General features: G+C 71.5%; 51 protein-coding genes (2 of these 51 cut by a window edge). 16 read left to right on the top strand and 35 right to left on the bottom strand.

Annotated features, from left to right (window positions below; genetic code table 11):
• Together OG247_RS44890 and sigE are read right to left on the bottom strand one after the other, a co-directional pair.
• Positions 1–83: the 5' portion of an anti-sigma factor family protein gene (locus tag OG247_RS44890; RefSeq protein WP_442813425.1), read on the bottom strand. It extends 619 nt beyond the left edge of the window; 83 of the gene's 702 nt are visible here — the first part of the coding sequence; its start codon is at positions 81–83; its stop codon lies off the left edge, out of view.
• Positions 80–859: an RNA polymerase sigma factor SigE gene (gene sigE, locus OG247_RS27910; protein WP_243335949.1), complete on the bottom strand. Its 780-nt coding sequence runs from the start codon at positions 857–859 to the stop codon at positions 80–82. Before sigE ends, OG247_RS44890 begins: the two co-directional genes overlap by 4 nt.
• Positions 860–1,002: 143 nt before the next feature.
• Between sigE and OG247_RS27905 the strand changes: the two genes are divergently transcribed.
• Complete coding sequence (locus OG247_RS27905) at positions 1,003–1,665, top strand: O-methyltransferase (protein ID WP_250741749.1); 663 nt, start codon at positions 1,003–1,005, stop codon at positions 1,663–1,665.
• A 30-nt stretch (positions 1,666–1,695) separates the two neighbouring features.
• On the opposite strand, the gene OG247_RS27900 is transcribed toward OG247_RS27905, so the two are convergent.
• A complete protein-coding gene (locus tag OG247_RS27900) occupies positions 1,696–2,313 on the bottom strand; it encodes a hypothetical protein (RefSeq protein ID WP_327254804.1) in 618 nt (205 codons plus the stop codon).
• 149 nt (positions 2,314–2,462) lie between these two features.
• Positions 2,463–2,630: a DUF3117 domain-containing protein gene (locus OG247_RS27895; protein ID WP_003966491.1), complete on the bottom strand. Its 168-nt coding sequence runs from the start codon at positions 2,628–2,630 to the stop codon at positions 2,463–2,465.
• Between the two features lie 331 nt (positions 2,631–2,961).
• On the opposite strand from OG247_RS27895, the gene OG247_RS27890 reads away from it, so the two are divergent.
• Positions 2,962–3,765, top strand: coding sequence for an enoyl-CoA hydratase/isomerase family protein (locus OG247_RS27890; RefSeq protein ID WP_327254803.1), 804 nt, complete (start codon positions 2,962–2,964; stop codon positions 3,763–3,765).
• 120 nt (positions 3,766–3,885) lie between these two features.
• Here OG247_RS27890 and OG247_RS27885 read toward each other — a convergent pair whose 3' ends face one another.
• Both OG247_RS27885 and OG247_RS27880 read right to left on the bottom strand, forming a co-directional pair.
• Complete coding sequence (locus tag OG247_RS27885; protein ID WP_327254802.1) at positions 3,886–4,461, bottom strand: DNA-3-methyladenine glycosylase I; 576 nt, start codon at positions 4,459–4,461, stop codon at positions 3,886–3,888.
• Positions 4,458–4,829: a DivIVA domain-containing protein gene (locus tag OG247_RS27880; RefSeq protein WP_327254801.1), complete on the bottom strand. Its 372-nt coding sequence runs from the start codon at positions 4,827–4,829 to the stop codon at positions 4,458–4,460. Before OG247_RS27880 ends, OG247_RS27885 begins: the two co-directional genes overlap by 4 nt.
• 76 nt (positions 4,830–4,905) lie before the next feature.
• Between OG247_RS27880 and folP the strand changes: the two genes are divergently transcribed.
• A complete protein-coding gene (gene folP / locus OG247_RS27875) occupies positions 4,906–5,766 on the top strand; it encodes a dihydropteroate synthase (protein ID WP_327254800.1) in 861 nt (286 codons plus the stop codon).
• Positions 5,767–5,784: 18 nt separating this feature from the next.
• Here folP and OG247_RS27870 read toward each other — a convergent pair whose 3' ends face one another.
• Together OG247_RS27870 and dapE are read right to left on the bottom strand one after the other, a co-directional pair.
• Entirely contained in the window at positions 5,785–6,543 is a 759-nt protein-coding gene (locus OG247_RS27870; protein WP_327254799.1) for a TIGR00730 family Rossman fold protein, read from the bottom strand.
• 64 nt (positions 6,544–6,607) lie between these two features.
• On the bottom strand, positions 6,608–7,687 hold the full coding sequence (gene dapE / locus OG247_RS27865) for a succinyl-diaminopimelate desuccinylase (RefSeq protein ID WP_327254798.1): 1,080 nt from the start codon (positions 7,685–7,687) through the stop codon (positions 6,608–6,610).
• An 87-nt stretch (positions 7,688–7,774) separates the two neighbouring features.
• On the opposite strand from dapE, the gene OG247_RS27860 reads away from it, so the two are divergent.
• A complete protein-coding gene (locus OG247_RS27860; protein ID WP_327254797.1) occupies positions 7,775–8,785 on the top strand; it encodes a hypothetical protein in 1,011 nt (336 codons plus the stop codon).
• Between the two features lie 228 nt (positions 8,786–9,013).
• Positions 9,014–9,364 (top strand): ATP-binding protein, encoded by a 351-nt coding sequence (locus tag OG247_RS27855; protein WP_327254796.1) that lies wholly within the window; start codon positions 9,014–9,016, stop codon positions 9,362–9,364.
• Between the two features lie 94 nt (positions 9,365–9,458).
• Here the strand turns inward: OG247_RS27855 and dapC are convergent, their stop codons facing one another.
• Together dapC and fdxA are read right to left on the bottom strand one after the other, a co-directional pair.
• The gene (dapC, locus tag OG247_RS27850; protein WP_327254795.1) at positions 9,459–10,559 is read right to left on the bottom strand and encodes a succinyldiaminopimelate transaminase; all 1,101 of its coding nucleotides are present in this window, start codon (positions 10,557–10,559) and stop codon (positions 9,459–9,461) included.
• A gap of 122 nt (positions 10,560–10,681) precedes the next feature.
• Positions 10,682–11,011 (bottom strand): ferredoxin, encoded by a 330-nt coding sequence (gene fdxA / locus OG247_RS27845; RefSeq protein ID WP_030868357.1) that lies wholly within the window; start codon positions 11,009–11,011, stop codon positions 10,682–10,684.
• A gap of 117 nt (positions 11,012–11,128) precedes the next feature.
• On the opposite strand from fdxA, the gene OG247_RS27840 reads away from it, so the two are divergent.
• Both OG247_RS27840 and OG247_RS27835 read left to right on the top strand, forming a co-directional pair.
• Positions 11,129–12,121: a GNAT family N-acetyltransferase gene (locus tag OG247_RS27840; RefSeq protein ID WP_327254794.1), complete on the top strand. Its 993-nt coding sequence runs from the start codon at positions 11,129–11,131 to the stop codon at positions 12,119–12,121.
• Positions 12,118–12,909: a transglutaminase-like domain-containing protein gene (locus OG247_RS27835; RefSeq protein WP_327254793.1), complete on the top strand. Its 792-nt coding sequence runs from the start codon at positions 12,118–12,120 to the stop codon at positions 12,907–12,909. The genes OG247_RS27840 and OG247_RS27835 overlap by 4 nt, the downstream gene beginning before the upstream one ends.
• 170 nt (positions 12,910–13,079) lie before the next feature.
• Here OG247_RS27835 and OG247_RS27830 read toward each other — a convergent pair whose 3' ends face one another.
• From OG247_RS27830 to OG247_RS27750, 17 genes are all read right to left on the bottom strand, one after another.
• Positions 13,080–15,113, bottom strand: coding sequence for a hypothetical protein (locus OG247_RS27830; RefSeq protein WP_442813424.1), 2,034 nt, complete (start codon positions 15,111–15,113; stop codon positions 13,080–13,082).
• Between the two features lie 237 nt (positions 15,114–15,350).
• Positions 15,351–15,734 carry a DUF6113 family protein gene (locus OG247_RS27825; RefSeq protein ID WP_327254791.1) on the bottom strand — a complete coding sequence of 128 codons (384 nt, stop codon included), beginning with the start codon at positions 15,732–15,734 and terminating at the stop codon, positions 15,351–15,353.
• Complete coding sequence (gene mshB / locus OG247_RS27820; protein WP_327254790.1) at positions 15,731–16,639, bottom strand: N-acetyl-1-D-myo-inositol-2-amino-2-deoxy-alpha-D-glucopyranoside deacetylase; 909 nt, start codon at positions 16,637–16,639, stop codon at positions 15,731–15,733. The genes OG247_RS27825 and mshB overlap by 4 nt, the downstream gene beginning before the upstream one ends.
• Positions 16,640–16,690: 51 nt before the next feature.
• On the bottom strand, positions 16,691–16,885 hold the full coding sequence (locus OG247_RS27815; RefSeq protein WP_250741735.1) for a hypothetical protein: 195 nt from the start codon (positions 16,883–16,885) through the stop codon (positions 16,691–16,693).
• Positions 16,886–17,243: 358 nt separating this feature from the next.
• Positions 17,244–18,329 (bottom strand): ABC transporter ATP-binding protein, encoded by a 1,086-nt coding sequence (locus tag OG247_RS27810; RefSeq protein ID WP_327254789.1) that lies wholly within the window; start codon positions 18,327–18,329, stop codon positions 17,244–17,246.
• A complete protein-coding gene (locus tag OG247_RS27805; RefSeq protein WP_327254788.1) occupies positions 18,322–19,296 on the bottom strand; it encodes an ABC transporter ATP-binding protein in 975 nt (324 codons plus the stop codon). The genes OG247_RS27810 and OG247_RS27805 overlap by 8 nt, the downstream gene beginning before the upstream one ends.
• A gap of 12 nt (positions 19,297–19,308) precedes the next feature.
• Entirely contained in the window at positions 19,309–20,352 is a 1,044-nt protein-coding gene (locus tag OG247_RS27800; protein ID WP_327254787.1) for an ABC transporter permease, read from the bottom strand.
• Positions 20,345–21,268: an ABC transporter permease gene (locus OG247_RS27795; protein ID WP_327254786.1), complete on the bottom strand. Its 924-nt coding sequence runs from the start codon at positions 21,266–21,268 to the stop codon at positions 20,345–20,347. Before OG247_RS27795 ends, OG247_RS27800 begins: the two co-directional genes overlap by 8 nt.
• A 30-nt stretch (positions 21,269–21,298) precedes the next feature.
• Positions 21,299–22,927: a peptide ABC transporter substrate-binding protein gene (locus OG247_RS27790; RefSeq protein WP_327254785.1), complete on the bottom strand. Its 1,629-nt coding sequence runs from the start codon at positions 22,925–22,927 to the stop codon at positions 21,299–21,301.
• Between the two features lie 108 nt (positions 22,928–23,035).
• Entirely contained in the window at positions 23,036–23,971 is a 936-nt protein-coding gene (locus tag OG247_RS27785; protein WP_327254784.1) for a GNAT family N-acetyltransferase, read from the bottom strand.
• Between the two features lie 129 nt (positions 23,972–24,100).
• Complete coding sequence (locus OG247_RS27780) at positions 24,101–25,150, bottom strand: ABC transporter ATP-binding protein (RefSeq protein ID WP_327254783.1); 1,050 nt, start codon at positions 25,148–25,150, stop codon at positions 24,101–24,103.
• A complete protein-coding gene (locus OG247_RS27775; RefSeq protein WP_442813663.1) occupies positions 25,143–26,189 on the bottom strand; it encodes an ABC transporter ATP-binding protein in 1,047 nt (348 codons plus the stop codon). The genes OG247_RS27780 and OG247_RS27775 overlap by 8 nt, the downstream gene beginning before the upstream one ends.
• Positions 26,190–26,209: 20 nt before the next feature.
• Complete coding sequence (locus OG247_RS27770) at positions 26,210–27,157, bottom strand: ABC transporter permease (RefSeq protein WP_327254781.1); 948 nt, start codon at positions 27,155–27,157, stop codon at positions 26,210–26,212.
• Complete coding sequence (locus tag OG247_RS27765; protein WP_327257651.1) at positions 27,150–28,082, bottom strand: ABC transporter permease; 933 nt, start codon at positions 28,080–28,082, stop codon at positions 27,150–27,152. Before OG247_RS27765 ends, OG247_RS27770 begins: the two co-directional genes overlap by 8 nt.
• Before the next feature lie 174 nt (positions 28,083–28,256).
• Positions 28,257–29,894: a peptide ABC transporter substrate-binding protein gene (locus OG247_RS27760; protein ID WP_327254780.1), complete on the bottom strand. Its 1,638-nt coding sequence runs from the start codon at positions 29,892–29,894 to the stop codon at positions 28,257–28,259.
• Between the two features lie 440 nt (positions 29,895–30,334).
• The gene (gene typA / locus OG247_RS27755; RefSeq protein ID WP_327254779.1) at positions 30,335–32,239 is read right to left on the bottom strand and encodes a translational GTPase TypA; all 1,905 of its coding nucleotides are present in this window, start codon (positions 32,237–32,239) and stop codon (positions 30,335–30,337) included.
• Positions 32,240–32,558: 319 nt separating this feature from the next.
• Positions 32,559–34,985 (bottom strand): ABC transporter family substrate-binding protein, encoded by a 2,427-nt coding sequence (locus OG247_RS27750; RefSeq protein WP_327254778.1) that lies wholly within the window; start codon positions 34,983–34,985, stop codon positions 32,559–32,561.
• A gap of 363 nt (positions 34,986–35,348) precedes the next feature.
• Here OG247_RS27750 and OG247_RS27745 point away from each other — a divergent pair, with 363 nt between their 5' ends.
• The 7 genes from OG247_RS27745 to OG247_RS27715 all read left to right on the top strand — a co-directional run bounded on the left by OG247_RS27745 (position 35,349) and on the right by OG247_RS27715 (position 45,608).
• Positions 35,349–35,579, top strand: a complete 231-nt coding sequence (locus tag OG247_RS27745) for a hypothetical protein (RefSeq protein WP_327254777.1) — start codon at positions 35,349–35,351, stop codon at positions 35,577–35,579.
• Between the two features lie 105 nt (positions 35,580–35,684).
• On the top strand, positions 35,685–36,509 hold the full coding sequence (locus OG247_RS27740) for a hypothetical protein (RefSeq protein ID WP_327254776.1): 825 nt from the start codon (positions 35,685–35,687) through the stop codon (positions 36,507–36,509).
• A complete protein-coding gene (locus OG247_RS27735) occupies positions 36,510–38,423 on the top strand; it encodes a fumarate reductase/succinate dehydrogenase flavoprotein subunit (RefSeq protein ID WP_327254775.1) in 1,914 nt (637 codons plus the stop codon).
• The gene (locus OG247_RS27730; protein WP_327254774.1) at positions 38,420–39,193 is read left to right on the top strand and encodes a succinate dehydrogenase/fumarate reductase iron-sulfur subunit; all 774 of its coding nucleotides are present in this window, start codon (positions 38,420–38,422) and stop codon (positions 39,191–39,193) included. The genes OG247_RS27735 and OG247_RS27730 overlap by 4 nt, the downstream gene beginning before the upstream one ends.
• An 84-nt stretch (positions 39,194–39,277) precedes the next feature.
• Positions 39,278–42,547: a serine/threonine-protein kinase gene (locus tag OG247_RS27725; protein ID WP_327254773.1), complete on the top strand. Its 3,270-nt coding sequence runs from the start codon at positions 39,278–39,280 to the stop codon at positions 42,545–42,547.
• Between the two features lie 51 nt (positions 42,548–42,598).
• Complete coding sequence (locus OG247_RS27720) at positions 42,599–44,740, top strand: TPM domain-containing protein (RefSeq protein ID WP_442813421.1); 2,142 nt, start codon at positions 42,599–42,601, stop codon at positions 44,738–44,740.
• Between the two features lie 148 nt (positions 44,741–44,888).
• Entirely contained in the window at positions 44,889–45,608 is a 720-nt protein-coding gene (locus OG247_RS27715; RefSeq protein ID WP_327254772.1) for a PspA/IM30 family protein, read from the top strand.
• A 138-nt stretch (positions 45,609–45,746) separates the two neighbouring features.
• Here the strand turns inward: OG247_RS27715 and OG247_RS27710 are convergent, their stop codons facing one another.
• The 8 genes from OG247_RS27710 to OG247_RS27675 all read right to left on the bottom strand — a co-directional run bounded on the left by OG247_RS27710 (position 45,747) and on the right by OG247_RS27675 (position 55,802).
• Positions 45,747–48,347: a SpoIIE family protein phosphatase gene (locus OG247_RS27710; protein ID WP_327257649.1), complete on the bottom strand. Its 2,601-nt coding sequence runs from the start codon at positions 48,345–48,347 to the stop codon at positions 45,747–45,749.
• A 185-nt stretch (positions 48,348–48,532) separates the two neighbouring features.
• Positions 48,533–48,961: an ATP-binding protein gene (locus OG247_RS27705; protein ID WP_327254771.1), complete on the bottom strand. Its 429-nt coding sequence runs from the start codon at positions 48,959–48,961 to the stop codon at positions 48,533–48,535.
• A 167-nt stretch (positions 48,962–49,128) separates the two neighbouring features.
• Positions 49,129–49,608 carry a (deoxy)nucleoside triphosphate pyrophosphohydrolase gene (locus tag OG247_RS27700; RefSeq protein WP_327254770.1) on the bottom strand — a complete coding sequence of 160 codons (480 nt, stop codon included), beginning with the start codon at positions 49,606–49,608 and terminating at the stop codon, positions 49,129–49,131.
• Positions 49,609–49,649: 41 nt separating this feature from the next.
• Positions 49,650–49,853, bottom strand: a complete 204-nt coding sequence (locus tag OG247_RS27695) for an SPOR domain-containing protein (RefSeq protein WP_254382854.1) — start codon at positions 49,851–49,853, stop codon at positions 49,650–49,652.
• A gap of 160 nt (positions 49,854–50,013) precedes the next feature.
• Positions 50,014–51,699, bottom strand: a complete 1,686-nt coding sequence (locus tag OG247_RS27690) for a purine-cytosine permease family protein (RefSeq protein WP_327254769.1) — start codon at positions 51,697–51,699, stop codon at positions 50,014–50,016.
• Between the two features lie 398 nt (positions 51,700–52,097).
• Positions 52,098–52,850, bottom strand: a complete 753-nt coding sequence (locus OG247_RS27685) for a GntR family transcriptional regulator (protein ID WP_327254768.1) — start codon at positions 52,848–52,850, stop codon at positions 52,098–52,100.
• Positions 52,851–52,967: 117 nt separating this feature from the next.
• On the bottom strand, positions 52,968–54,122 hold the full coding sequence (locus OG247_RS27680; RefSeq protein WP_327254767.1) for a DUF4190 domain-containing protein: 1,155 nt from the start codon (positions 54,120–54,122) through the stop codon (positions 52,968–52,970).
• Between the two features lie 105 nt (positions 54,123–54,227).
• Positions 54,228–55,802 (bottom strand): S8 family peptidase, encoded by a 1,575-nt coding sequence (locus OG247_RS27675; protein ID WP_327254766.1) that lies wholly within the window; start codon positions 55,800–55,802, stop codon positions 54,228–54,230.
• A gap of 221 nt (positions 55,803–56,023) precedes the next feature.
• Here OG247_RS27675 and OG247_RS27670 point away from each other — a divergent pair, with 221 nt between their 5' ends.
• Together OG247_RS27670 and OG247_RS27665 are read left to right on the top strand one after the other, a co-directional pair.
• Positions 56,024–57,145: a pyridoxal-phosphate dependent enzyme gene (locus OG247_RS27670; RefSeq protein ID WP_327254765.1), complete on the top strand. Its 1,122-nt coding sequence runs from the start codon at positions 56,024–56,026 to the stop codon at positions 57,143–57,145.
• Between the two features lie 112 nt (positions 57,146–57,257).
• Positions 57,258–57,671: the 5' end (the start) of an EamA family transporter gene (locus OG247_RS27665; RefSeq protein ID WP_327254764.1), read on the top strand. It continues 477 nt past the right edge of the window; only the first 414 of its 891 coding nucleotides appear in the window; its start codon is at positions 57,258–57,260; its stop codon lies beyond the right edge, outside the window.

Here is a 57,671-nt window from a genome sequence, read left to right as displayed (position 1 = left end):
CCCAAATGCTGTTCGACAGAGGAAGCCTGTTCGGCGGAGGAAGCCTGCTCGGCAGGCGACGGGGACGGACTGATCCCGCTCACTCGGCTCCGCCCTCTCCCCCGGCGCCGGGGGCGCCCACGGCCACACCGGCCAGCGCGCGCTGCTCGGCACGGGCCTCGGGAGACCGGTGCTTGAGCGCCTTGCGCAGGTGCGAACGGCCCCGGTGGATACGGCTGCGCACGGTGCCGAGCTTGACGCCGAGCGTGGCGGCGATCTCCTCGTACGACAGGCCTTCGATGTCGCAGAGCACCACGGCCGCGCGGAACTCGGGCGCGAGGGTGTCCAGCGCCTGCTGCACGTCCGCGTCGAAGTGGGTGTCGTGCAGCACCTGCTGCGGGGAGGGCTCCCGGCTCGGCAGCCGCTCGGCGGCGTCGTCGGCGAGGGCGTCGAAGCGGATGCGCTGCTTGCGGCGGACCATGTCCAGGAAGAGGTTCGTGGTGATCCGGTGCAGCCAGCCCTCGAAGGTGCCGGGCGTGTACGTGGACAGCGAGCGGAAGACGCGGACGAAGACTTCCTGCGTCAGGTCCTCGGCGTCGTGCTGGTTGCCCGTCAGCCTGTAGGCGAGACGGTAGACCCGCGCACTGTGCGTGCTGACGATCTCCTCCCACGAGGGAGGGGTCCACGCCTGGGAGCCCGCATCGGCGGCGAAGGTCGCGGTGGTTGCGGTGTCTACGGTGCGGAAACGGTCAGCAATGTTGGTCACGGATTTCGGCTCACCGGCCGACCAGAAGAGGCGTCGGAGGACACCCCCACGATCCACAGGCGCAGCCGCACCTCCCCTGTCGGCTCTGGTGGTGTCCAGCGGAATCCCTACCATAGCCACCCCTCCCGTCAGCTCTGGATAAGCTTTTTTGCAGTAACTTTGCACGGGTCCTGGGCCCCGGGCCGCTCTTGCGTCTCTACTGCTCTCAACGCCCGGTCCCATCTGCGGGTTCCCGACTCCAGCGGATACAGTCACCGTTGCGCCAACTATGGGGACAGGAGAGGGTCATTACCGGCAACCGGCAGACGAGCTGGGCGTTCGCCGACGCGTTTGTCGCCGAAGACGACGCTCTGCGATGGGCCCGAGACCGGTCCAGGGAAGCGGGACTCCGTTCCGTATCCCCCGGCACCGGGGCCGCGCTGCGCCTGCTCGCCGCCACCGCGGACGCGAAGGCGGTCGCCGAGATCGGCACCGGAACCGGCGTGTCCGGCATCCACCTCCTGCACGGAATGCGTGCCGACGGGGTCCTGACCACGGTGGATCCCGAAGCGGACCGGCAGGCCTTCGCCCGCCAGGCCTTCCGCGCCGCCGGCTTCGCGGGCAACCGCGCCCGCTTCATCCCCGGCCGCGCCCTGGACGTACTGCCCCGGCTGGCCGACGGCGGGTACGACCTCGTCTTCTGCGACGGCGACCCCTCCGAGTCCCTCGACTACCTCGCTGAATCGTTGCGCCTGCTCCGCCCCGGCGGCCTGGTCTGCTTCGAGGGGGTCTTCTCCGACGGCCGTACGGTCGACTCCGCGGCCCAGCCGGTCGAGGTGCTCCGGGTCCGTGAGCTGCTGCGCACCGTCCGCGAGACCCCGGCCCTGGAGGCCGCCCTGCTTCCGGTGGGCGACGGCCTGCTGTGCGCGGTCCGCCGCTGAGTCCACGCGGGTCACCGCACGGCGCGAAGGTCAGCGCAGCAGTGCGAAGGTCAGCGCGGCCGTACCGCCCAGCACGCTTCCGGCGAGGAGCTGCGGGATCGTGTGCGCCTTCAGGACCAGCCGGGACCATCCCATGCCGGCGGCGACCAGCACCGCGGGGAGCAGCGCCGGGCCGAAGACCAGCAGCAGGATCATCACGGTGCCGCCGGCCACCGACATGTGGATGGATATCTGCCAGCCGGCCGTCACCAGCAGCGACGAGACGAGGCCGACGAGCATCGCGACGACGAGCGCGAGGACGTCGGCCGGGGCGCCGAGCACGCGCAGGAGGGTGATCCCGGCGACGACCGAGACCAGGCTGAGCCCCATCGGGACGACCCGCTGGCGCCGCACCCGGATGTGCTGGTCGGTCAGCGCCCCGCGCCGGACCCCGAGCAGGACGATGCCGATCGGGACCACTCCGCAGAACAGGGCACCGAGCAGACCCCAGCCGAGACCGGACCACGACCCGGTGCTGTGCCAGCCGATCAGCAGGAGCTGGGCCACCACCAGGTGCGCCGGCGCCAGCACCTCCGTGAGGACCCGGGCCGCCTTCTGGCGGGGCGTGCAGTCGGCGAAGGCGGGCGGAGCGGGCGGGGAGAAGGTCACGGCGCGGCTCCGGCGATCACGGTCTGGGGTTTGGGTCGGCCCGGGACCGGGTCCCGGGGACACAACACTGCCCCGACCGCAGATCGCGGCCGGGGCAGTGCAGAGAATGCAGCGAAAGTACTGTCAGTTATCCCTGGTGGACCTGGGGATCAGCCGACGACCTTCTTCAGGGCGTCACCCAGGGCGTCCGCCTCGTCCGGAGTCAGCTCGACGACGAGCCGACCGCCGCCCTCGAGCGGTACGCGCATGACGATGCCCCGCCCCTCCTTGGTGACCTCGAGCGGGCCGTCGCCCGTCCGCGGCTTCATGGCCGCCATGCTCGTTCCCCTTCCTGAAACCAGTTCATCGTCAGCCGACGGCTCCATTCAGGCGCCTAGTACCCGGCATCGAACACATTGCTTCCAGGCCATTATCCCGCATGTCAGGACCCGATGACCAACATCGGCTGGGAACGCTTGTGCAACGCGCTTGACCAAAACCACTCATTTCGGGGACACGCCTGCGATACTTCGCCGCCGCGCCACGCGTATGCCCTTCCGTTTATTTGACGCACATCACATGTCCGACCCCGGTCCGGTCCGCCATGCTGACCTTTGCACCGGCCGGTACCGGCCGGTAGCCAGCCCGCGACGAAGGGGGACCCCCGCCATGGCCGACAGCGTGCTCTACGAAGTGACCGACGGACTCGCGACCATCACGATCAACCGTCCCGAGGCCATGAACGCCATGAACACCGAGGCCAAGGTCGCCCTGCGCGACGCGGCCCGGGCGGCGGCCGCGGATCCGGCGGTACGGGCGGTCCTGCTCACCGCGGCCGGCAACCGGGCGTTCTGCGTGGGCCAGGACCTCAAGGAACACGTCGGGTTCCTCGCGGCCGACCGCGAGCACGGCTCCTCGCTGACGATGAACACCGTCGCGGAGCACTACAACCCGATCGTCCGGGCGCTGACGGAGATGCCCAAGCCGGTGGTCGCGGGCGTGAACGGCGTCGCGGCGGGCGCGGGCTTCGGCTTCGCCCTGGCGGCGGACTTCCGCGTGGTCGCGGACACCGCCTCCTTCAACACCTCCTTCGCGGGAGTCGCCCTGACGGCCGACTCGGGCGTCTCGTGGACGCTGCCCCGCCTGATCGGCGGCTCGCGCGCCTCCGACCTGCTGCTCTTCCCGCGGTCCGTGAAGGCCCAGGAGGCACTGGAACTCGGCATCGCGAACCGCGTCGTCCCCTCGGAGGAGCTGGCGGCCGAGGCGCTGGCCGTGGCCCGGCGGCTGGCCGAGGGCCCGACGGTCGCCTACGCCGCGCTGAAGGAGTCCCTGGCGTACGGGGCCTCCCGGTCGCTCTCCGACGCCCTGGACCGCGAGGACGTCCTCCAGGCCCGGGCAGGGGCCTCCGAGGACCACGGCATCGCCGTCGAGGCCTTCCTCGCGAAGCGAGCTCCCCGCTACCTGGGCCGCTAGCGGCTCCGCCGGGCGGGTACGGGCACCGCTGCGCGGGTGCGGTTGCCGCTGCGCGGGGCGAGGTCCCCGACCCGCCCTTCCACCGTTCCCCGGGGCGGAGCCCGCACCCGCGCAGCCGGGTCAGGGCAGGTCGCGGGCCACGCAGCGGGCCAGGTGGTCGTTGACCAGGCCGCAGGCCTGCATCAGGGCGTAGGCCGTCGTGGGGCCCACGAAGCGGATGCCCGCCTTCTTCAGGGCCTTGGCCAGGGCCGTGGACTCCGGGGTCGCCGCCGGAATCTCGGTGGTGCTCTTCGGAGCCCGCCCGGGCGCCGGGGCGTGGGACCAGATCAGGGCGTCGAGTTCCCCCGCCTCCCACCCGGCCAGGGTCTTGGCGTTGGCGAGGGTCGCCTCGATCTTGGCCCGGTTCCGGATGATCCCCTCGTCGGCGAGGAGCCGTTCCACGTCCGCCGCCCCGAACTCCGCCACCTGGGCGATCTCGAAGCCCGCGAAGGCGTTGCGGAACCCCTCGCGGCGGCGCAGGATCGTCAGCCAGGACAGCCCCGACTGGAAGGCCTCCAGGCACAGCCGCTCGTACAGCGCGTCGTCTCCGTGGACCGGACGGCCCCACTCCGTGTCGTGGTACGCGACGTAGTCCTCGGTGGCCAGCCCCCAGGGGCACCGCAGACCCCCGTCGGGACCGGCGAGCACTCCGCTCACTTCTCGGCGCCCTTGGTCAGGTCCACGGAGCCGTCGGCGGAACCGGAAGCAGGCACGGAAGCGGGCGCGGAAGCGGGCGCGGCCGCAGCAGTCAGCTCGGCGATCCGCGCGTCGCGCTCCGCCAGCTCCGCCGCCAGCCGCTCCAGTACGTCGTCCACGTCGGCCATCCGGTAGCCCCGCGGGGCCACGGGCAGACGCAGTTCGTCGATGTCCGCCCGTACGACGGGACGGTTCTCCGGCAGGGCGTCGGACAGCCGGTCGGGCTCGGCCTCCGGCAGCACGGCCTCGGACCCTCCGCCGGCCACCGCGAGGGTGACTCCGGCGACGACCACGACCAGCGCGATGAGCAAGAACGCGAACACGATCAACTCCCCTGAGAGACTCCGGCCACCAGGTTAAGGTCGCTGGCGAGGCGCAAGGGTCGCCGAAGGAGGAAAGAGCAGGATGCTGCGACTGGGCAGGCGCGAGTTCGACGACCACGAGCCGGTGATCATGGCCATCGTGAACCGGACCCCTGACTCCTTCTACGACCAGGGAGCGACCTTCCGCGACGAGCCGGCCCTGGACCGGGTCGAGCAGGCGGTGGCCGAGGGTGCCGCGATCATCGACATCGGCGGGGTGAAGGCCGGTCCCGGCGAGCACGTGGACGCGGCGGAGGAGGCCCGGCGCACGGTGGGCTTCGTCGCCGAGGTCCGCCGCCGCCACCCCGACGTGGTGATCAGCGTCGACACCTGGCGGCACGAGGTCGGCGAGGCGGTCTGCGAGGCCGGGGCCGATCTGCTGAACGACGCGTGGGGCGGGGTGGACCCGAAGCTCGCGGAGGTCGCCGCGCGCCACGGCGCGGGCATCGTCTGCACCCACGCGGGCGGGGTCGAGCCGCGGACCCGGCCGCACCGGACGGAGTACGAGGACGTGATGGCCGACATCCTGCGCGTCACGGTCGGTCTGGCCGAGCGCGCGGCGGCCCTGGGCGTCCCCCGCGAGTCGATCATGATCGACCCGGGCCACGACTTCGGGAAGAACACCCGCCACTCCCTGGAGGCCACCCGCCGCCTCTCGGAGATGGCGGAGACGGGCTGGCCGGTCCTGGTCTCCCTCTCCAACAAGGACTTCGTCGGCGAGACCCTCGACAAGCCCGTGAAGGAACGCCTCCTGGGCACCCTGGCCACGACGGCCGTCTCGGCCTGGCTGGGCGCCCAGGTCTACCGCGTCCACGAAGTCGCGGAAACCAAGCAGATCCTCGACATGGTCCGCTCCATCCAGGGCCACCGTCCCCCGGCGGTCGCCCGCCGGGGGCTGGCGTAACAGCCCGCGCGGCGGGTCCTACCTGCCGACTTCCTTCGTCACGAGCGCGATCGCCTCGTCCACGTCGTCGGTGACGTGGAACAGGTAGAGGTCCTTCTCCGAGGCCTTGCCCTGGGCGATGACCGTGCCCTTCAGCCAGTCGATGAGCCCGCTCCAGTACGCCGTGCCGAACAGCACGATCGGGAAGCGGGTGATCTTCTGCGTCTGGACCAGGGTCAGGGCCTCGAAGAGCTCGTCGAGGGTGCCGAGGCCGCCCGGCAGGACCACGAAGCCCTGGCTGTACTTCACGAACATCGTCTTGCGGACGAAGAAGTAGCGGAAGTTCAGCCCGAGGTCGACGTGCTGGTTGAGCCCCTGCTCGAAGGGGAGCTCGATGCCCAGGCCCACCGAGATGCCGTTGGCCTCCCGCGCGCCCTTGTTGGCCGCCTCCATCGCGCCCGGGCCGCCGCCGGTGATCACCGCGAAGCCGGCCTCCACGAGCGCGCCGCCGATCCGCACGCCCGCCTCGTACTCCGGCGAACCCACCGGTGTCCGCGCGGAGCCGAACACGCTGATCGCGGGCGGCAGCTCCGCCAGGGTGCCGAAGCCCTCGATGAACTCCGACTGGATGCGCAGGACCCGCCACGGATCGGTGTGCACCCACTCGGAGGGCCCGGCCGAATCCAGCAGCCGCTGGTCCGTCGTACTGCCGGCCTGCACCTGGCCCCGCCTCCTCAGCACCGGCCCGAGCTGCTGCTCCTCGGGCCGACGACGAGCGGACCCTTCAGGGTTGCCCATGATGTGCTCCCTCCTGCTGATCGTTGGATCAGGTTAGGCGCACAAAGGTGACGAGAAGCGGAATTCAGGAGGTCAGCCAGGCGCGGAGTCGTTCCTCGCAGTGGAGGATCGCCTTCGTTTCCACCCGCTCGTCGGCCTTGTGGGCCAGCAGGGCGTCGCCCGGGCCGTAGTTGACCGCCGGGACGCCCAGGGCGCTGAAGCGGGAGACGTCCGTCCAGCCGAACTTCGGCATGGCGTGTCCTCCGACGGCCTCCATGAAGGCCGCGGCGGCCGGGTGGGAGAGGCCGGGGAGGGCGCCGGGCGACAGGTCGTCGATCACGAACTCGTCGATGTCACAGTCCGCGAAGACCTCGCGGACGTGGGCGATGGCCTCGTCCGTGGTCCGGTCGGGGGCGAAGCGGAAGTTGACCGTGACCGTGCACGCGTGCGGGATGACGTTGTTGGCGACGCCGCCGTCGATGCGGACCGCGTTGAGGCCCTCGTGGTACTCCAGGCCGTCGATCACGGGCTTGCGGGGCTCGTACGCCGCCAGCTTGGCCAGGATCGGGCTCGCCGCGTGGATGGCGTTGGAGCCCATCCAGCTGCGCGCGGAGTGGGCGCGCTCGCCGGCCGTGCGGAGCAGGACGCGCAGGGTGCCCTGGCAGCCGCCCTCGACCTCGGCGTTGGAGGGTTCGAGGAGGACGGCGAAGTCGCCGGTCAGCCAGTCGGGGTGGGCTTCGGCGACCTTGCCGAGGCCGTTGAGGTCGGCGGCGACCTCTTCCTGGTCGTAGAAGACGAAGGTGAGGTCGCGGTTGGGCTCGGGGACCGTGGCGGCGATGCGCAGTTGTACGGCGACGCCCGACTTCATGTCGGTGGTGCCGCATCCCCACAGGACGTCGTTCTCGTCGAGGCGGGAGGGCACGTTGTCGGCGATCGGCACGGTGTCGAGGTGCCCGGCGAGTACGACGCGTTCGGGGCGGCCCAGGTGCGTGCGCGCGACCACGTTGTTGCCGAAGCGGTCCACGGTCAGGTGCGGGAGGCCGCGCAAGGCGTGTTCCACGAGGTCGGCGAGTACCTTCTCGTCGCCGCTCACGGAGGGGATGTCGACGAGCCGGGCGGTCAGCTCGGCGGCGTCCAGGGTGAGGTCCAGCTCGGATTCGGACATGGAGCTGACCCTAACGCCCCGGGCTGCGGCGAAGCCTTGTCCGTCCGGCCGATGGACGCGTCATATGGCTCAAGTACGGTGGGCGGCGTGCCGCAGACCGATCTCCCCCGCCCTCGCCGCCGCCGTCGCCCGATCCGTTGGGCCGCGGGCTTCCTGGTGCTGGCGGCGGTGGCCGGGTACTTCGTCGTGCAGCGCGAGTCGAACGACAACGGCGGTGTGCCCTACTGCACGGCTTCGGCCGACGGGAAGAGCGTCGCGAAGGGCTCCGGCCAGTTCGACGAGATCTCCCCCGAGCAGGCCTCGAACGCGGCGACGATAGCCGCGGTCGGGGTTTCCAAGGGGATGCCCGACCGGGCCGTGACCATCGCGCTGGCGACCGCCATGCAGGAGTCGGCCCTGCGCAACCTCGATCACGGCGACCGCGATTCGCTGGGCCTGTTCCAGCAGCGGCCCTCGCAGGGCTGGGGCACCCCGGACCAGATCATGGACCCCGTGTACTCGGCCGGGATCTTCTACGACCGGCTGGCCGAGATCAAGGGGTACTCGCGGCTCCCGCTGACGGTGGCGGCGCAGAGGGTGCAGCTGAGCGGTTTCCCGCAGGCCTACGCGAAGCACGAGCCGGAGGCCACCGTGCTGACCTCGGCCTTCACCGGCGGTGGCCACCTGACCTGCATCGGGCCCGCGCCCGCCCGGTCCGGCGATCCTGCGAAGGTCCGGGCGGAACTGACCCGGCTGCTCGGCAAGAACCCCCTGTACACGCTGCCCGCGGACGCGGGCGATCCGGGCGATCCGGGCGATCCGGCGTCCGGTAAGGGTGCCGGGGAGGGCGCGGGGGCGCCCGCCGAGTCCGAGGTGACCCTGGTGGCGAAGCCCGGCGGCGGGGACCGGGCGGCGCGGACCGGTCAGGTGCTCGCGCAGTGGGCGGTGGCCGGCTCCCGCGAGCTGGGGATCACGCGGGTCTCGTACGACGGCGAGTCCTGGGTCGCGGGCCAGGACGGCGACCGGTGGCGGGAGCGGGGCGCGGCGGGCGCCGGGAACGGCGCCGGGGATGCCGGCGCCGCGGGTCCGGGCCGGGTACGGATCTTCCTGCACGGCTGAGTCGCCGGTGGACGGGCGTACGACCCGTCCCCCGTACGGGGGTGACCCGTACGGCGGACACGAGGCTCCCGCCGGGCGGAAAACCGCAGGTCGGCGCCCGTTCCGAGCGGTCGGCGCGGAAGCCGATTAAACGATCCGTTACTGATCCTTTACCCACCGGCTCCGCAACTCGCGCCCCCCTCCGAGCGGTTGTCACGGCGTACTCAGCCGCTACCGCTTAGGAGCAACATGTCCCTCCCCCTGACCCGTCGGATCGCCCGTGCCGCGCTGCTCCTCGCAGCCGGGGCAGCGCCCGTGGTCGGTGCGGCCGGCGCGGCCAGCGCCGCGGGCCTGGAGTCCGTGCCGCAGCTGGGCGCGCTCACCGCGCCGGACGCGACGGTCGCCGCCGCGGGCGACACCGCCACCGAGGCCGTGCCGGACGCCTCCACCCTGCCGGCGGCCGCGCCCACCGACGAGGTGGCCGGCGCCGCCGGCAGCCTGCTGGCCGGGCTGCCGCTCGCCGGCGGCGGACTGCCGGGCGGCGGACTGCCGGGCGGCCTGCCCGGCGGTCTCCCGGGCGGGCTGCCCGGCCTCGGCTAGCAGCCGCCGCCACGAAACGCCGAGGGGCCCGGGAGCACGAACTCCCGGGCCCCTCGGGCTGTCCGCGCATCCCTCGCGAGCGCGGGCGGACCGGCTACGGCGCCAGCCGCTTGGCCGCCGCCCCGACGCGTTCGTCCGTGGCCGTGAAGGCCACGCGGACGAAGTGCGCGCCCGCCTCGCCGTAGAAGTCGCCGGGGGCGACCAGGATGCCGAGCTCGGCCAGGTGGGCGACCGTGTCCCAGCAGGGCTCGTCCCGGGTCACCCACAGGTACAGGCTGGCCTCGCTGTGCTCGACGCGGAAGCCGTGCGCCTGAAGGGCCGTGCGCAGCACCTCGCGGCGGGCCGCGTAGCGCACCCGCTGCTCCTCGACGTGTGCGTCGTCGCCCAGGGCCGCCACCGTGGCCGCCTGTACGGGGGCCGGGGTCATCATGCCGCCGTGCTTGCGGATCTGGAGCAGCTCGCCCAGGACTTCGGCGTCACCGGCGATGAAGGCCGCCCGGTAGCCGGCCAGGTTGGACCGCTTGGAGAGCGAGTGGACGGCGACGATGCCCTCGTACGAGCCCCCGCAGACCTCGTCGTGCAGGACTGAGACGGGCTCGGCCTCCCAGCACAGTTCGAGGTAGCACTCGTCGCTGAAGATGAGGATTCCGTGCTCGCGCGCCCAGGCCACGATCCGTACGAGCTCCTCCTTGGGGAGGACCTTGCCGGTGGGGTTGGACGGGGAGTTGAGCCAGAGCAGCTTCACGCGGGCCGGGTCGAGATCGGTGGTGGGGTCGTCGTAGACCACCGGCTCGGCGCCGCACAGCCGCGCGCCGACCTCGTACGTCGGGTAGGCGAGCCGGGGGTACGCGACCTGGTCCCCGGCGCCGAGGCCCAGCTGGGTGGGCAGCCAGGCCACCAGTTCCTTGGAGCCGACGACGGGCAGGACGTTGCGGTGTCCGGCGGCGCTCGCGCCGAGGCGGCCGCGCACCCAGCCGGTGATCGCGTCGCGCAGGGCGGGGGTGCCCCACACCGTGGGGTAGCCCGGGGAGTCCGCGGCCTCGATCAGGGCGCGCTGGATGAGCTCCGGCACCGGGTCGACCGGGGTGCCGACGGAGAGGTCTACGATCCCGTCCGGGTGGGCCGACGCCGTCGCCTTGTACGGCTCCAGCTTGTCCCAGGGGAAGACGGGGAGACGGGCTGAGACTGCGGCCACGTTGCGTGCTCGCTTTCCGGGTGTTCCGTGCTTTCCAGGATTTTCTTCGTCAAAACACCTCGGTCCCGTGCGGCTGCGAGCCGTACGGGACCGAGGGACACGCGTGGGGCGGTACCGGACCGTCAGTGGCTCGGGTTGATGTCCGCCGGAAGCGCTGCGATGAAGGGGTGGTCGCGCTCGATCAGGCCGAGCTTGGAAGCACCACCGGGCGAACCGAGCTCGTCGAAGAACTCGACGTTCGCCTTGTAGTAGTCCTTCCACTCCTCCGGAGTGTCGTCCTCGTAGAAGATGGCCTCGACCGGGCAGACCGGCTCACACGCACCACAGTCGACGCACTCGTCCGGGTGGATGTACAAGGACCGCTGGCCCTCGTAGATGCAGTCGACGGGGCACTCTTCGATGCATGCCTTGTCCTTGACGTCGACACAAGGCTCCGCGATGACGTAGGTCACGCTCTCGTTCCTCCTCATAAGGGCTTTCCATATCGCGCGGGAGCGCGGCGTCGTCGATGCCCGCCTCTAGTATCTCCGTTCCCGGGCACGATCCGAACAGGAGGGGCGGACAGAGCTGTGGAAATCACTGCCGGTGGACGGCTGGAGATCCGGATTACACCCGCTGACGTGGGTAAACGCGTCTCTGTGCGACGGGTGGAGCACGGCTCGACCGGAGCCCCCTGTTTCACGGACACCGTAGGGGTTCTCACATCCTGGAACTCGGGTGTGGTGACGATCACACGGAAGTCCGGCGAGTCCGTCCGCATCGCGGAATCCTCGCTGGTGGCGGGCAAGGTCGTACCGTCCGCGCCGGCCCGGCGCAGGGGGCCCGCGGCCTCCTTCGAGGAGCTCGCGCGGGTCTGCGCGCGGGCCTGGGTGCCGCTGGAGAGCGAGCCGCTGGGCGAGTGGACGCTGCGCGCGGCGGGCGGATTCACCCGCCGGGCCAACTCCGTGCTGCCGCTCGGCGATCCCGGGACCCCGCTGGACGATGCACTCGCGCGAGTGACCTCCTGGTACGCGCAGAGGGGTCTTGCGCCTTACCTCCAGACCGCCACGGGGGCCGCGGGCACGCAGGAGCTGCTGTGCGCGGAGCTGGAGGACCGGGGCTGGATCCGCGAGGTGTCGGCGGAGGTCCGGGTCGGCGCTCTGGCGGCGGTCGGGGACCTGGCCGTGGACGAGTCCGTGGTCGCGGGCGTACGGCTGACCCGTACTCCGGACGAGGAGTGGCTCTCCCGCTACGGACGGGTGAAGGACCCCGAGACCGCCCGCCGGGTCCTGACGGCGGGGCCCTCGGTGTGGTTCGCGGCGCTGCCCGGCCGGGCGATCGGGCGGCTCGTGGTGGACGGCCGGTGGGCCGGGTTCGCGGCCGTCGAGGTCGACCCGGAGCACCGGCGCCGCGGGCTCGCCTCGGCCGTGATGGCGGCGCTGGCGCGGCGGGCGCTGGAGGAGGGCGCCTCGGCCGCCTGGCTCCAGGTGGAGAGCGACAAAACCGGGGCCCGGGCGCTGTACGAGGGGATGGGTTTCGGTACGCACCACTCCTACCACCACTACCGCCGGGCGGCGGCGTGACCTCGCTCTGGCGGGAGCGGTTCGCGGCCGAGGCGCGGGCGGAGCGGCCCGACCTGGCCGTGCTGTGCCTGCTGCTGGCCGCGGAGGGGGACCCGGAGCTCGACGAACGGGCCATGGACTGGGCGCAGATCGAGCTGGACCGGCTGGCGGGGATGCTGCCGTACGGGCTGCGGGGCGCTCGCGCGTGGGCGTCGGCGGTGTCCGAACTGCTGGGCGGGCGGATGGGTTTCCACGGCACGCCGGCCGACTACGACCGGCTCTCGTCCTCGCTGCTGCACGAGGTGCTGCGGCGGCGCCGGGGGCTGCCGATCCTGCTGTCCGTGGTGTGGCTGGAGGTGGCCCGGCGGGCCGGGGCTCCGGTGTACGGGCTGGCCCTGCCGGGGCACTTCGTGGTGGGCTTCGGGGATCCGGAGGAGGGTGTGGTCGTCGACCCCTTCGCGGGGGGCGCCTCGCTGGGCGCGGGTCCGGCGGAGCTGGCGGCCGGGCCGCGGACCGCCGCCCGCACGATGGACATCGTGCTGCGGATCCTGAACAACATCCGGGCGTGGGCCTCGTCGCGGCCCGAGCATTCGGGGGTGGCGCTGTGGGCGCTGGACCTGGCGCTGCTGCTGCCCTCGCATCCCGCGGCGTTGCGGTACGAGCGGGCGAAGCTGCTCGTGGAGCGGGGGGAGTTCGTGGCGGGGGCGGCGGAGATGGAGTCCTACGCGGTGGTCGTGGACGTGATCGATCCGCCTTCCGCGGTGCGGATTCGTGCCGAGGCGATGGCGGCGCGGGCCCTGCTGAACTAGCCCGTCGGCCCGGCTTACGCCGCGCGGGGCGAAGTCCCCGCTGCGGGCTGCGCCCGGACCCCCTCTGGGGCTCCGCCCCAGACCCCGGTCCTCAAACGCCGGACGGCTGGATTGGCCCGGAGCCCCTGCCCCTGGTTCGGGGAGGGGCTCCGGGTTGGGGCTGCGGGGGGTCAGCTCGGGTTGGTGGGGATGACCGCGGTGCGTTCGGCGGTGGTCTTGCCGCGCAGGGCCTTGCCGAGGACTCCGGCGACGTCCTGCGGGGTGACGGCGGTCTTCTCGCCGGTGCCGCGCATGATGAGGACTCCGTCGAAGGTGTTCCCGTAGGCCGTCTTGAGGGCTTCCAGGTCGTACTTCTCGACGAGGTGGCCGTCCACGACCTGCATGCTCAGGATCTTCGGCAGGGACTTGGCGCCGAGCGGGATGGACTTGGTACCCGCCTTGACGAGGACCGGTGCCGACATCGCGGGCTGGGCGAACTCCTTCATGGCCCGGTCCAGTTCGGCCTGGTCGACGACCGGGTCCTTGGTGGCGACCGGGAGTACGGCGGGGGCGGCCTGGACGCCGCCGACCATGTCGCTGAAGGCCTTGGTGACCAGGGCGACGGAGGCGTCCACATCGAGCGTGGAACCGGGCTTGCCGGGGACGGCGAGGGCCTTGCCGGTGTCGAAGGTGATGGTGCCCTCGGTGACGGAGCCGGCGGTGCCCGCGAGCTCCTGGAGGGCGACCCGCAGCTTCTCCTCGTCGGTGGGCAGGACGGCCTCGGCCTTGCGCTCGCTGCCGAACAGCGAGCCGATGACCGTGAAGGGGTTGTAGTCGCTGCCCGCCGCGTTGCGGACGGTGGTCTGGCTGTCCAGGCTCAGGCCGGCCTTCTCGGGCTTCAGCTCGACCGGCTTTCCGCCGACGGTGAGCCGGAGCGGGGTGGCGGCGCGGTTGCCGAAGGACGTCTGGAGCTTGGCGACGGCCTCGTCGCGGCTGCCGCTGATGTCGACGCCCATGACGGTGGTGCCCTTGGGGACGTCGGAGTGGTTGAGGAGCAGACCGGCTCCGTAGGCCACGCCGCACAGCGTGAAGAGGGCTCCGCCGACCAGGACCAGCTTGTTGCGGCCCTTCTTGGCGGGCCGCGCCGGAGCCTGCGCGGGGGCCTTGGCCCTGTTCGCGGGCACCGGGGTGGGCGCGGGCTGCGGATGTCCGGCGGAGTCCAGCTCCGGGCCGGGCCAGCTCGGCTCCGGTACGGAGCCCAGCGCGGGCCCGCCGGTCGGCCCGTCCGGGCTACGGCCGGGGCCGGTGCCGGGCCAGGCCGGGGCGGGCGGGACGGGGGTTCCCAGGGCCTGGGCGACGGGGCCGGAGCCGGAGCCGGGACCGTAGGCGGCTCCGGGGCCGGGCTGCGGCACGGGCGGCCCGGCGGGACCGGCACCGGGGCCCTGCGCGGGGCCCGCGGGGGCACCCGTACGGGGGCCGCCGGGTCCGGCGGGCGGTGCGGGGTAGCCGGGGCCGACACCGGGGCCGCCGGGGCCGGGGCCCATCGGCGCACCGGGGCGCGGCCCGGCGGGACCCTGGGCGAAGCCCTGCTGCGCGGGCCCGTCGAAGCGCGGGCCACCGGCCTGGGCCGGGGCGGGGCCCGGACCGCCGGGGCGGGGGCCCATCGGGGCACCGGGGCCGGGGCCCATCGGCGCGCCCGGGCCGGGGCCCATCGGCGCGCCCGGGCGCGGCCCGGCCGGGCCCTGGGCGAAGCCCTGCTGCGCGGGCCCGTCGAAGCGCGGGCCGCCGGCCTGGGCCGGGGCCTGCGCCGGGGCGGGCGCGGTGCCCGCCTTGCGCGGTGCGAACCAGTTGCTGGTCGGGTCCTCGGCCGGAGCCGGCTCCGGCGCGGCCGGCGGGGCGGCTGCGGGCTCGGGCGCCTGCCCGGCCTCGGCTTCGGGCATGGTCTGGCGTACGACCACGGGCGGAATCGGCCGCGAACCCGGGATGTTGATCCGGATCCGGGTCGTCAGCTGGGTCTCCGTCTTCGGCCCGTCGGAATCGGGTGTGGACGGCTTCGCGGGCGGTGCGGTCACTGAACTCTCCTCCGGGATGGTCGCCGCGCCCGGACCGGGGGGCACTGTCGTGGACGGATACTGGCCTGATCCGTACGGCGGCGCACCCGAGGGGTACGCCGCCGTGCCGCGCCCGTTGGGCCCGGAGGACGGACTGTCAGTTTCACGGCTCAAGGCAGGTTCTCCCGATCGGCTCCGCCGCCCGTCATAGCGTGCGCGGGCAGCTCGGCGGCCGGTCCACCATACTGGCCACCGCCCTCGCGTACCCGGCCGCCGGGAACGAAGGGGTCCCCTTGATCTCCCGCGCGCCCCCGGCGCGCACCCCCTGAGCACCTGTCGCCCGGCTGCCGGGGGTCCGCGCAGGCACCGTCCGAGCGGCTCGTCAAGGCGTCGTGCGCGGCCGACGCCGCGTCACTTGGCGTTGCCGGCGGCCGAAAGCGGCCGGTCCCCCGCGATGTTCATCGTGGCGCACATCACAGCGAGCACCACTCCACCCAAAAGGTAGGCGTACATGCCGATTCCGGACGAACCGAGCAGGAAGTCCCCCTCCGGCCGGGGCACGCCGAGGATCACGTAGGAGAGGAACCAGCCCGCGGTGGCCGCCCCGACTCCGATGCCGGTGCCCAGCGCGATGCGGGCGCCGAGGAACAGGCCGAAGAGCGCGAGGAGCGCGAGCACCAGTCCGCCCGGGAACCACAGGTCGACGACGAGCCAGCCGGCCACGCCGGTCAGCGCTCCGGCCGCCAACAGGCCCAGCAGGGCGGCGATCCGCCCCGCGTTCCACGTGCCGGTCATGCCCGGACCCCCGCGAAGAGGTCGCGCTCGCGCTCGCCCGCCGGGACGCCGGGCCGGCCGGCGGCCAACTCGTAGTACTCGTGGGTGAACAGCGGCTGCGCCAGGTCGTTGGAGAGTGCGAAGAAGGGCCCGTCCACCGCGATCTGGGTGGCGTGGGCGCGCATCGCGGCCGTCTTGGCCGCCACGAACGCCTGCTCCGCGGCCTCGTCCCCGCCGATCTCGGCGGTGATCCGCTCGTCGTCCACCACGCCCGGCACGTCGTCCGGCGCGGCCGGCGCCGGGAAGGGCACCTCGCTCCCGGCCTCGCGGAGCCGGGCGAAGCCCTCCTCGACGACCGTGCGCGGGACGCGGTTCCAGTAGAACTTCTCGATGGTGTGCGGTGCGCCGAGGTCACGGCGGTACGTGGGCTCCGCGGCCAGTTCGGCGGCGCGGGTGGCGACGCGGTGGGCCTGGATGTGGTCGGGGTGGCCGTAGCCGCCGTCCGGGTCGTAGGTGACGAGGACCTGGGGGCGCAGCTCGCGGATCACCTCCACGAGGTACCCCGCGGCCTCGTCCACGTCGGCGGACCAGAAGGCGCCGGGCCGGCGGTTCTGTTCGGCGCCCATCATCCCGGAGTCGCGGAAGCGGCCGGGGCCGCCGAGGAAGCGGTGGTCGGCGACGCCCAGTTCCTTCATGGCCTCGGCGAGCTCTCCGACGCGGTGGGCGCCGAGGGTGTCCTCGCGGTCGGCCGTCAGGTGGGCGAGGCCGGGCGGGATGACCTCACCCTCCTCGCCGAGGGTGCAGGTCACCAACGCGACATGGACGCCCTCGGCCGCGTACTTGGCCATGGTGACGCCGTTGTTGATCGACTCGTCGTCCGGGTGCGCGTGCACGAGCAGGAGCCGACGGGCGGGAAGACCGTTCATGGGGGTAACCCTACGAGAAACGGCGGCCCGGCCCACGGACCCGGAACGCCGCTAGAACTTGAGGCCGCTGATCATGCTCGCCACGTTGTTGGTCAGCTGGGAGAGCGTCGGAGCCACGGTCGAGCTCGCCAGGTAGAAGCCGAGCAGTACACAGACCACTGCGTGACCCGCCTTCAGGCCCGAACGCCGGACCAGCAGGAAGACGACGACTGCCAGCAGCACCACGGCCGAGATCGATAGTGCCACGGCGTTTCACCTCCACGTCGAGCGGACATCGGGTTCGCGTACTCGCAACTCGGTGCTCGGCAGAGTCATACCCACCGTGCGCTACGGATCATAACTATCCGTACCGCCACATCGATCGATTCCGGCAGCACGAGGGGCGCACGCCGCGCACGTCCGGGGTCACAGGAGTGCCGGCCGGGGAAGCTGTACGCCTCCCCGGCCGGCTGTCGGCACCCGCACGGCCGCACGAATCCAGGCTGCCCGGCCCAGATCTCGGGACAGAAACGGTCAAGTTGCCTGCATGTAAACCGAGTTGTGAAGGAACCGTGGTGCCGTTCACAGCTGTGGCGAAAAATGAGCGGTCCTGGAGGCCCTGAGCTCACTCCTTGGTCGGTGATTGCGGCTGTGCTCCCGGCGGTGATCCCGACGGCGGTGCGGGCGGCGGTCCCGGCGGAAGGGCGGCCCGCTCGGATGCGAAATGACAGGCCGAGGGGTGGGCCGCCGGGCCGCCGGGGAGGAAGGCCGGGATCTCCAGGAGCGGGACCTCGGACGCGCATCGCGCCTCGGCCTTCCAGCAGCGGGTGCGGAAGCGGCAGCCCGAGGGCGGGTTGGCCGGGGAGGGCACGTCGCCGGAGAGGATGATCCGGTCGCGGCCCGCGCGGGCCTCCGGGTCGGGGACCGGAACGGCGGAGAGCAGTGCCTGGGTGTAGGGGTGGGTGGGGTGGTCGTAGATCTGGGTGTCGGTGCCGATCTCGACGATCCGGCCCAGGTACATGACGCCGACCCGGTCGGAGATGTGCCGGACGATCGAGAGGTCGTGCGCGATGAACACGTAGGAGAGGTTGAACTCGTCCTGGAGGCGCTCCAGGAGGTTGACCACCTGGGCCTGCACGGAGACGTCGAGGGCGGAGACGGGCTCGTCGGCGACGATGATCTCCGGCTGGAGGGCGAGTCCGCGGGCGATGCCGATGCGCTGGCGCTGGCCGCCGGAGAACTGGTGCGGGTACCGGTTGATGTACTCCGGGTTGAGGCCGACGACGTCCAGGAGCTCCTGGACCTTGCGGCGGCGGTCGCCCTTGGGGGCGACCTCGGGGTGGATCTCGTAGGGCTCGCCGATGATGTCGCCGACGGTCATGCGCGGGTTCAGCGAGGTGTACGGGTCCTGGAACACCATCTGGATGTTGCGGCGCGCGGCCTTGAGACCCTTGGCGGAGAGCTTGGCCAGGTCCTCGCCCTTGTACGTGATCGAACCCGCCGTCGGGCGTTCCAGGTTGACCAGCATCTTGGCGACGGTGGACTTGCCGCAGCCGGATTCCCCGACGATGCCGAGGGTTTCGCCGGCCCGCAGGTCGAAGGAGACCCCGTCGACGGCCTTGACGGCGCCGACGTGCTTCTTGAAGAGGATGCCCTGGGTCAGCGGGTAGTGCTTGACCAGGTCCTCCACCACGAGGATGGACTCAGCCACCGAGGCACTCCTTCCAGAAGAAGCACGCACTGGCGCGGCCCGGTCCGACCTCGGCCAGCGGCGGTACGTCGGTGCGGCAGACGGCCTGGGCCATCGGGCAGCGCGGATTGAAGGCGCAGCCGGGCGGGATGGCGAGCAGGTTGGGCGGCAGGCCCTTGATGGCGTACAGCTCCTGGCCCTTCTGGTCCAGGCGCGGGATGGAGTCCAGCAGGCCGCGGGTGTACGGGTGGGCGGGACTCTTGTAGATCTCGTGGACGGGGGCCGCCTCGACGATCCGGCCGGCGTACATGACGGCGATCTTGTCGGCGACGTCGGCGACCACGCCGAGGTCGTGGGTGATCAGGATCAGGCCCATGTTGAGCTCGCGCTGGAGCTCGGCGAGGAGGTCCATGACCTGGGCCTGGACGGTGACGTCCAGGGCGGTGGTCGGTTCGTCCGCGATGATGAGCGAGGGTTCCAGGGCCATCGCCATGGCGATCATGATGCGCTGGCGCATGCCGCCGGAGAACTGGTGCGGGTAGTCCCCCACCCGCTCCCGGGCCGCCGGGATCTTCACCCGGTCCATCAGCTCCACGGCCTTGTTCCGGGCGTCCTTGCGGGACATCCCGCGGTGGACCTCGTACATCTCGCCGAGCTGCGCGCCGACGCTCAGGACCGGGTTGAGGGAGGACAGGGCGTCCTGGAAGATCATGGCCATCTCGGCGCCGCGGACCTTCCTGCGCTCCTCCTCCTTCATCTTCAGCAGGTCCTTGCCCTTGAAGAGGATCTCGCCGCCCGCGATGCGGCCCGGCGGCATGTCGAGGATGCCCATGACGGCCTGGGCGGTGACCGACTTGCCGGAGCCGGACTCGCCGAGCACGGCGAGGGTCTCGCCCTCGGCCACGGAGTAGTTGACCCCGTTGACGGCTTTGGCGACTCCGTCCCGCGTCTTGAATTCCACGTGCAGGTCGCGCACTTCGAGCAGCATGTGCGGGGCTCCTCAGCGCAGCTTGGGGTCGAGGGCGTCGCGCACCGCGTCGCCGAGCATGATGAACGCGAGCACGGTCACGCTGAGCGCGCCCGCCGGGTAGAGCAGCATGTGCGGGGCGTTGCGGATCTGTGAGGCGGCGTTGGAGATGTCGATGCCCCAGGAGACCGTGGGCGGGCGCAGGCCCACGCCGAGGAAGGACAGGGTGGCTTCCAGCGCGATGTAGGTGCCGAGCGCGATGGTGGCGACGACGATGACGGGCGCGATGGCGTTGGGCGCCACGTGCCGCAGCAGCATCCGGCCGTTGCCGGCGCCGAGCGCCCGCGCGGCCTGGACGTAGTCGTTCTGTTTGGCGGTGATGACCGAGCCGCGGGCGATGCGGGCCAGCTGGGGCCAGCCGAGCAGCACGATGAAGCCGACGACGGGCCAGACGGTGGTGCTGGTGACCACGGACAGGAAGACCAGGCCGCCGAGGACCACGGGGATGCCGAAGAAGATGTCGGCGACCCGGGAGAGCAGCGCGTCGCCCCAGCCGCCGAAGAACCCGGCGAGCCCGCCGAGCGCGGAGCCGAGGAGGGCGGCGCCGAGTGTGGCGCAGATGCCGACGGTGATGGAGGCACGGGCCCCGTAGACGGTCCGGGTGTACACGTCGCAGCCCTGGGTGTCGTAGCCGAAGGGGTGGCCCGGGGAGGAGCCCTGCTGCGATTTCGACAGGTCGCACTGGAGCGGGTCGCCGCTCGCGATGAGCTGGGGCCAGATGGAGATGACCACGAGGAAGAGGATCAGCAGGGTGGAGACGAGGAAGACGGGGTTGCGGCGCAGCTGGTGCCAGGCGTCGGACCACAGGGAGCGGGCCCGTCCGCCGGAGGCGGCTGATGGATGCAGCTCCTGGGGGCCTGCGGGGCCTGCCGGGCCTGCCCCGAGTTCCTTCTCCAGGGACTCCCCCTCTTCCAGGGCGAGATCCATGGCCCCGCCCTGGCCGGTGGGGGCGATGGACTCGTGGGGGCCGGGTCCCAGCGGGTCGTAGGCGGCGCGCTCGGGATCGGGCTCAGGCATAACGGATCCTCGGGTCCAGGACCGCGTAGAGCAGGTCGACGAGCAGGTTCGCCAGCAGGAAGACGATCACGAGGATGGTCACGAAGCCGACCACCGTCGGGGAGTTGTTGCGCAGGATGCCCTGGTAGAGCTGGTAGCCGACGCCGTGGATGTTGAAGATCCGCTCGGTGACGATGGCTCCGCCCATGAGGGCGCCGATGTCGGTGCCGATGAAGGTGACCACGGGGATCAGCGAGTTGCGCAGCAGGTGGCGGGTGATGACCCGGCGTCTGGGCAGGCCCTTGGCCACGGCGGTGCGGACGTAGTCGGCCTTGACGTTCTCGGCGATGGAGGTCCGGGTGAGGCGGGTGACGTAGGCGAGGGAGACCAGTGCGAGCACGATGCCGGGCAGGATCAGCTCGCTGAAGGGGGCGTCCGGGGAGACGGTGGGCCGCACCCAGCCCCATTTGACGCCGAAGACGTACTGGAGGAGGTAGCCCGTCACGAAGGTGGGCACCGAGATGACGACGAGGGTGAGCACCAGCACGCCGCTGTCGATGGACTTGCCGCGCTTGAGGCCGCTGATCACGCCGAGGGTGATGCCGACGACGATCTCGATGGCGATCGCGACGATGGTCAGGCGCAGGGTCACCGGGAAGGCCGAGGCCATGAGTTCGGTGACCTTCTGGCCGTTGAAGGCGGTGCCGAAGTCGCCCTGGAAGATCTGGCCCATGTAGTGGAGGTACTGCTTCCACAGGGGCTGGTCGAGGTAGAGGTCCTTGCGGATGCGTGCGGCGGTGGCAGGGTCGGGGGCCTTGTCTCCGAAGAGGGCGGCGACCGGGTCACCGAGTGCATACACCATGAAGAAGATCAGGAACGTGCTGCCGATGAACACGGGGATCATCTGGAGCAGTCGCCGGATCACATAACGTCCCATGGACTGCTCCAGGTTCGATCCGAAGGCGGGTCAGCTGACCTTGATCTGGTCGTACACCGGGACGCTGAACTGGTTGAGCTTCACGTCCGAGACGCGCTCTCCGTAGCCCGCGCTGCCGTTCTGGTACCAGAGCGGGATGGACGGCATCTGCTCGGCGAGGATCTTCTCGGCGTCCTTGAAGAGGCCGGTCGCCTTGGCGGCGTCGCTCTCGCGGTTCGCGGCGTCGACGAGCTTGTCGAACTCCGGGTTGCTGAACTTGCCGTAGTTGGAGGACGCGCCGGTGTAGTAGAGCGGCTCCAGGAAGTTCTGGATCAGGGGGTAGTCGGCCTGCCAGCCGGAGCGGAACGGGCCGGTCAGCTTGAAGCTGCTCTGCTGGTTGCGGAAGTCGGCGAAGGTGCCGATCGGGTTGACCGTGCAGACCGGGCCCTCGCCGAGCGCGTTGTTGATGCTGTTGCAGACGGCGTCCATCCACTCGCGGTGCGAGCCGGTGTCCACGTTGGAGGTCAGCGAGACCTTGCCGCCGGGCAGGCCGCCGCCCTCCTGGATGAGCTTCTTGGCCTCGGTGGGGTTGAAGGAGCAGGCCTCGCCGCAGGCGGTGGCGGAGAATCCGCCCTTGTCGCCGAGGGCCGGGGAGGTCCAGTCCTTGGCCGGGGTGCGGGTCTCGCGGAAGATCTGCTTGGTGATCTCGTCGCGGTTGATCGCCATCGAGATGCCGCGGCGGACCTTGTCCATGCCCTCCTTGCTCCACTGCGGGTCGTACAGCGGGAAGGTGAGGGTCTGGATGATGAGGGCCGGCTGGTTGATGTAGCGGTCGCCGAGGTCGTTCGCGACGTTCTTGAGCTGCTGCGCCGGGACGTCGTCGACCAGGTCGAGGTTGCCGGAGATCAGGTCGGTGTAGGCGGTGTTGTTGTCGGTGTAGACCTTCAGGTCCACTCCGCCGTTCACCGCCTTGTCCTCCCCCGTGTAGGCGTCCCACTTGCGCAGCTTCATGCCGGTGCCCTTGGTGTACGAGTCCACCGTGTAGGGGCCGTTGCCGACGGGCTTCTTCAGCCAGGCCTCGTGGTCGGTGAAGAAGGCCTTGGGCAGGGGGGAGAACGCCTGGTAGCCGAGGGTCTCGGGCCAGGTGGAGAACTTCTCCTTGAGGGCGACCGTGAAGGTCTTGGGGTCCTTGACGACCAGGCCGGACATGGTCTTGGTCTTGGGGTCGCCCTTCTCGGGGTGGACGTCCGCGTAGCCGACGATGTCGGAGAAGAAGGGCGAGTTGTTCTGCTTCTTGGTGACGTCCGCGCCGTAGTTCCAGGCGTCCACGAAGGACTGCGCGGTGACCGGCTCGTCGTTGCTGAACTTCCAGCCGTCCTTCAGCGTGATCGTGAAGTTCTGGCTGTCGGTGGTCTCGATCTTCTCGGCGAGGAAGTTCTTCGCCTCACCGGTCTCGGGGTCGTACCGCTTGAGCCCCCGGAAGATCATGTCGAGGACCTTGCCGCCTTGGACCTCGTTGGTGTTGGCGGGCTCCAGCGGGTTCTGCGGGTCGCCCCACGAGGAGCTGACGATGCCCTCCGCGCCGCCTCCGCCGCTGTCGCTTCCGCCGCCGCAGGCGGTCGCCGCGAGGGCGACGGCCGCCGCACATGCGGCCCACTTGGCGTGGGTGGCTCCGCGCATGGAGTGCCTCCTACTGGATCCCAAGACTCACTTAGGGCCCAATGTCACCCCATGTGGGGTCAGGCACACTCCTCGTTGGACCGATTGCACCCTCGCGCCGCCCGCCTGTCACCCCTGCGAGTGCAAAGCGAGCTGCCAGGTGTTCACCGCGTAGTGCATCGTCATGCCGTGCGCCTCGTACAGCGCGAGCGCGCCGGTCTCGTTGGCCGTGTCCACGCCGAGGCCCACGGCGGTGCGGCCGCGGGCAGCGTAGGCGGCGAAGCCGTGGCGCAGCAGGAAGCCTCCGACGCCCCGGCCGCGCACGGCCTCGGCGACGCCGATGTGGCTGAACCATCCCATGCTGGTGCGGTCGTCCCGGGTCAGCAGGACGCCTACGTCGCCTTCCCCGGGCAGCGCGGCGATCCACACGAGCGACCAGTCCAGGCCCCGGCCGTCGATGTGGTCGAGCCAGGGCTCGTACGGGCGGTCCACGTGCCCGAAGTGCGCGGCGAAGGTCTGCTCGATCAGGGCGTGGGCGCGGCGTCGCTCGCTCTCGTCACCGTCGCAGGGGCGAAGGGTGAGCCCTGCGGGAGGGGACGGGGGCGGGTCGGCCGGGTCCAGTGCACGGGTCATCACCTGGTAGCGGCGCACCGTGCGATAGCCGCGGCCGGACAGCAGGCCGACGTCGAGGGTCGGGCGGGCGTTGAGCTGGAGTCGCAGGACCGCGTCCGAGGCGCCGGCGGCCAGCTCGCGGGCCCGTACCTCCATCAGGTCCAGCAGCCGGACGGCGGCCGCGCCGCGTCCCGGCAGGACGTAGTGCTCGGAGTCGACGCGGCCGGGGCCGGAGTCGGCCCACACCAGGGCGTAGGCGAGGAGCCGGCCGCCTTCGAAGGCGAGCCAGGAGTCCTTCGCCAGGTCGACGTCGGGATGGTGCAGATCGGCTTCGACGGCGCCGAGGTCGGTTTCCGGGCGGCCGATCTCCAGCAGGTCGATGGCGTTGAGGAGAGCGCAGATGTCCTCGGCGTCTCCGGGCCCGGCGGGGCGTACGGTCAGCATGTCGGTCATCAGATCACTGTCGGACCCGCCGGGGCGGGCCCGCAACCGGCTTTCCGTGCGCGGCGCTTGCGCGAACGACGGAGCGCCCGCCGCCGGAGAGATCCGGTGACGGGCGCCCTGTGGTGTCGCTACGGGAGGTCAGACGGCCAGGACGGCCTTCTCCTCCGCGAAGTGGCAGGCCGACTCGTGCGCGGCCAGCGACTTGACGCCCTGGAAGCGCTCCGGGATGGCGAGCAGCGGCTCCTCGACGGAGCACTTCTCCTCGGCCTTCCAGCAGCGGGTGCGGAAGCGGCAGCCCGACGGCGGGTTGGCCGGCGAGGGGACGTCACCGGTGAGGATGATCCGCTCGCGGCCCTCGCGGGCGGCCGGGTCCGGCACCGGCACCGCGGAGAGCAGCGCCTGGGTGTACGGGTGGGTCGGGTGCTCGTAGATCTGCTCGTCGGTGCCGATCTCGGCCATCTTGCCGAGGTACATGACACCGACGCGGTCCGAGATGTGCCGGACGATCGACAGGTCGTGCGCGATGAAGATGTAGGAGAGGTTGAACTCCTCCTGCAGCTTCTCCATCAGGTTGATGACCTGGGCCTGCACCGATACGTCGAGCGCGGAGACCGGCTCGTCGCAGATGATGATCTCCGGGTTGAGCGCGAGGCCGCGGGCGATGCCGATGCGCTGGCGCTGGCCGCCGGAGAACTGGTGCGGGTACCGGTTGATGTACTCCGGGTTGAGACCGACGACGTCCAGGAGCTCCTGCACCTTGCGGCGCCGGTCGCCCTTGGGGGCCACCTCGGGGTGGATGTCGTAGGTCTCGCCGATGATGTCGCCGACCGTCATGCGCGGGTTCAGCGAGGTGTACGGGTCCTGGAACACCATCTGGATGTTGCGGCGCACGGCCTTCAGGGCGCGGCCGGACAGCTTGGTGATGTCCTGGCCCTTGTAGAAGACCTCGCCGGCGGTGGCGCGTTCCAGGTTCATCAGCAGCTTGGCGACGGTGGACTTGCCACAGCCGGACTCGCCGACGATGCCCAGGGTCTCGCCCTGGTACAGGTCGAAGGAGATCCCGTCGACGGCCTTGACGGCGCCGACCTGCTTCTTGAAGAGGATTCCCTGGGTCAGCGGGAAGTGCTTGACCAGGCCGCGGACCTGGAGGATCGGCTCCCGCACGGGGGCGTTGGTGAGCTCAGCCATGGAGCTGCTCCTTCCAGAAGTGGCAGGCGCTGTGACGGCCGGCCAGCTCGCTGCCGTCCTGCTCGCTGACGGGCTGCAGGGCGGGGATCTCGGACCGGCAGACGTCCTGCGCGGCGACGCAGCGCGGGCTGAACGAGCAGCCGGAGGGCAGGCGCAGCAGGTTCGGCGGCAGGCCCTTGATCGCGAAGAGCTCCTGGCCCTTCTGGTCCAGGCGCGGGATCGAGTCCAGCAGGCCGCGCGTGTAGGGGTGCGCCGGGCGCTTGTAGATCTCGTGGACCGGGGAGGTCTCGACGATCCGGCCGGCGTACATGACCGCGATCTTGTCCGCGACGTCGGCGACCACGCCGAGGTCGTGGGTGATCAGGATCAGGCCCATGTTGAGCTCGCGCTGGAGCTCCGCGAGGAGGTCCATGACCTGGGCCTGGACGGTGACGTCCAGGGCGGTGGTCGGCTCGTCCGCGATGATCAGGTCGGGCTCCAGCGCGATCGCCATGGCGATCATGATGCGCTGGCGCATACCGCCGGAGAAGTGGTGCGGGTAGTCGTCCACCCGCTGCTTCGCCGCCGGGATCTTGACCTTCTCCATCAGCTCGATGGCCTTGACCCGGGCGTCCTTCTTCGACATGCCCTCGTGGACGCGGAACATCTCGCCCAGCTGGTAGCCGACGGTGAGCACCGGGTTCAGGGAGGACAGGGCGTCCTGGAAGATCATGGCGATCTTCCGGCCGCGCAGCTTGCGCCGCTCCTCGAAGCTCATCTTGAGCATGTCCTGGCCGCGGAAGAGGATCTCTCCCTGCGGGATCTTGCCGGGGGGCATGTCGAGGATGCCCATGATGGCCTGGGCCGTCACGGACTTGCCGGAGCCGGACTCGCCGAGCACGGCGAGGGTCTCGCCGGCGCTCACGCTGTAGTTGACGCCGTTGACTGCCTTGGCCACACCGTCGCGGGTGTGGAACTCGACGTGCAGGTCGCGCACCTCGAGGAGCGGCGTCTGCGGGTCCCCGTCACGCGGGGAGGGAAGGCTGGAGGTGTTGTCCATGGTGATCACTTACGCCCTCCTCAGCGCAGCTTGGGGTCGAGGGCGTTGCGGACCGCTTCGCCGAGCATGATGAAGGCGAGGACGGTGATGCTGAGCATGATCGAGGGGTACAGCAGGATGTGCTGGGCCACTCGGATCTGCGAAGCACCGGCGGAGATGTCCACGCCCCACGAGATGGTCGGGGAGGCGAGGCCGAGACCCAGGTAGGACAGGGTGGCCTCCGCCGCGATGTATCCGCCGAGCGCGATCGTGGAGACCACGATCACCGGAGCCATGGCGTTCGGCAGGATGTGCCGGAACAGGATCCGGGTGGTGCCTGCGCCCAGCGCCTTGGCGGCGTGCACGTAGTCCGCCTGCTTCACGGTGATGACCGCTCCGCGCATGACGCGGTTGATCTGCGTCCAGCCGAGGAAGGCCAGGGCGAAGACGACCGTCCACACGGTGCGGTCGGTGAAGGCCTGGAGGACGACCATCGCGCCGAGCAGGAACGGGATGCCGAAGAAGATGTCGGTGATGCGCGACATGATCGCGTCGGTCACGCCGCCGAAGTAGCCGGCGATCATGCCGGTGATGCTGCCGAGCACGGTGACGATCGCGGTCACGGAGACCGCGACGATGACCGAGGCGCGGGTGCCGTAGACGAGGCGCGCGTAGACGCTGCGTCCCTGGCCGTCCCAGCCGAGCCACTCGGGAGAGCCGACCTTGCTCAGTTCCGGCTTGCCGAGGAAGTGGTGGACCAGGTCGCCCTTGGTGGGGTCGATGCTGGTGAACCAGCCCGGGAAGGCGGCGATCACGAGGAGTACGAAGATCAGCGCCGAGGAAATGACGAAGTACGGGTTGCGACGCAGGTCGGCCCAGGCGTCGCCCCAGAGGCTGCGGGCCTTCTCGGCCTTCACCGGCTCCACCGGGGCGCCGGGCGCCGCGGAGGTCTCGGCCGCCACGATGTCGGTCTTGGTCAGATCAGGCATACCGGATCCTCGGGTCCATGACCGCGTAGAGGAGGTCGACGAGCAGGCTGGCTATCAGGTAGACCACGACGAGGACGGTGACGACACCGACCACGGTCTGGCCTTCGCGGCGGACGACCGATTCGTAGATCAGACCGCCGACGCCGTGGACGTTGAAGATGCCTTCGGTGACGAGGGCACCGCCCATCAGGGCGCCGATGTCGGTGCCGAGGAACGTGACGACGGGGATCATCGAGTTGCGCATGAGGTGCACACCGATGACGCGGCGCTTGGGCAGGCCCTTGGCCACGGCGGTGCGGACGTAGTCCGCGCGCAGGTTCTCGGCCATCGAGGTGCGGGTCAGGCGGGCCACGTAGGCGAGCGAGAGCGAGCCCAGCACGATGGCCGGCGCGAGCAGTTCGCCCCAGGTCTCGTCGTTGCTGACGTTCGGCTCGATCCAGCCGAGCTGGAAGGCGAACACCGACTTGACGATGAAGCCGAGGACGAAGACCGGCATCGAGATGATCAGCAGGGTGAGGACGAGGATCAGGTTGTCCGCCCACTTGCCGGCCTTGAGGCCGGCGACGATCCCGAGGGCCAGGCCCAGGACGATCTCGATCGCGAAGGCCAGGAAGGCCAGGCGCAGGGTGACCGGGAACGCAGCCCCGACCACTTCGGTGATCTCACGTCCACTGCGGATCTGGGACCCGAAGTCGAAGTGGAACAGGATGCCGGTGATGTAGTTCCAGTACTGCTGCCAGAGCGGCAGGTCCAGACCGTGCTGGTGACGCAGGGCGGCCAGCGTTGCGGGGTCGGTGCCCTTGTCCCCGAAGAGTCCGGCCACGGGATCGCCGGGCAGGCTGTACACCATCAAAAAGATGAGCAGGGTCGTCCCGAAGAAGACCGGGATCATCTGGAGCAGTCGTCGTGCGACATAGCGCCCCATCATGCCTCCGTAGAAGATGCGGCAGGCGCAGCCGGACGGGCCCTTTCGCCACGCACGCGCGTGACGGTTCCGTCACTGCGTCGCGAAAGGGCCCCCCGGGCGCTGCATGTAGGCCCGAATGTGGGCCGGCTCCCCGCCGGCCCACATCCGTCGAAAGGAATTACGCGGTAGGACTTACTTCTTGACCTCGACCTGGTCGAGGATCGGGTCGCCGTCCTGGGCGTACTTCACGTTCTGGACCTTCTCGGAGTAGCCCGCGTTGACCTTGTAGTACCAGAGCGGGATGGAAGGCATGTAGTTGACGAGTTCCTTCTCGATGGCCTGGTAGGCCTTCACGGACTCGTCGAGGGTCGCGGCGCTGTCGGCCGCGGCGATCTTGGCGTCGAGCTCGGGGCTGGTGAAGCCACCCTGGTTGCCGCCGGCGCCCGTACGGAACAGGTCGCTGATGAAGTTGGCGTTCACCGGGTAGTCGAGGACCCAGCCGGAGCGGTAGATCGACTTGACCTGCTTGGACTTGCGGGCCTGGAGGTCGGCCTGGAAGTCCGGCTTGGCGTCACCGGTGCACTTGACGCCGGTGGCCGAGGTGATGCTGCCGCAGACGGCCTCGACCCATTCCTTGTGACCGCCATCCGAGTTGAACTGGATGAAGATCTCGTTGTTCGGGACGCCGCCGCCCTCGGTGATGAGGGCCTTGGCCTTCGCCGGGTCGAACTTGGTCACGTCACCGGAACCGGTCGGCGTGTAGCCGAGGACGCCCTTGGCGACCCAGCCGGTCGCCGGCTCACGGGTGCCCTGGAGCACGGTCTTGGTGATGGTGTCGCGGTCGATCGCCATCGACAGGCCCTGGATGACCTTCGGGGAGACCTGCTTCGGGGTCTTCCACTGGTCGGCGTAGTACGCGATGGCCAGCGTCTGGACGGCGGAGTACGCCTGGTCCACGGCGCGGTCACCGAGGTCGGCGCGGTAGACCGGGAGGTCCTTCGGGCTGATCTGACGCAGGACGTCGACGTTGCCCGACTTCAGGTCCTCGTAGGCGGTCTCGAGGGTGGTGTAGTTCTTGAGAATCACACCGCCGTTCTTCGCCTTGTCGACACCCTTGTAGTCGTCGAAGCGCGTGAGCTCGATCTGCTTCTTGTGCTCCCACGACTTGAACTTGTACGGGCCGTTGCCGACCGGCTTCTCACCGGCGGCCGCGGGGTCCGCGTAGAACGAGGCGGGCAGCGGGGAGTAGACCTCGTAGCCGAGCTTGTACGCGAAGTACGGCACCGCGCCGTTGAGCTCGATGGTGAAGGTGTTCTCGTCGACGATCTTCAGACCCTCGAGCGCGTCACCGGTGGGCTTGGCGCCCTCGGCCTCGGGGTGCAGGGCCTCGAAGCCCTTGATGTCGGCGAACCAGGACGCGTTGCCCTGCTTGTTGTTGATGTTCGCGGCCCAGTTCCACGCCTTGACGTAGGACTCGGCGGTCACCTTGGTGCCGTCGTGGAAGGTCCAGCCCGGCTTGAGCTTGACGGTCCACAGCTTGCTGTCCGTGGTCGTGACCGACTCGGCGTTGACGTTGACGATCTTGCCGTCGGCGTCGTAGTCGACGAGCTGGGAGAACAGACCAGACATCGCGATCGAGCCGTTGGACTCCATCGTGTCGGCCGGCTGGAGAAGCTTCTCCGGCTCGCCCACCTCGATCGAGTAGATGCCGTTCGGGTCAACCTCACCCTTGGCGCCGGCGTCGTTGCCGCCACCGCCGCCACAGGCAGTCGCTGCCAGGGCGACGACAATCGCGCCCGTTACCCACTTGGCGCTCTTGGCACCGCGCATGGGTTTCCTCCTCATGAGTCCACTGTCTGATGTGAAGGACACAGGTGTGCTTCGCCGACACCCCTGACGGCGATAGGACCGGTGTCCCGAGTGTGCTCGTGAGTCGACGCTCCCCACAGCGTGTGACCCATTGACCCGAGCTCAATGGAGCCATCCTCAGGGACTGCCTGACCGTAAACCACACTTAAGTGGTCTCGTTTTCACAACATCGCACTACGGCTAAAACCCGAAATCCGGACAAACGGATAGGAGACAGACATGAACGAAACGGACTGTTAGCTCTTCTTCCGGAGTGTCACGGTCGGTATGCGGACACCGGACCGAAATAATCCGCTTGACAAAAGCGAACAGCCCCCTCCGTCACGGTGTACGTGACGGAGGGGGCTGTTCACTAAAGCCCGTACCGGGCAGGACCCGGGTGTGACCTAGGTCCTACGCGACTACTTGCCGGACTTGGCGCGCGACGCGGTGCGCGAGCGGTCCTTCTGGTCCAGGACGACCTTGCGGATGCGGACGGCCTCCGGGGTCACCTCGACGCATTCGTCGTCGCGGCAGAACTCCAGGGACTGCTCCAGGGAGAGCCTGCGCGGGGGCACCACGTTCTCGGTGTTGTCCGCGGAAGCCGCACGCATGTTGGTGAGCTTCTTCTCCTTGGTGATGTTCACGTCCATGTCGTCGGCGCGGGAGTTCTCGCCGACGATCATGCCCTCGTACACCTCGGTGCCGGGCTCGGTGAACAGGACACCGCGCTCCTGCAGGTTGATCATCGCGAACGGCGTGACCGACCCGGAGCGGTCGGCGACCAGCGAACCGTTGTTACGGGTCACCAGCGGGCCGAACCACGGCTCGAGGCCCTCGTGGATCGAGTGGGCGATGCCCGTGCCGCGCGTACCGGTCAGGAACTCGGTACGGAAGCCGATGAGGCCGCGCGACGGGACGACGAACTCCATGCGGACCCAGCCGGAGCCGTGGTTCGACATGTTGTCCATGCGGCCCTTGCGGACGCCCATGAGCTGCGTGACCGCGCCCATGTGCTCCTCGGGGACGTCGACCGTCATGCGCTCGACCGGCTCGTGCACCTTGCCGTTGATCTCCTGCGTGACCACCTGCGGCTTGCCGATGGTCAGCTCGAAGCCCTCGCGGCGCATCTGCTCGACCAGGATGGCGAGCGCGAGCTCACCACGGCCCTGGACCTCCCAGGCGTCGGGACGCTCGGTCTCGAGGACGCGGAGCGAGACGTTGCCGACCAGCTCGCGGTCCAGACGGTCCTTGACCTGGCGGGCGGTGACCTTGCGGTCCTTGACCGCGGACTTGGCGTCCGCGCCCTTGCCGCTGCCGCCGCGGCCGACCATCGGGGAGGTGTTCGTGCCGATGGTCATGGAGATCGCCGGCTCGTCGACCGAGATCAGCGGAAGCGCGATCGGGTTCTCCGGGTCGGCCAGGGTCTCGCCGATCATGATGTCGGGGAAACCGGCGACCGCGCAGATGTCACCCGGGCCCGCCACCTCGGCCGGCTTGCGGGTGAGCGCCTCGGTCATCATCAGCTCGGTGATGCGGACGTTGGAGATGGTGCCGTCACGCTTGATCCACGCGACGGTCTGGCCCTTGCGGAGCTCGCCCTGCTCGACGCGCACGAGCGCGATGCGGCCGAGGAAGTTGTCCGCGTCCAGGTTGGTGACGTGGGCCTGAAGGGGGGCCTCCTCGTCGTACACCGGGGCCGGAACGTGCGCCAGGATGGTGGAGAAGAAGGGCTCCAGGCTGTCGCTGTCCGCGGGGACGGTGCCGTCCTCGGGCTTGGTCAGCGAGGCCACGCCGTCACGGCCACAGGCGTAGACGATCGGGAACTCGATCTGCTCCTCGTCGGCGTCCAGGTCGAGGAAGAGGTCGTACGTCTCGTTGACGACCTCGTCGATCCGGGAGTCCGGACGGTCCGTCTTGTTGATGCAGAGGATGACCGGCATCTTCGCCTGCAGGGCCTTGCGCAGGACGAAGCGGGTCTGCGGCAGGGGACCCTCGGAGGCGTCCACCAGCAGAACGACGGCGTCCACCATCGACAGACCGCGCTCGACCTCACCACCGAAGTCGGCGTGGCCGGGGGTGTCGATGATGTTGATCGTGATCGGGGCCGACCCGTCCTTCGGGTGGTACTTCACCGCCGTGTTCTTGGCGAGGATCGTGATGCCCTTCTCACGCTCCAGGTCGTTCGAGTCCATCATGCGGTCGTCGAGGTGCTGGTGGGCGGCGAAGGCACCGGCCTGCTTGAGCATGGCATCGACGATGGTCGTCTTGCCATGGTCGACGTGGGCGACGATGGCGACGTTACGGATGTCGTGGCGCGTGGGCACTTCGGCGCTTCTCCCGGGATCGTGGATGGCGACGCGTACGGTCCGGCACGCGCGCCTCGACCGGGCGGAAAACCTGCCACGGCCTTACCCCATCGTACGTCGGCTGGCGGGAACCGCCTGCCGGGGGGTCTGTCAAGAGGCCGGACGACTGAGCACGGCGGGGTCCTGGGTGGGGGGACCCGGCCATGGGTGGAGCCGGTAAACACGCGGGTCAACGGGTACGTACGACCTTGCCCGCCGGGTGATCCGGCGGGCAAGGGACTTGAGTCACATCTGAGCTTGGAACCTTCGAATCAACCCCGGATGCACCGCTTCGTCATCACTTCTTCTTGTCGCTCTTCTTCGCCGCGGCCGGCTTCTTCCAGCCGATGTCCTGGTAGCGCGGGGCTCCGAGGCCGAAGGCGCCCGCGTTGGTGAGGCCGGGCTTCACGGCCACCAGCTCGGGGCGCTGGTAGAGCGGGATGGAGCCGGCCGTCGCCCAGATCCGGGCGTCCGCCTTGCGCATCAGCTCGCGGGCGGCCGCCTCGTCCAGCTCACCGAGCGCCTGGTCGAAGAGCTGGTCGATGTGGTCGGTGCCGACCCGCGTGTAGTTCTGTTCGACCAGCAGCGAGCCGTCGGCGGCCGGCTCCGGCTTGGCGAAGATGGGCCGGGCGTCCGTGGCCGGGTAGGCGGTCGCGGGCCACGAGTAGAGCGCCAGGTCGTACTGGCCCGAGGCGATGTGGTCCTTGAAGAAGCTCTCGTCGGCCACCTTGGTCAGCTCGGTCTGCACGCCGACCTTCCGGAGCATCTGCGAGATCCGCTCGCCGACCGTGCGCAGCGCCTCCGAGCCGGGGCCGGCCGGCAGGACGAAGCGCAGGGTGAGCGCCTTGCCGTCCTTGGCGAGCACGTTGCCGGAGGTGCGCACGGCCTGCTTGGCGGGGGCCGGGGCGGTGCTCGCCTGGACGTCCGCCGGTTCGGCCGCGGCTTCGGCGTCCAGGGCCGGGCTGCGCTTGCCGTCGTCCACGGCGTCGGCCTGGGCCTCGGCCTGGGTGCGCAGGGACTGCTCCTGGAGGGCCGCGAACGGGGCCGGTGCGAGGACCGGGGAGGGCCGGTTCTGCCCGCTCTCCGCCTCCGCGAAGGCGTCGGCGTCGACGATCTCGCCGTCTTGGGCGGGGTGTTTGTACCGGCCTTCGGGCAGGTCCGTGCCGGCCGGGTCCTCGGGGCCTTCGGGACGGTCGTCGGGGTGGGCTGCGCGCAGGGCGGCGACTGCGGCGCGGGCGGCGTCGCCGGGCTTGCCGTCGTCCTGGCCGACGATGTAGAGGCCGTCGTTCCCGGTGCCCGGGCCCGCTGCCGGGACCGCCGGGGTCTTGGAGTCGTCCGTCCCCTCGGCGGCCTCCGAGCCCGCCTTCGCGCCCGCCGGCTCGGTGATCTTGCCGCCCCGGCGCCAGCCGGCGTCCGCGAGGAGGGCCTGCGAGGCCTGGGTGTCCTGGCCGCCGAGGGCATCGCTGTTGTCGGCGTACGCCTGCTGCCCGGCCAGCGCGAGGTGGCTGCCCACCGGCTTCGCGGGCAGGTCCAGGGGCTTGAGGACGATGTCGGCGAGCGCCTGGCGGTCCAGGGCGCGGGCCACGGCGCGGCGTACCCGCTCGTCGGCGAGCGGGCCGCTCGCGCCGTTCATCGCGAGCTGCGTGTAAGCGGGCTCCAGGGACTTGCGGACGGCGAATCCGCGCAGGGCGCTCTGCTCCTCGGCGTACCGCTTCACCGATTCCGCGTGCTTCTGGCGGATGGCCTGCGCCTCCTTGGCCTTGTCCTCGTCCGCTCCGAAGGCGAGCGCCCACGACAGGGTGGCCTGCGCGGCCGTCACCGAGGCGGCCGGGCCGTGGGCCCCGTCGGCCTTGGCGGCCGCGCGGCGGGCCAGGGCGATCCGGTCGGCCCCGGTGCGGTCGATCTCCGCCAGGTCGAGCTTGCCGGCGGCCAGCGCGGCCGGGCGTTCGGAGCGGGGCACCGCGGTGAGGACCAGGGTGTCGAGCTTGGCGGGGCTGCCCCACCAGCGCGGGTTGCGGGTCAGCGAGGCCGTACCGGTCTTCTTGTCGATGGCGCCCAGGCCGAAGGGGCCCGCGGTGACCTTCAGGGCGCCCCGGGCCCCCTCGTTGAAGCTCTCCGGGGTGCCGGTGACCTGCTTGGGGTAGAGGGGGCTGAAGAGGGAGCGCCAGTCGGCGTACGGCCTGACGAAGGTGACCTTGACCTCCAGGTCCGTCTTGCCGCGCTCGATCTTCTCGATCCGGTCGTAGCCGGCGTTGCGCGCCGTCCAGTACGCGGAGTCCTTGCCGTTCAGGGCCCGCCACTGGGCGACGAAGTCGGCGGCGCCGATCTCGCGGCCGTCGCTCCAGACCGCCTGCTGGTTGAGCTTGTACAGGACGACCTGCTTGGGCTCCCGCTCGACGACCTCGGCCTTCTCCAGGTAGTCGGGGTTGGCCACCGGCCGCCCCTTGCCGTCCAGTACGAACAGCTGGGGCAGTACCGCCCCGGCGATCCGGTTGGTGGTGGCGTCCGCATCGGCCTGGAAGGCGTTGAGGGTGCCCGGCATGGAGTCCACGGCCCACCGCAGCACCCCGCCGTCGGCGACCTTGTCGCGGGTGGCGGCCGCGATGTCCTGTCCGGCGGCGGCCGGGCCGCCCTCGTCTTCACCCGCGCCGCAGCCCGCGAGCAGCGGCAGTGCAAGAACTCCCGAGGTCAGGAGCGCCAAGGACCTGCGCCTTCTCTGGGACATGGGTGGTACCTCCGGGACGGGGCGTGGGGGGAGCTGTGAAAGGGGATGTTTTGATCACGTTCGGCGGTATATGGAGCTGATCACACTGGGTGCCGAAACCCACTGAAATCGACACCCCGCCACACCCGCCGCAGCCGACCCCCGCCACGCCGCGAACCCCACCCGTGCGGACCAATCCGGCTTGCTTTCCGGGCGGGCGTTCCCCCGTAAGAGGGATGAAAATGGGAGCAGGGAGGGGCGCACAGTTCACGCCTGCGCGCCCGCAATCGCTGCACGTCCCTTCACAACGGGGGACGGGAGGCGCGACACTCGCAGGCGCACATGAGCGCTGCCACCGCACCTCAGCGGAAGTGAGGGCAAATCATGTCCCTGCAAGACGATTTGACCGCCGTACGGCGCAACCTGAACGAGCTGGTCCGCTCGGTGGAGCAGCTCGAGCGGGACGTCGCGAACACGGCCCGTCCGGCACCGACCGCCTCCCGGCCCCCCGGCGAGGGCGCGATGGTCAGCGTCCCGGACACCCCGTACGACAGTGCGCTGTGGACGGACGTCGACGACGAAGGTCTCGGCGCCCGCGACCGCCGCGCTCCCTGACCGGCCCCTCCCGCACACCCCACCCGCCCCACCGGACCCGGTCACCCGCAGCGACGGGCGGCCGGGCCTCCGGGGCACCCCTCATCACTCCACCCGGAGTCCCTCTTGGCCACAGGCACCCAACCATCCCCACAGCGGCCCGGCGGCGTCCACGACGCCTCGCGGGCCGCGATCGAGGCCCGGCACCTGCGGACCGACCGGTGGTGGCTCTCCCCCGCCGGCACCGCGGCCGGGCTGCTCGCCTTCATCGTGTACTCGACCTGGCGGGCCTTCGCCAACGACGACTACTACGCGGCGCCGTACGTCTCGCCCTTCTACTCCCCGTGTCTCGCGGAGAACTGCGAGGAGATGCGCGGCGGCCCGAACCTCGACCTCCTCGGCAGCTGGTGGGGCCTGTCCCCCGCGCTGCTGATCCTGGTCTTCCCGCTCGGCTTCCGGCTGACCTGCTACTACTACCGCAAGGCCTACTACCGGGGCTTCTGGGCCTCGCCGCCCGCCTGCGCCGTCGCCGAGCCGCACAGCTCGTACAGCGGGGAGACCCGCTTCCCGCTGATCTTCCAGAACATGCACCGGTACTTCTTCTACGCGGCGCTGCCGGTCGCGGGCATCCTCACCTACGACACCGTGCTGACCTTCCGCGACGAGAACTACGCGTGGGGCCACATGGGCCTCGGAACCCTGCTGTTCCTCCTCAACATCGGGCTGATCTGGGCGTACACGCTGTCCTGCCACTCCTGCCGGCACATCATGGGCGGCCGCCTCAAGCACTTCTCCAAGCACCCGGTCCGCTACCGCCTGTGGGGCTGGATCAGCCGCCTCAACTCCCGTCACATGCAGCTGGCGTGGGCCTCGCTGATCAGCGTGGCCCTGTGCGACTTCTACGTGTACCTGCTGGCCAGCGGCGCCTTCACCGACCCGAGGATCTTCTAGATGACCCAAGTGGAACGGCAGCAGTGGGACGTGGTCGTGGTCGGCGCGGGCGGCGCCGGCCTGCGGGCCGCCATCGAGGCGCGCGAGCGGGGCTCCCGTACGGCCGTGATCTGCAAGTCCCTCTTCGGCAAGGCCCACACCGTGATGGCGGAGGGCGGCATCGCCGCCTCCATGGGCAACGTCAACGAGGGCGACAACTGGCAGGTGCACTTCCGCGACACCATGCGCGGCGGCAAGTTCCTGAACCAGTGGCGGATGGCGGAGCTGCACGCCAAGGAGGCCCCGGACCGGGTCTGGGAGCTGGAGACCTGGGGCGCGCTCTTCGACCGCACGCCCGACGGGAAGATCTCGCAGCGCAACTTCGGCGGGCACGAGTACCCGCGGCTCGCGCACGTCGGCGACCGGACCGGGCTGGAGCTGATCCGCACCCTCCAGCAGAAGATCGTCCAGCTCCAGCAGGAGGACTTCAAGGAGTACGGGGACTACGAGGCCCGGCTCAAGGTCTTCCAGGAGTGCACGGTCACGCGGATCTTGAAGGACGGGGAGCGGGTGTCCGGGACCTTCTGCTACGAGCGCGAGACCGGGCGGTTCTTCGTCCTGGAGGCCCCCGCGGTGGTGCTCGCCACGGGCGGGATCGGGAAGTCCTTCAAGACCACCTCCAACTCCTGGGAGTACACCGGCGACGGCCACGCGCTGGCCCTGCTCGCCGGGGCCCCGCTGCTGAACATGGAGTTCGTGCAGTTCCACCCGACCGGCATGGTCTGGCCGCCCTCGGTGAAGGGGATCCTCGTCACCGAGTCGGTGCGCGGCGACGGCGGGGTGCTGCGCAACAGCGAGGGCAAGCGGTTCATGTTCGATTACATCCCGGACGTCTTCAAGGAGAAGTACGCGCAGTCCGAGGAGGAGGGCGACCGCTGGTACGAGGACCCGGACCACAACCGGCGCCCGCCCGAGCTGCTCCCCCGCGACGAGGTGGCCCGCGCCATCAACTCCGAGGTCAAGGCCGGGCGCGGATCCCCGCACGGCGGGGTGTTCCTCGACGTGTCCACCCGGATGCCGGCCGAGAAGATCAAGCGGCGGCTCCCGTCGATGTACCACCAGTTCAAGGAGCTGGCGGACGTGGACATCACCGCCGAGCCGATGGAGGTCGGCCCGACCTGTCACTACGTGATGGGCGGCATCGCGGTCGAGTCCGATACGGCCGCCACCCTCGGGGTGCCGGGCCTGTTCGCCGCCGGTGAGGTCGCGGGCGGGATGCACGGCTCGAACCGCCTCGGCGGGAACTCCCTCTCCGACCTGCTGGTCTTCGGCCGCCGGGCCGGACTGCACGCCGCCGAGTACGCGGCGCGCGACGCCCCGGCCGTGGGCGGGCGGCCCGAGGTGTCCCAGGCGCAGATCGACGCGGCGGCCGCGGAGGCGCTGGCCCCGTTCCATGCCGCCGAGGGCGCGGAGAACCCGTACACCCTGCACCAGGAGCTCCAGACGGCCATGAACGACCTCGTCGGGATCATCCGCCGCGAGGGCGAGATGGCCCAGGCGCTGGAGAAGCTCTCGGCCCTGCGCGTACGGGCCTCCCGGGCCGGGGTCGAGGGGCACCGGCAGTTCAACCCGGGCTGGCACCTGGCCCTGGACCTGCGCAACATGCTGCTGGTCAGCGAATGCGTGGCTCGCGCCGCCCTGGAACGCACCGAGAGCCGGGGCGGGCACACCCGCGAGGACTGCCCGGCGATGGAGCGGTCCTGGCGGCCGGTGAACCTGCTGTGCCGGCCCGTCGACCCCGCTCCCTCGGATCCGGCCGCGGACCGGATCGAGCTGACCCGGGTGCGCACCGATCCCATCCGATCCGACCTGCTCGCGCTCTTCGAGAAGGAAGAGCTGGTCAAGTACCTCGCCGAAGAGGAGCTCTACGAGTGAGTAGCTACGATGCCGCGTTCCGGATCTGGCGGGGCGACGCGGAGGGCGGTGAGCTGCGCGACTTCACCGTGGAGGTGCACGACGGGGAGGTGGTCCTGGACATCGTCCACCGGCTCCAGGCCACCCAGGCCTCCGACCTCGCGGTGCGGTGGAACTGCAAGGCGGGCAAGTGCGGTTCGTGCAGTGCGGAGGTCAACGGGCGGCCGCGGCTGATGTGCATGACGCGCATGTCGACCTTCTCCCGCGAGGAGACGATCACCGTGACCCCGCTGCGGGCCTTCCCGGTCGTCCGCGACCTGGTGACGGACGTGTCCTTCAACTACCAGAAGGCGCGCGAGGTGCCCGCCTTCGTGCCGCCCGCCGGGGTGGCGCCGGGCGAGTACCGGATGCAGCAGATCGATGTGGAGCGCTCGCAGGAGTTCCGCAAGTGCATCGAGTGCTTCCTGTGCCAGGACACCTGTCACGTGGTGCGCGACCACGAGGAGAACAAGGTGGCCTTCGCCGGTCCGCGCTTCCTGATGCGGGTGGCGGAGCTGGACATGCACCCGCTGGACGCGGCGGCCGAGGCGGGCCTGGACCGCAAGCGCACGGCGCAGGAGGAGCACGGACTCGGCTACTGCAACATCACCAAGTGCTGCACGGAGGTCTGCCCCGAGGGCATCAAGATCACCGACAACGCCCTGATCCCGCTGAAGGAGCGGGCCGTGGACCGCAAGTACGACCCGCTGGTGTGGCTGGGGAACAAGATCGGGCGCCGCTCCGGCCGATAGCCGCCCCCAATCGTTCACTTGGCAGGACAGAATGCCCCCTGAGCAACGTCGTTGACGTGAAGTCAGGGGGCATTCGCGGTGCGGGTGGGGGATCAGCTGGCGGGCCGGTACCGCCTCGAACAGCGGCTCGGCAAGGGCGGCTTCGGCGAGGTGTGGCGGGCGCACGACACGGCGCTGGACCGGGCCGTGGCGGTGAAGGTGCTCCTGGAGACGGCCATGTCCGACGAGGCGGTCGCCCGCTTCCGGCGCGAGGCCACCATCGGGGCGCAGCTCCAGCATCCCGGCATCACCGTCGTGCACGACGTGGGCCAGGAGGAGGGGCGGCTCTTCATCGTGATGGAGCTGCTGGCGGGCGAGGATCTGCGCGCCACGCTGTCCCGGGTGCCGGACGGGCTGCCGGTGGCGGTGGCGCTGGACCTGGCCGCCCAGGCCGCGGAGGCACTGGCCGCCGCACACGAACGCTCCGTGATCCACCGGGACTTGAAGCCGGCCAATCTCTTCCTGCTGCCCACCGGGCGGCTCAAGATCTGCGATTTCGGCATCGCGCACTCCTCGGACGCCACGGCCGGCTGGACGGTGACCGGCCGGATCTTCGGCAGCCCGCCGTACATGGCCCCCGAGCAGTGGCGGGGCGAGCGGGTGGACGCCCGCTGCGATCTGTACGCGCTGGGAGGCGTGCTGTACGCGCTGCTGAGCGGGGAGCCGCCCTTCGGGGAGGCGGAGGTCCCCTACGTCCTGATGCGCCGGCACATCGAGGACCGGCCGCTCCCGCTGCGCGAAGCCGGTGCGGTGGTCGCTCCGGAGGTGGAGCGGCTGGTGCGGCAGCTGCTGGAGAAGGACCCGGCGCACCGGCCGGAGTCGGCACGGGCCACGGCGGCGGCACTACGGGCCCTGCTGGCGGAGCCCCTGACGGAGCCCCTGACCGGGGAGGGGGCACGGGCTGGGACCGGGAGCGGCACGGACGTCGGGGGCGGGGCGGAGACCCGCGTCACGGGCGGGGTGGAGACCCTCGTCACGGGCGGGGCTGAGGCCCCCGTCACGGGCGAGGCTGAGACCCCCGTCACGGGCGAGGCTGAGGCCCCCGTCATCGGCGGGGTGGAGGTCGGGGTTGTGCCCGCGTATGTGCGGGAATTCGTAAGGGAGTTGCTGCTGGAGGTCGAGGTCGGGCTGCGGGCGCTGGAGCCCGGGGACGAGGCGCGCATCGAGGTGCTGACCGTGGCCGCCGACGCCGCGGCGCGGTTCGACGCGGAGCTCGCGGGGCGGCTGCTCGGCGACGCCGAGATCGCGGCGTGGGAGGGCGGCCGCGGTGACGGGGCGCGGGTGGCCGAGCTGCTGACCCGCCTGGCCAGGGCCACCTCCACCCGCGCGCCGGCGCGTGCCCGGCGGCTGCTGACCGAGGCGCAGCAGGCGCTGTTCACGGTGTTCGGCTCCCACCGGGCGGGCCCGCTGTGCGCGGTGGCGGAGGAGCTGGCCGTGGTGGCCCCCGGGCAGGCCGCCCGGATCGCCGAGGACCACTTCGCGGACGGCATGGCGGACAAACGGCTCCGGGCCCGCGTCGCCACGGCCGTCGCGGCGGCCGATCCCGCGGAGGCGGAGCTGCAGTTGGCGCTGATACCGGACCCCGCGCTGCGCGGGGCCGCCACCTACGACATGGTGGTGGCCGTCGCCCCGCACGATGTGGCGGCGGCCCTGCGGCTGAGCGAGCGCATCGGCTCCGCCGGGGGAAGGCTGCTGGCGCTGTGCCAGGTGGCGCGGGACCGTTTCGGGGCCGGGGACCCGGCGGGCGGGGCCAGGGCGCTGGAGCAGGCCGAGGAGGAGCTGCCGCGGTTCCTGGAGGAGCGGGCGGCCTGGCTGCGCGAGGAGGCGGCGCACCACACCGGAGAGGGCCGGTTCGACGCGGCGGAGCGGCAGCTGAGCCAGGCCGACGCGCTGCTGGGCGGCCGCCCCGGGGAGGCCGCCGACGCGAAGGCCGACCACGCCCTGGCCTCGCTGGCCACGGCCCGGGCCCACCGGGAGCAGGACACCCGGCCGCCGCTCGACCCGGGCGCGGCGCGGGAGTGGGCGGGCCGGGCGCGGAACCTGCCGGACCCGGCGCAGCGGGCCCTGCGGCTGGCCCTTGCCGCCCGGCTCTGCGTGGGGACGGGCCGGACTCCCTGGCTGGCGGAGGCGGCCGCCGGCGCCGGGAGCCCGGCCCCGCCCGGGATCAGAGCCCTGGGCGGCCCGCAGGCGCCTGCCTCCGTACGCCCGACGGGCCCCGCGCCCAAGCGGCGTCACGAGCCCGGGGCCCTGGAGTGGCGCACGGGTGCCCGGCCGGACGCCACGTACGCGGCAGGCGCCCACGTGGTGTGGCGGTCCGGGACCGAGGTGGGCTGCGTAGGGGCCGAGGAGGGGGCGACCCGCTGGACGGCCCGCTCCGACGAGGGTGTGGCGGCCGCGCCCCCGCTGCCCGGGACCGGGCCGCTCCTGGTGTCCTGCGCGGCGGACGCGGCCACGGTGTACGTGGAGGTCCGGCGGGACGGCGCGCCCGGGGTACGGCTGCTGGCGCGCGAGCCGCGCGACGGGCGGGTGCGGTGGTGGCGGGACCTGCCCGGCACGGGGCGGGCGCAGCAGTTCGGGCCGCGGTCGCTGCGCAGCGCCGGGCCGGTGCTGGTGCACGGTGCGCCGGGGGACCTGACCGCGCTGCGGGCGGCGACGGGCGAGGTCCTGTGGCGGCGCGCCCTTGCCGACCCGGCGACGCGGTCCGCCGCCGCGGTGGGCGACTGCCTGGTCCTCGCGGACGTGCTGCGGCTGCAGGCGCTGCACCTGCCGACCGGCCGGCCGGTGTGGTCCTTCCGGCGGGCCGGCCCCACGGCGCGCACGCTGCACGATCCGCGGCTGTCCGGAGGCGGCCTGGTCCACCTCCTGGACGAGGGTTCGCTGCTGGCCCTGGACCAGGGCTCCGGCCGGGAGCTGTGGCGCTTCGCCCTGGGCGCCCCGGCAAAGGGCCTGCTGGTCGAACGCGGCACGGTGTACGCGGCCTCGCACGATCCGGAGGGCTGGGACCTGGTCCTCGCGCTCGACGCCGGGACGGGCGCCCTGCGCTGGCAGCGCCAGGCGGCCCGGTGCGCCGGAGCGGGGTGCGGGCTCGAACTGCTGGGACTGCGTCCGGGCGGCCTGTACGTCAAGGTCCCCCAGGGCGGCCGGCGCGGTCTCCTCGGCCGCTCGCCGGACCCGTACGCGGCGGTCCTGGACCCGGCTTCGGGCCGACCGCGCCGGTACTGGGACCACCCGCCCCTGGCCGCGGCCGACGCCCTGCTGATCGGCGACCACCTGGTCCTGTCCCGTCCGGAACTGACCGCGTACGGCCTGCCGTAGGGCACGGGTCTCGGGGTGCGGGAGGGTGAAACCGCCCATACTCTCCCAAATGTGACTCCGCCGAGAAGCAGCACGAAGAGACGCACCACCACCGGGATACCCGCCCGGACCGGCCTCGCCCTCGCCGCCGCGCTGCTCGCGCTCGCCGGCTGGACGACGGCCACCGCCCCGGCCGCCCGGGCCGACGATCCCGTCACCCTGTCCCAGCAGGGGCAGATCACCGACCGGGTGGGCGCCCTGGGCGACCGCAAGGCCGAGGTCACCGCCGCGCTGGACAAGCTGTACGCCGACCGCAAGGTCCAGCTGTTCGTCACGTACGTGCGCGACTTCTCCGACCGGTCCGCGCAGAGCTGGGCCGACGCCACCGCCCAGAAGAACGGCCTCGGCCAGAACGACGTCCTGCTGGCCATCGCCACCGGCGCCCGGCAGTACGCCTATTCGGCCGATGTCGACTCGGGATTCACCAAGGAGCAGCTCGCGGCGGTCGCGCAGACCGCCATCGAGCCGGCCCTCAGGCAGAACGACTGGGCGGGCGCCGCGATCGGCGCCGCCAACGGCTACGACGCCGTCCTGGGCGGACAGCCCGTACCGGTGCCGGCCGTCGTCCCCGGCGAGGCCGACCCCGGAGGCGCCGCGGCGGGCGGCGGCGAGAGCGGCGCCGGGGACTTCGTCCTCCCGGTGGTCGCGGTCGGCGCGGCCGGCGCCCTCGGGGCGTACGCGTACACCCGCCGCAAGCGCAAGCAGGCGGGCGGCAGCGGCGGCGGCTCCAAGACCACCGGCTGGTCCGGGCAGGGCCCCGCCCCGCTCTCCCTGCCGGAGCTGGACACCAAGGCCAAGGCCCTGCTGGTGGAGACCGACGACGCGATCCGCACCAGCACCGAGGAACTCGGCTTCGCCACCGCGCAGTTCGGCGAGGATGCGGTGTCGGCCTTCACGCAGGCGGTGGAGTTCGGGAAGGGCGAGCTGACGGCCGCGTTCCGGCTGCGCCAGCAGCTCGACGACGCGTACCCGGAGGACGACGCCACCCGCCGCCGGATGCTCGACGAGATCGTGGCCCGCTGTACGGAGGCGAGCCGGCGGCTCGACGCCGAGTCGGCGGACTTCGACCGGCTGCGGGACCTGGAGAAGAACGCACCGCAGGCGCTCGAGACCGTGGAGGCCCACTTCCGCGCCCTGACGGGCCGTACGACCACGGCGGAGGCCACCCTCACGGCGCTCGGCCGCCAGTACGCGGACTCCGCGGCGGCCCCGGTCGCCTCCAACCCCGAACAGGCCAAGGACCGGCTGCTGTTCGCGACGACCAGCCTCGGCGAGGCCCGCGCCGCGATCGGTACCGGCGACAACGGCAAGGCCGCCGTGCACGTCCGGGCGGCCGAGGGCGCGGTGGACCAGGCGGCCACCCTGGTCGACGCGGTGGAACGGCGCGCGCAGGAGCTGGCGGAGGCGGCCGGGAAGCTGACGGGCGCGCTCAACGAGACGGACACGGACCTCGCCGACGCGCGCGGGCTGCTGACCGGCACCACCGAGGGCTCGACCGGCGATCTGCGCGGCCGGATCAGCCGGGCGGAGGCCGTACTGGCCGACGTGCGCCAGGAGCAGAGCGCCGGCCGGTACGACCCGCTGGACGCGCTGCGCCGCGTGGAGGAGGCCGACGCGGCCCTCGACGAGGCGCTGGCCGGGGCCCGCGAGCGGGAGTCGGGCCGGCAGCGGGCCGCGGCCCTGCTCGACCAGGCCCTGCTGACGGCCCGCAGCGCGATCGGCGCGGCCACGGACTACATCACCACCAGCCGGGGCGCGATCGGCAGCCAGGCCCGTACCCGGCTGGCGGAGGCCCAGCGCCACCTGGAGCGGTCCACGTCCCTGGCGGGCTCTGACCCGGCGGGCGCACTCGCCGAGGCCCAGCAGGCGGACTCGCTGGCGCGCCAGGCTCAGCAGCTGGCCGAGCAGGACGTACGGGGCTACCAGAACCCGTACGGCGGTGGCGGCCGGCAGCAGGGCGGCGGCATGGGCGGCGCGGTGCTCGGCGGGATCATCCTCGGCGAGATCCTGGGCGGCGGCCGCGGCGGAGGCGGCTTCGGCGGCGGGGGCGGGGGCGGCTTCGGCGGCGGCTTCGGCGGGGGCGGCGGGCGCGGCCCCGGCTCCTTCGGCGGCGGCGGCACCCGCGGCCGCATGGGCGGCGGCGGCCGCTTCTGACGCACACACCGCTTCCCGGGGGCCTCGCAGGCCCCCCCTTCGCAGGGACCTTCCCACCGTTCCCCGTTCCCCGTTCCCCGTTCCCCGCTTCCCGCGTTCTCCCCCGTTCCCCCATCCCCGCTTCCCCGTCCCCAAGGAGACACCGCACATGAGCAAGCAGAGCATCCTCGGCCGCGTCACCCAGCTCGCCAAGGCCAACATCAACTCCCTGCTGGACCAGGCGGAGGACCCGCAGAAGATGCTGGACCAGCTCATCCGCGACTACACGAACAACATCTCCGAGGCGGAGCAGGCCGTCGCCACCACCATCGGCAATCTGCGGATGCTGGAGGCGGACCACAAGGAGGACGTGGACGCGGCCGCGGAGTGGGGCGGCAAGGCCCTCGCGGCGAGCAAGAAGGCCGACGAGCTGCGGACGTCCGGGTCGGCCGCCGACGCCGACAAGTTCGACAACCTCGCGAAGGTCGCCCTCGGCCGCCAGATGCAGTCGGAGAAGGAGGCGACCACGGCCGCGCCGACGATCGCCGCCCAGACCGAGGTGGTGGACAAGCTGAAGTCGGGCCTGGACTCGATGAAGACCAAGCTGACGGAGCTGACGGCGAAGCGCGACGAGCTGGTCTCGCGGGCCAAGACCGCGCAGGCGCAGAACACGATGATGGACGCGGTCAAGAACATCGACGTGATGGACCCGACCAGTGACATCACCCGCTTCGAGGAGAAGGTCCGCCGCGAGGAGGCCATGGCCCTGGGCAAGCAGGAGCTGGCCGCCTCCTCCCTGGACGCCCAGTTCGAGTCGCTGGACGACCTCGGCAAGACCTCGGAGATCGAGGCCCGGCTGGCCGCCCTGAAGACCGGCAAAGCCGCCTGACCGAACTGCCGGTGCGGGCCGCTCCGCCTGCCGGGGGCGGCCCGTACGCGTGTGTCACCAGGGGCTGCGGACCCTGACGCCGAGGGCCCGGACCTCCTACCCGTACGTACTCACCCGGCCCGGCTCACCCGGCCCCGCTCACCCGTACATGCTCAGCAGTTGCTCCGCCGACAGTTCCGTCACCGATTCCGCCACCGCGCCCGGGAGCGGGAGCTCGAACCAGACCGTCTTGCCCCGGTGGGTGCGGCGGGTGCCCCAGCCCGCGGAGAGCAGGCCGACCAGCTGCAGGCCGCGGCCGCCCTCGTCGGTGTCCCGAGCCCGGCGGCGGCGGGGCTGGACCAGGTTGGCGTCCCAGACCTCGCAGACCAGGGTCCGGTCCAGCAGGAGGCGCAGCCGGATCTCGCCCTCGCCGTAGCGCAGGGCGTTCGTCACGAGCTCGCTCACCAGGAGTTCGGTGGTGTCGAGCAGTCCCTCCAGACCCCACGCGGGCAGCTTCGCCCGGGCCAGCTCGCGGGCCCGGCCCACCGAGCGTGCCTCGCGCGGGAGCTGCCAGTCGCCGACCGCGTCCACCGGAAGGCCCTGGACCCGGGCCATCAGCAGCGCGATGTCGTCCTCGCCGTGCCGGGTGTCCAGGGTGTTCAGGACGTGGTCGCAGACCTCCTCCAGGGGGCGCGACGGGTCGGCCAGCGCGTCCCGAAGACCGCGCAGGCCCTCCTCCAGCGGGTGCGTCCGTGATTCGACGAGGCCGTCGGTGTAGAGCGCGAGCAGTGCTCCCTCGGGGAGTTCGACCTCGACCTCCTCGAAGGGTTCCCCGCCGACGCCCAGCGGCATCCCGGTCGGGATCTCCAGGAGCAGTCCGGGGCGGGGCGTACCGCCCTCCTCCACCGGTTCGACCAGCACCGGCGGCATGTGGCCGGCGTTGGCGATGGTGCAGCGCCGGGTGACCGGGTCGTAGACGGCGTAGACGCACGTAGCGAGGTACACCTCGGAGCGGTCGGCGTCCCGGGAGTACAGCGCGGCCCGGGAGGCCTGCTGGGAGCCGCCGGGTGCGCCGAGGCCCCGGGCGATCTCGTCCAGCGCGGTCAGCACCTCCGCCGGTTCCAGGTCCAGCAGCGCGAGGGTCCGTACGGCGGTGCGCAGTTCGCCCATGGCGACGGCGGCCCGCAGTCCGCGGCCCATGACGTCGCCGACGACCAGCGCCGTACGGTGCCCGGGCAACTCGATGACGTCGAACCAGTCGCCACCGACCTCGGTGGCGGCATTGCCCGGCAGGTAGCGGCAGGCGATGTCGAGTCCGGCGGCCTCCGGGTCGCCCGGGGGCAGCAGGCTGCGCTGGAGTATCAGCGCGCGCTCGTGTTCGCGCCGGTAGAGCCGCGCGTTGTCGATGCAGACGGCGGCGCGCGCGGCGAGCTCCACCGCGACCGCCCGGTCGCGTTCGCCGAAGGGCTCGCTGCCCTTGGTGCGGGAGAACTGCGCGAGCCCGACCACCGTGTCGTGCGCGACCAGCGGCACCACGAGCGTGGACTGCACGAGGTCCCCGGACTCGGGTCCGCCGCCCTCCACCAGCCGCGGCCGCGCCGTGCGCAGGGCGAAGGCCCCCGGGGAACCGGCCGGGTACCGGTGCACCTCCCCTACGGAGACCAGCGCGCCCGGACCGGACAGCGGCGCGTCCGACACGGCCGAGGAGAAGGCCACCCGCCGCAGGGGCGCCGAGGGCGCGCGTCCGGGCCCGTAGCCGGGCAGGCTGGGCACGCCGGGGCCCTGCGGGCGGGCGGGGCGGTCGTCGTCGCCGAGCAGCAGCCCCTGGTAGAGGTCGACCGCGGCCAGGTCGCAGAAGCCGGGGACGGTGACGTCGAGGAGTTCGCGGGCGGTGGTCTCCAGGTCGAGGGAGTTGCCGATGCGGTGTCCGGCCTCGTTGAGCAGGGCCAGGTTGCGCCGGACCCCGGCGGCCTCGCGGGCGGCGAGGTGGCGGCGGGTCACGTCGATGCCGATGCCGGCGACCCCGATGGGGCGGCCGGTGCCGCCGTGGACCCGGTAGAGGTTGATGGACCAGTGGCGGTTGTCCCGGCTGCCGGGGGCGGCGCCGGTGATCTGGAGGTCGTTGACCGAGTCGCCGGTTTCCAGGACCCTGCGCAGGGCCTCGGCCATCCGGTCGGCCTCGTGCGCGGGCAGGTAGTCGTGGACGGTGCGGCCGCGGTGCTCCTCGGCGGCGCCGCCGAAGACGGTCGCGAAGCGGCGGTTGGCCCGCTGCACGGTGAGGTCCGTACCGAAGAGCAGGAATCCGAAGGGAGATTGACCGAATATCGCCTGCGAGGCGGCCAGATCGGATTCGATCCGGCGCAGCGCGCGTACGTCGACCACGACGCAGAGCGCGGCCCGCTCGGCGGTTTCGGTCTGGGTCGGCATCACATAGATCTCGGCCACCCCGTGCGCACCGTCGCCGCCGGGGATCCGGAAGGGGATCAGACCCGTCCATTCCTTGCCGTCGAGAATCTCGGCCACCCTGCGGTGTGCGCCGGCGCGCAGCTCCGGGGGCATGAAGGCGTCGACGGGGTCACGGCCGACGGCCTCGGCCGCGGTCAGCCCGAAGAGTTCCTCGGCGCGCAGACTCCACTGGTCGATCAGCCCGTCGGGCCCGATCGAGAAGGAAGCGACCTTTATGTAGTCATATATCGAGCCAGGCGGGCTGCTGTGCCACAGGGAGTCGCGCCAGGTCTCCCCGGACGCTTTCCCGGGCACACGGGCCTGATGTGCCTGTACAGGTATCTCGCTCACGCGACCGTCCCCTCCAGCTCACCGCAACCGGACCGGCCATGACCGAAGTATTCAGCACCACGGCGCTCTACGACACGGCCTTCGCGATCACAAAAAGATCCCGTTGTTTTCCAGCCAAGCTTTGTGATCGTCGGCTGCCCCTCACCTTGTTACTCACCAGGAAGAGCCAATTCGAACCACACGGTCTTGCCCGACTTCCCGTGACGGGTCCCCCAGCGCTGTGCGGAGACGGCCACGAGGTGGAGTCCGCGGCCCCCTTCGTCGTCGGGTGCGGCGACGCGCTCGCGGGGTGGATCCGGAAGCGGATCCGAAACCTCCACGAGAAGTGCCGGACCCGACGGAGCGTCCCGGGCGGCTGGATTGCGCCGTACGAGACGGACTCCGATGGGTCCTGAGGCGTACCGCAGGGAGTTGGTGACCAGCTCGCTGACCAGCAGTACGGTGACGTCGCCGACGGAGTCGAGACCCCAGTCGCGAAGAGTGCCGCGCACCGCGTGGCGGGCGGTGCGGACGGCACCCGGTTCGGCGGGAAAGGCCCATTCGGCGCATTCACCGTCTGTGTCGATCACGCCGATCACTTCCCGGGCCGGCTGGCGACCCCAGTCCGGTTCGACAGGGAGAACAGAACCTCGAGTACAAGTACGAGATAGGGATTAATAGCGACATACCCGATATTCACGGCGTCGTACCACTCGAGTCCCCACGGACCGGCGCACTGTGGCGCAGACGGCCTAGCGCGTGCGCGTCACGCGCCCCCGCGGCCCCCGCGAACCCCGTCGTGTGCGTCGGCGTGGGAGTCGGCGTGGGCGTGGGCTCGGGCTTCGGCGTCCGCACCGGCGCTCAGCCTGCGGCCGGCCTCGGCGACGGCCGGGCGGTCCTGGTCGAGCCAGTCCACCGAGTCCAGCTCCTCGGGCCGCAGCCAGCGCAGCTCGTCGTGGTCCTCCAGCGGGCGCGGATCGCCCGAGAGCAGCCGGGCCGTCCACACGTGCAGGACGAGGCCGGGCTTCAGCGGCCACTCCCCCGGGATCCGCTCCAGCGCCTCGGTCTCCACGCCGAGCTCCTCGCGCAGCTCCCGTACGAGCGCCTCGGGTACGGATTCGCCCGGCTCGGCCTTGCCGCCCGGGAGCTCCCAGCGGCCGGCGAGCTCCGGGGGCGCGCTCCGGCGGGCGGCCAGCAGGCGCCCCTCATGACAAAGGGCTCCGCCCACGACCACTCGTACAGTCATGGGCGGAGCCTATGGCAGCGGCGACGGGTGCGCCGCACTGCTCAGTTCCTCGTGCCGGTCCGGCCTGCGGTGCTGTCCTGGCCGAGCCGCTCGATCCAGTAGAGCTGCTTGTGCCCTCTGCTTTCGAGGCTGTCGGCGACCTTCTGGGCCTCGGCCCGGGTGGAGTACCGGCCCACCCGGTAGCGGTTGCCGTTGTCGTCCTCACGTATGACCAGCCACGGGAGCAGGGCACCGCTGTCGTTCATCGCGTTTCACCCTCCGCCGACGTACCTGCCCGGGAAACCGCATTGCGCATATGCCCGAGCGTACGCCCGACCTTTACTCAGCGGATACGGTTTTTCACGAAGAGGTACCTCGCAGGCGTACGCATCCGGCCATGCGTACGAGTGGGCCGTGCGCGCCGGTTCAGAGCCCGCGCACGGTCGGCAGCGGCAGGATTACGGCGCCGCCCGCGTTCTCCTTCCTGCAGACGTCCCCGCAGGTCGCGTCGAGGGAACAACAGAGCGAGCAGATCGGGCCGGAGACGACGGGGCAGTCGGCGATGTCCGGGAGCTCGTACGCGGACTCGCAGACGGCGCAGAGGTGCGTGGCGGTGACGTCTTCGACGGCCACGTCCGGGCCGTTGACCGTGTTCGGCCTGGCCAGGTAGTACTTCCCCTTCGTCGCCCAGGCGATCAGCGGGCAGAGGACGAGCGCGAGTCCGGCCGCGATGAAGGTGGAGAAGGCCTCGGCATATGTCCCGAAAAGGCCGAAGAAGCCGAGGATCGAGACGGTGGAAGCGATCACCATCGAGCCGAAACCGGCCGGGTTGACCGAGTAGAGGTAGGCCCGCTTGAACTCGATGTACGGCGGGCTGAGCCCGAGCCGCTTGTTGATCACGAGGTCGGCGGCGACGGCGACGATCCAGGCGATGCCGACGTTGGAGTAGAAGCCCAGCAGCTTGCCGAGCATCGAGAACATGTCGAGCTCCATCAGCGTCAGCGCGATGCCGAGGTTGAGGAAGATGTACCAGACGCGACCGGGGTGGCGGTGGGTCACCCGGGAGAAGAAGTTCGACCAGGACAGCGAGCCGCTGTAGGCGTTCGTGACGTTGATCTTGATCTGGGACACGATGACGAACAGGGCGGCGACGGGCAGCGCGAGACCGCCGAGCCAAGGGCGCAGCGCCTCCAGCTGCGGGGCGATCGGCTCCAGCGCGTGGGTCTTGCCGACGGCTTCCAGGGCGACGAAGGCGAGGAAGGCCCCGCCGAGCTGCTTGGCGGCGCCGATGATCACCCAGCCGGGGCCGGCGGCGAGTACGGCGACGTTCCAGCGGCGGCTGTTGGCCGGGGTCTTGGCGGGCATGAACCGCAGGTAGTCGGCCTGCTCGCCGATCTGCGCGATGAGCGAGAGCGCGATGCCGGTACCGAAACCGAAGCCGATCCAGGAGAAGCCGGACCCGGCTCCCTCCGTACCGCCGAAGTGCGCGAAGGCGCCCCAGGCGTCGGGGGCCTCGAAGGCGAGCACCAGGAAGGGCAGGACCAGCCCGATCAGCCAGATCGGCTGGGTCCAGGCCTGCACCTTGGCGAGGGCGCCCATCCCCTTGAAGACGATCGGGATGACGATGAGCGTGGTGATCAGGTACCCGATCTCCACCGGCAGGCCGACGGCCTGGTGCATGGCCTGCGCCATGATCGAGCCCTCGAGCGCGAAGAAGATGAAGGTGAAGGAGGCGTAGATGAGGGAGGTGAGGGTGGAACCGAAGTACCCGAACCCCGCGCCCCGGGTGACCAGGTCCATGTCCAGGCCGTACTTCGCGCAGGCACGGGCGATGGGGATGCCGGTCAGGAAGATGACGGCGGCGGCCGCCAGGATCGCGGCGGCCCCGCTGGTGAAGCCGTAGGCGAAGACGATGGAGGCGCCGATGGCGAAGTCGGCGAGGTAGGCGATGCCGCCGAGCGCGGTGCCGGCGACGGTGCCGGGGCCCCAGCGGCGGAAGGAGTGGGGCGCGTACCTGAGCGAGTAGTCCTCGCGGCTCTCGTCGGCGGCGAGCTTCGCGTAGCTCCGGCGGGGTGGCGCGGGGGCCGGGGCGGTGGTGACGGTATCGGTCATACCGCCGGAAGGTAGGCCGCTTCCGTGACGGCCCGTCACCCTTGGGCATTGCCCGGCGGTTACGCCCCCGGACCCGGCGTGACGGCGGGGTTACACCCCGCGGACCCCCTGTCCGCCTTCCGGAACCTCACCGCCGGGCTCCCGCCGATGCGTTCCGGCTCGCCGCCGTTGCGGGGGCCAGCCCCCGCGCCCCCGCTCCTCAAACGCCGGAGGGGCTGGATTTTCGCCGGCGTCAGCCTGCACGTGCCCGCAGCTCAGCTCTCCGAATTCAGCCCCTCCGGCGTTTGAGGAGCGGGGGTCCGGGGGCTGGTCCCCGGGAGCGGCGCCGCACGGGGCCCGGACCCGGCACCCGGCACTCCGCACGGCAGCGCGCCGCGCGGGGGCCGGGCCGCCCGGGTTCACCTCACCGGCAGGTGGTACGCCAGGCGGTAGCGGTCGGCCGGGACGATGACGTCGGCGGTTTCGACGGCGCGGCCGGACGCGAAGTACGTGCGGCCGATCACCAGCACCACATGCCCCGGCACCCCGCCGAGCTGCATGTTCTCCTCCGCCAGCCCCGGCCGCGCACCGACCTCCTCGACCACGTTGTCCACGACCACGTCGATCGCGGCCATCCGGTCCACCACCCCGGACCCGCCCAGCGGCCCCTCCTCCGGCAGCATCACCGGGCTCCGGCCGGTCACCGCGAGCGGCTCCCAGGAGGTCGACAGCATCATCGCCTCGCCCGCGTCGCGGTAGACGTACCGCGTCCGCATCACCCGCTCGCCCGGCTCGATGCCGAGCCGTTTCGCGATGTCCGCCGGGGCGGCGGCCTGTTCGCTGCTGGAGTCCCAGGTGCCGCGCGCACCCGCCTCCGCCTGCTCCTGCCGGAAAGGGGTCGAGACCCCGCCGGTGCGGTAGCCGGAGCGGGCGACGCGCCGCGGGACCGGCTGCTCGCGCACGTACGTGCCGGATCCGGACCGGCCCTCGACCAGGCCCTCCGCCATGAGGACCTTGCGCGCCTCCAGGGCCACCGTGTCGGAGACCCCGTACTCCTCACGGATCCGGGCCTGCGAAGGGAGCCGGGCGTGCGGAGGCAGGGACCCATCGACGATCTTCCGTCGCAGATCCCCGGCGACGCGCAGATAGGCCGGCTGCTCGCCGAAAGTCACAGGCCACTCCCATCAGGTTGACAGACAGCTACAGCCTGGCAACCGACGGTTGTCCATCGCAAGCAAAGGCCAGAGTTTCACCCGAAGTGATGAAGCCAGGTCACTCAAACCCACCCGTCACACGGGCACCATCGTCGCCTGCTCCACGGACGGCGCCCGGCTCGGCGCACCCGAGCCGTCACCCTGCGGCTCCTCCAGCCACTCCGGCACCGTCGTCGACAGACCGTACGCCCCGCGCAGCGCCTTCTCCGTCGCGACCGGCAGCTCCTCGAGCGCCTGGTCCCAGGCCTTCACGAACCCGTCCCCGGTCGTCGCCTCCGCGGCCCGCCGCCACTGCCGCCGCGCCGCCTCCACCCGGTCCCCCTGCACTCCCGCCGGCCCGGCCACCCGCGGCCGCGCCTTCGCCGTGTCCAGCATCCGCGCCTCCGCGGCCAGCACCTCGTCCATCTCCCGCGCCCAGGCCCGGTACTCCTCCAGCGCCTCGTCCACGTCCTCGTCGGGCGCGTGGCCCAGCGCCAGATCGGCCTCGTTCATCGCGTGCAGGAAGGCCACCTGGTCCGGTTCCAGCATTCCGGCATCCTTGCGCAGACTGCCCCGCTGCTCCTGCTCCGCCGTGCCGATCACGCACACCAGCCGCCGCTCCCCGTCCTCCCACGTCGCGCGCGAGGGCGCGAAGTAGAACATCTCCGCGTACGGGGGCAGTGCCCAGGTGTCCATCGCGTACGCGTCCTGGGCGCGCCAGCACTCCCGGGCCGTCGACTCCTTCAGCTCCTCCTCGCCGGGGAACCGCGGCCCGCTCAGCGAGTGCGCGAGGGTGACCTCGGCGTCGTGGACCTCCGTACAGGCGATCCGGTACACGAAGGGGTCCTCGGCGAGCAGGTCCCCGCCGGGGACGTTGAAGCAGCTTCCGACGCCCAGCTCCGCGAAGTCGGTCAGCTCGCCCTCGACGTCCTCGTAGGGCTCGGCCGCGCCCATCGCGCGGGCCCGCTCGAAGAAGGTGTCCGCGGCCCGCCCGGTGGCGAAGACCAGGACTCCGGACAGCAGGACCGACACCGCCAGCCCGCAGACGGCGAGCCCCTTGCCCCGCTCGCCCTTCTTCGCGATCTGCACGAGGGCCACGACCCCGAAGACGATGCCCAGCGGTGGGAAGCAGAGCAGCCCGACGAGCAGGGAGGCGAGCGCGAAGCCGTTGAGCAGGGGCGGCCCGTACCCGTACCCCTGCGGGGGCGGGGCGGGCCAGAGGTGCGGGGGCGGCGGGGGCTGGGTGCTCACGGGGCTCCAGAAGCGGGCGAACGAATGCGCGAATGGTACGCAGCGGGGGCAACCGTCGAAACGGTCGCCCCCGCCGGGTTCATCGCGTCCCTGACCTCGTCAGGGTCAGAACTGGAGCGCCCAGGAGTCGATCTTTCCGGTGTCGATGTTCGCGTTGTCGTTGACCCGGAGCTTCCACACTCCGTTGGCCACCTCGGAGGAGGCGTTGACCGTGACGGACTTGATGATGTTGTCCGCGCTGCCGCCGCTGCGGTTGTGCAGGTTGTACAGGGTGCCGTCGGGGGCGACGAGGTCGACCTTCAGGTCACCGATGTAGGTGTGCTTGATGTCGACCGAGACGCTCAGCGTGGCCGGGGCGTTGCCGGAGATCCCACTGACGGTGATCGGCGAGTCGACGGTGGAGTTGTCGGCGATCGCGTAGTCGTTCGGGTTCTCGAAGCGGGTGCCCGGGTTGGGCGGGGTGGTACCGGTGCCGACGCGGAGCAGGCGGTTCGGGGAGCCGGTGCCGGGGCTGGTCACCACGTTCGGGGTCGAGGCGGCGACGAGGCCCGCGGAGATCTGGGCCGGGGTGCTGCCCGGGTTGTCCGCGAGGTAGAGGGCGGCCGCGCCCGCGACGTGCGGAGAGGCCATCGAGGTGCCCGAGATGGTGTTGGTGGCCGTGTCGCCCGTGCCCCACGAGGAGGTGATCGAGGAGCCCGGCGCGAAGAGGTCCAGGACGGTGCCGAAGTTGGAGTAGCTGGCCTTGGCGTCCGTGTTGGTGGTGGCGCCCACCGTGATCGCCTCGGCGACGCGCGCCGGGGACTTGGTGGAGGCGTTGGCCGTCTCGTTGCCCGCCGCGACGGCGTAGGTGATGCCGCTGGCTATGGAGTTGCGCACGGCGGTGTCGAGCGCGGAGTCCGCGCCTCCGCCGAGCGACATGTTCGCCACGGCCGGCTTGACGGCGTTCTGGGTCACCCAGTCGATGCCGGCGACGACCTGGGCCGTCGTGCCCGAGCCCTGGTTGTTGAGCACGCGGACGCCGACGATCTTCGCCTTCTTGGCCACGCCGTACGAGGTGCCCGCGACGGTGCCGGCGACGTGGGTGCCGTGGCCGTGGCCGTCCTGGGCGGTGTTGTCGTTGTCGATGGCGTCGTAGCCGTCGGAGGCGCGGCCGCCGAAGTCCTGGTGCGTCTTGCGGACGCCCGTGTCGATGATGTACGCCGTCACACCCTCGCCGGCCTTGTCCGGGTAGGTGTAGCTCTGGTTCAGCGGGAGCGCCGCCTGGTCGATCCGGTCCAGGCCCCAGGAGGGCGGGTTGGGCTGGGTGGCGTCGACGGTGAACACCCGGTTCTGCACGACGGACTTGACCGCGGGGTCGGCGGCGAGCTTCTTGGCCTGCGCCTCGGAGACCTCGACGGAGTAGCCGTTGAGGGCCGCGCTGTAGGTCCGGTCGATCCTCGCGCCGTACCGCTTGGCCACGGCCTTGCCGCTGGCGGCGGTGGAGCGGGCGGCGGAGTCGTTCAGGGTCACGATGTAGCTGCCGGAGACGGTGCCCTGCGCACCGGCGTTCTCGATGACGCCCTGCGGGGCGAGCGGGGCGGCCGAGGCGGGTAAGGCGAGGGCCGCTCCGAGAGCGAGGGCCAGGGTGGCGGTCGCTCCGATGCCGGTGATCTTCCGGCGGGTGTGACGCGTCGCGGACATCTGAGGGGTCCTCCTCATAAGTGGTGCGCTGCGGGGGGGTGCGCGGTCGTCGGACCTGTCGCCAGGGCATGGTTTTTAGCCATGCCCATGACAAGCAATTCGGCTCAACGATGCGCCGCTGACGAAAGGTTGACCCACGGAGTCGCTCCACCACAAGAGGACAACGAACGCGTAACATCCGTGCCATACCTCAGCCATGAACGAGCAAAGGCTCACCGCACATGACGCACGCACTACCCGGCTACGTCTGCGCCGAAGACGGCACCCGCGCCGACGCGCGGACGGCGCCCTGGTGCTGCCCGGTCTGCGGCGGCCCGTGGGACCTCGACTTCGCCCCCGACCCGGCCGCCGTGCTGGATCCCGCGGCCGGCCCCCACTCGCTGTGGCGCTACGGCCCCGCACTGCCGCTGACCGGCGCCTTCGCCGTCACGCTGGCGGAGGGGAACACCCCGCTGGTGCCGCTGGCGGAGCGGGTGCACGCCAAGCTCGACTTCCTGATGCCCACGCTGTCGTTCAAGGACCGCGGCGCGGTGATGCTCGCGGAGCTGGCGCGCCGGCTGGGGCCGCGGCGGGTGGTGGCGGACAGCAGCGGCAACGCCGGGACGGCCTTCGCGGCCTACTGCGCGCGGGCCGGACTGGACTGCGAGGTCTTCGTGCCGGAGGGCACCTCGGCGAAGAAGACGGAACAGATGCGCGCACACGGCGCGACGGTGACGGTGGTGCCGGGCGGCCGCGAGGCGGCGGCGGTGGCGGCCCGCGAAGCGGCCGACCTGCCGGGGGTGTTCTACGCCAGTCACGTCTTCAACCCGTACTTCCTGCACGGCACCAAGACGTACGTCTACGAGATCTGGGAGGCGCTGGGCGGCCACCTGCCCGAGGTGATCGTCGTCCCCGTCGGCAACGGCACCCTGCTGCTCGGGGCCGCGCTGGCAGTGGAGGAGCTGGCCCTGCGCGGGGTCCGGCCGCCGACGCTGATCGCCGTCCAGTCGGCGGCCGTCGCCCCGCTGGCCGCCGCCTTCCGCGCGGGCGCCGAGGACGCCGCCGCCGTGCCCCAACTCCCCACCCTGGCCGAGGGGATCGCGATCCCGGCTCCGCCGCGTGCCCGCCAGATCCTGGCGGCCGTCCGCAAGTCCGGCGGGACCTTCCTGACCGTCACCGACGACCGCGTCCGCGCGGCCCAGCTCGACCTGGCCCGGCGCGGCCTCTTCGTGGAACCCACGGCCGCGGCCTGCTGGGCCGCGGTCGGCCCCACCGCCCCCGACGACCCCCTCCAGGGCCGCACCGCGGTCGTCCCGCTCTGCGGCGCGGGCGCCAAGACGGGACTGGCGGCGCCGGCGGCCTGAACGGGACGGCCCCGGGCGTCCCCCGGGGCGGCCTCCGGCCCGGAGGCCGCCTCGAGGGCCCGGTCCGGGACCTCCGGATCGTTGCAGAGGCCAACGACATAGGCTCCGCGTCATGCTCACGCCAACGGCCCGTGTCTGGATCGCCCTCGCCCTCGTGTACGTCGTCTGGGGTTCGACCTACCTCGGCATCCGGATCGTCGTCGAGACCATGCCCCCGTTCCTCTCCGCCGGGGCCCGCTTCATCACCGCCGGGCTCCTCCTGGCCGGCATCGTCGCCTGGCGCGACGGCCCGGCCGCGCTCAAGGCCACCGGCGCCCAGCTGCGCTCCGCCGTCCTGGTCGGGCTGCTGCTGGTCCTCGGCGGCAACGGCCTCGTCGTCCTCGCCGAGACCTCGATCCCCTCCGGGCTCGCCGCCCTGCTGGTGGCCGCCGTCCCCATGTGGCTGGTCGTCCTGCGCGCCGGCTCCGGAGACCGTCCCTCCCCCCGCACCCTGGCCGGGGTCCTGCTGGGCCTCGGTGGGCTCGCC

The sequence above is a fragment of the Streptomyces sp. NBC_01244 genome (genome assembly GCF_035987325.1).
In the GTDB taxonomy this organism is placed as follows: Bacteria; Actinomycetota; Actinomycetes; order Streptomycetales; family Streptomycetaceae; genus Streptomyces.
The sequence above is the reverse complement of the archived record's forward strand: the minus strand, read 5'-3'. Positions and strand labels throughout refer to the sequence as shown.

Coding starts and splice junctions, on each gene's coding strand:
- OG247_RS27715 (WP_327254772.1), top strand. CDS start 44,889: ATGAGCAAGCAGAGCATCCTCGGCCGCGTCACCCAGCTCGCCAAGGCC.
- OG247_RS27895 (WP_003966491.1), bottom strand. CDS start 2,630: ATGGCGGCCATGAAGCCGCGGACGGGCGACGGCCCGCTCGAGGTCACC.
- OG247_RS27695 (WP_254382854.1), bottom strand. CDS start 49,853: ATGAACGACAGCGGTGCCCTGCTCCCGTGGCTGGTCATACGTGAGGAC.
- OG247_RS27890 (WP_327254803.1), top strand. CDS start 2,962: ATGGCCGACAGCGTGCTCTACGAAGTGACCGACGGACTCGCGACCATC.
- OG247_RS27765 (WP_327257651.1), bottom strand. CDS start 28,082: ATGGGGCGCTATGTCGCACGACGACTGCTCCAGATGATCCCGGTCTTC.
- OG247_RS27785 (WP_327254784.1), bottom strand. CDS start 23,971: ATGACCGACATGCTGACCGTACGCCCCGCCGGGCCCGGAGACGCCGAG.
- OG247_RS27825 (WP_327254791.1), bottom strand. CDS start 15,734: ATGACCGGCACGTGGAACGCGGGGCGGATCGCCGCCCTGCTGGGCCTG.
- OG247_RS27690 (WP_327254769.1), bottom strand. CDS start 51,699: ATGACCGATACCGTCACCACCGCCCCGGCCCCCGCGCCACCCCGCCGG.
- OG247_RS27790 (WP_327254785.1), bottom strand. CDS start 22,927: ATGCGCGGAGCCACCCACGCCAAGTGGGCCGCATGTGCGGCGGCCGTC.
- OG247_RS27800 (WP_327254787.1), bottom strand. CDS start 20,352: ATGCCTGAGCCCGATCCCGAGCGCGCCGCCTACGACCCGCTGGGACCC.
- dapE (WP_327254798.1), bottom strand. CDS start 7,687: ATGTCCGAATCCGAGCTGGACCTCACCCTGGACGCCGCCGAGCTGACC.
- folP (WP_327254800.1), top strand. CDS start 4,906: ATGCTGCGACTGGGCAGGCGCGAGTTCGACGACCACGAGCCGGTGATC.
- OG247_RS27805 (WP_327254788.1), bottom strand. CDS start 19,296: ATGCTGCTCGAAGTGCGCGACCTGCACGTGGAATTCAAGACGCGGGAC.
- OG247_RS27795 (WP_327254786.1), bottom strand. CDS start 21,268: ATGGGACGTTATGTGATCCGGCGACTGCTCCAGATGATCCCCGTGTTC.
- OG247_RS27870 (WP_327254799.1), bottom strand. CDS start 6,543: ATGGGCAACCCTGAAGGGTCCGCTCGTCGTCGGCCCGAGGAGCAGCAG.
- OG247_RS27855 (WP_327254796.1), top strand. CDS start 9,014: ATGTCCCTCCCCCTGACCCGTCGGATCGCCCGTGCCGCGCTGCTCCTC.
- OG247_RS27760 (WP_327254780.1), bottom strand. CDS start 29,894: ATGCGCGGTGCCAAGAGCGCCAAGTGGGTAACGGGCGCGATTGTCGTC.
- OG247_RS27700 (WP_327254770.1), bottom strand. CDS start 49,608: ATGACTGTACGAGTGGTCGTGGGCGGAGCCCTTTGTCATGAGGGGCGC.
- OG247_RS27675 (WP_327254766.1), bottom strand. CDS start 55,802: ATGTCCGCGACGCGTCACACCCGCCGGAAGATCACCGGCATCGGAGCG.
- OG247_RS27745 (WP_327254777.1), top strand. CDS start 35,349: ATGTCCCTGCAAGACGATTTGACCGCCGTACGGCGCAACCTGAACGAG.
- OG247_RS27735 (WP_327254775.1), top strand. CDS start 36,510: ATGACCCAAGTGGAACGGCAGCAGTGGGACGTGGTCGTGGTCGGCGCG.
- OG247_RS27775 (WP_442813663.1), bottom strand. CDS start 26,189: ATGGACAACACCTCCAGCCTTCCCTCCCCGCGTGACGGGGACCCGCAG.
- sigE (WP_243335949.1), bottom strand. CDS start 859: ATGGTAGGGATTCCGCTGGACACCACCAGAGCCGACAGGGGAGGTGCG.
- OG247_RS27780 (WP_327254783.1), bottom strand. CDS start 25,150: ATGGCTGAGCTCACCAACGCCCCCGTGCGGGAGCCGATCCTCCAGGTC.
- OG247_RS27750 (WP_327254778.1), bottom strand. CDS start 34,985: ATGTCCCAGAGAAGGCGCAGGTCCTTGGCGCTCCTGACCTCGGGAGTT.
- OG247_RS27670 (WP_327254765.1), top strand. CDS start 56,024: ATGACGCACGCACTACCCGGCTACGTCTGCGCCGAAGACGGCACCCGC.
- mshB (WP_327254790.1), bottom strand. CDS start 16,639: ATGAACGGTCTTCCCGCCCGTCGGCTCCTGCTCGTGCACGCGCACCCG.
- OG247_RS27770 (WP_327254781.1), bottom strand. CDS start 27,157: ATGCCTGATCTGACCAAGACCGACATCGTGGCGGCCGAGACCTCCGCG.